This window comes from Methylomonas sp. PHL2-19 (assembly GCF_059331595.1).
Genome location: NZ_CP196839.1, coordinates 1844341 through 1902011, shown reverse-complemented (window position 1 = coordinate 1902011; position 57671 = coordinate 1844341). Strand labels below are relative to the sequence as shown.

The 57671-nt window shown below is 52.6% G+C and carries 53 protein-coding genes (2 of these 53 only partly in view); 27 read left to right on the top strand and 26 right to left on the bottom strand.

All coding sequences use genetic code 11. The features are described 5' to 3' along the window. Positions 1-1291, bottom strand: the start of a protein-coding gene (gene smc, locus ACR02O_RS09045; RefSeq protein ID WP_494523228.1) for a chromosome segregation protein SMC. The gene continues 2210 nt to the left of window position 1, outside the view; only the first 1291 of its 3501 coding nucleotides appear in the window; it begins with the start codon at positions 1289-1291; the stop codon falls past the left edge of the window. Positions 1292-1671: 380 nt separating this feature from the next. Here smc and nhaD point away from each other — a divergent pair, with 380 nt between their 5' ends. Genes nhaD through ACR02O_RS09030 form a run of 3 tightly spaced genes read left to right on the top strand, consistent with a single transcriptional unit; the run spans position 1672 to position 5392 of the window. Beyond that, the gene (gene nhaD, locus ACR02O_RS09040; RefSeq protein ID WP_494523227.1) at positions 1672-3120 is read left to right on the top strand and encodes a sodium:proton antiporter NhaD; all 1449 of its coding nucleotides are present in this window, start codon (positions 1672-1674) and stop codon (positions 3118-3120) included. A 50-nt stretch (positions 3121-3170) separates the two neighbouring features. Further along, a complete protein-coding gene (locus tag ACR02O_RS09035; protein WP_494523226.1) occupies positions 3171-4697 on the top strand; it encodes a DUF4118 domain-containing protein in 1527 nt (508 codons plus the stop codon). Beyond that, on the top strand, positions 4694-5392 hold the full coding sequence (locus ACR02O_RS09030) for a response regulator (RefSeq protein WP_458136943.1): 699 nt from the start codon (positions 4694-4696) through the stop codon (positions 5390-5392). The genes ACR02O_RS09035 and ACR02O_RS09030 overlap by 4 nt, the downstream gene beginning before the upstream one ends. 256 nt (positions 5393-5648) lie before the next feature. Here the strand turns inward: ACR02O_RS09030 and ACR02O_RS09025 are convergent, their stop codons facing one another. Then, on the bottom strand, positions 5649-6008 hold the full coding sequence (locus ACR02O_RS09025; RefSeq protein WP_445368378.1) for a hypothetical protein: 360 nt from the start codon (positions 6006-6008) through the stop codon (positions 5649-5651). A 294-nt stretch (positions 6009-6302) separates the two neighbouring features. On the opposite strand from ACR02O_RS09025, the gene queF reads away from it, so the two are divergent. From queF to tpx, 13 genes are all read left to right on the top strand, one after another. Next, a complete protein-coding gene (queF, locus tag ACR02O_RS09020; RefSeq protein WP_171696088.1) occupies positions 6303-6692 on the top strand; it encodes a preQ(1) synthase in 390 nt (129 codons plus the stop codon). Between the two features lie 6 nt (positions 6693-6698). Continuing rightward, positions 6699-6983, top strand: a complete 285-nt coding sequence (locus ACR02O_RS09015; RefSeq protein WP_026603899.1) for an EscU/YscU/HrcU family type III secretion system export apparatus switch protein — start codon at positions 6699-6701, stop codon at positions 6981-6983. Further along, on the top strand, positions 6980-7840 hold the full coding sequence (gene asd, locus ACR02O_RS09010) for an archaetidylserine decarboxylase (protein WP_458136942.1): 861 nt from the start codon (positions 6980-6982) through the stop codon (positions 7838-7840). The genes ACR02O_RS09015 and asd overlap by 4 nt, the downstream gene beginning before the upstream one ends. Before the next feature lie 108 nt (positions 7841-7948). Continuing rightward, positions 7949-8299 (top strand): preprotein translocase subunit YajC, encoded by a 351-nt coding sequence (yajC, locus tag ACR02O_RS09005; protein WP_084153212.1) that lies wholly within the window; start codon positions 7949-7951, stop codon positions 8297-8299. 75 nt (positions 8300-8374) lie between these two features. Beyond that, positions 8375-10222, top strand: coding sequence for a protein translocase subunit SecD (secD, locus tag ACR02O_RS09000; protein WP_415880263.1), 1848 nt, complete (start codon positions 8375-8377; stop codon positions 10220-10222). Between the two features lie 147 nt (positions 10223-10369). Beyond that, positions 10370-10801, top strand: a complete 432-nt coding sequence (gene ndk / locus ACR02O_RS08995; RefSeq protein ID WP_458136941.1) for a nucleoside-diphosphate kinase — start codon at positions 10370-10372, stop codon at positions 10799-10801. Further along, on the top strand, positions 10776-11888 hold the full coding sequence (gene rlmN / locus ACR02O_RS08990) for a dual-specificity RNA methyltransferase RlmN (protein WP_415880261.1): 1113 nt from the start codon (positions 10776-10778) through the stop codon (positions 11886-11888). Before ndk ends, rlmN begins: the two co-directional genes overlap by 26 nt. Continuing rightward, positions 11878-12639, top strand: a complete 762-nt coding sequence (pilW, locus tag ACR02O_RS08985; protein WP_415880260.1) for a type IV pilus biogenesis/stability protein PilW — start codon at positions 11878-11880, stop codon at positions 12637-12639. Before rlmN ends, pilW begins: the two co-directional genes overlap by 11 nt. 19 nt (positions 12640-12658) lie before the next feature. Beyond that, positions 12659-13945: a histidine--tRNA ligase gene (gene hisS / locus ACR02O_RS08980; RefSeq protein WP_458136940.1), complete on the top strand. Its 1287-nt coding sequence runs from the start codon at positions 12659-12661 to the stop codon at positions 13943-13945. A gap of 33 nt (positions 13946-13978) precedes the next feature. Beyond that, positions 13979-14635: a YfgM family protein gene (locus ACR02O_RS08975; RefSeq protein ID WP_494523225.1), complete on the top strand. Its 657-nt coding sequence runs from the start codon at positions 13979-13981 to the stop codon at positions 14633-14635. Positions 14636-14663: 28 nt separating this feature from the next. Beyond that, entirely contained in the window at positions 14664-15875 is a 1212-nt protein-coding gene (gene bamB / locus ACR02O_RS08970; RefSeq protein WP_205450988.1) for an outer membrane protein assembly factor BamB, read from the top strand. Positions 15876-15879: 4 nt separating this feature from the next. Further along, positions 15880-17271 carry a ribosome biogenesis GTPase Der gene (gene der / locus ACR02O_RS08965; RefSeq protein ID WP_171696095.1) on the top strand — a complete coding sequence of 464 codons (1392 nt, stop codon included), beginning with the start codon at positions 15880-15882 and terminating at the stop codon, positions 17269-17271. A gap of 20 nt (positions 17272-17291) precedes the next feature. Beyond that, positions 17292-17789 (top strand): thiol peroxidase, encoded by a 498-nt coding sequence (tpx, locus tag ACR02O_RS08960; protein WP_494523224.1) that lies wholly within the window; start codon positions 17292-17294, stop codon positions 17787-17789. An 85-nt stretch (positions 17790-17874) separates the two neighbouring features. Here the strand turns inward: tpx and ACR02O_RS08955 are convergent, their stop codons facing one another. The 3 genes from ACR02O_RS08955 to ACR02O_RS08945 all read right to left on the bottom strand — a co-directional run bounded on the left by ACR02O_RS08955 (position 17875) and on the right by ACR02O_RS08945 (position 19259). Beyond that, entirely contained in the window at positions 17875-18432 is a 558-nt protein-coding gene (locus tag ACR02O_RS08955) for a hypothetical protein (RefSeq protein WP_458136939.1), read from the bottom strand. A gap of 151 nt (positions 18433-18583) precedes the next feature. Then, on the bottom strand, positions 18584-18973 hold the full coding sequence (locus ACR02O_RS08950) for a glycine zipper family protein (protein ID WP_033155556.1): 390 nt from the start codon (positions 18971-18973) through the stop codon (positions 18584-18586). A 100-nt stretch (positions 18974-19073) separates the two neighbouring features. Beyond that, positions 19074-19259, bottom strand: a complete 186-nt coding sequence (locus ACR02O_RS08945) for a hypothetical protein (protein ID WP_494523223.1) — start codon at positions 19257-19259, stop codon at positions 19074-19076. A gap of 171 nt (positions 19260-19430) precedes the next feature. On the opposite strand from ACR02O_RS08945, the gene ACR02O_RS08940 reads away from it, so the two are divergent. Further along, positions 19431-19934 (top strand): YkgJ family cysteine cluster protein, encoded by a 504-nt coding sequence (locus ACR02O_RS08940; RefSeq protein ID WP_458136937.1) that lies wholly within the window; start codon positions 19431-19433, stop codon positions 19932-19934. A 189-nt stretch (positions 19935-20123) separates the two neighbouring features. On the opposite strand, the gene ACR02O_RS08935 is transcribed toward ACR02O_RS08940, so the two are convergent. The 3 genes from ACR02O_RS08935 to ACR02O_RS08925 form a co-directional block, all read right to left on the bottom strand. Continuing rightward, complete coding sequence (locus ACR02O_RS08935) at positions 20124-20633, bottom strand: aspartate carbamoyltransferase (protein ID WP_445368366.1); 510 nt, start codon at positions 20631-20633, stop codon at positions 20124-20126. A 214-nt stretch (positions 20634-20847) separates the two neighbouring features. Then, positions 20848-22716, bottom strand: coding sequence for a diguanylate cyclase domain-containing protein (locus ACR02O_RS08930; protein ID WP_458136936.1), 1869 nt, complete (start codon positions 22714-22716; stop codon positions 20848-20850). A gap of 87 nt (positions 22717-22803) precedes the next feature. Then, entirely contained in the window at positions 22804-23613 is an 810-nt protein-coding gene (locus ACR02O_RS08925; protein ID WP_033155560.1) for a Crp/Fnr family transcriptional regulator, read from the bottom strand. A gap of 506 nt (positions 23614-24119) precedes the next feature. Between ACR02O_RS08925 and ACR02O_RS08920 the strand changes: the two genes are divergently transcribed. Both ACR02O_RS08920 and ACR02O_RS08915 read left to right on the top strand, forming a co-directional pair. Beyond that, a complete protein-coding gene (locus tag ACR02O_RS08920; protein WP_415880252.1) occupies positions 24120-27620 on the top strand; it encodes a PAS domain S-box protein in 3501 nt (1166 codons plus the stop codon). Next, positions 27617-28225, top strand: coding sequence for a response regulator transcription factor (locus ACR02O_RS08915; protein ID WP_415880251.1), 609 nt, complete (start codon positions 27617-27619; stop codon positions 28223-28225). Before ACR02O_RS08920 ends, ACR02O_RS08915 begins: the two co-directional genes overlap by 4 nt. Positions 28226-28457: 232 nt before the next feature. On the opposite strand, the gene ACR02O_RS08910 is transcribed toward ACR02O_RS08915, so the two are convergent. Continuing rightward, the gene (locus ACR02O_RS08910; RefSeq protein ID WP_415880250.1) at positions 28458-28721 is read right to left on the bottom strand and encodes a hypothetical protein; all 264 of its coding nucleotides are present in this window, start codon (positions 28719-28721) and stop codon (positions 28458-28460) included. A 249-nt stretch (positions 28722-28970) separates the two neighbouring features. Between ACR02O_RS08910 and ACR02O_RS08905 the strand changes: the two genes are divergently transcribed. Then, the gene (locus ACR02O_RS08905) at positions 28971-29282 is read left to right on the top strand and encodes a hypothetical protein (protein WP_051669669.1); all 312 of its coding nucleotides are present in this window, start codon (positions 28971-28973) and stop codon (positions 29280-29282) included. Positions 29283-29300: 18 nt separating this feature from the next. Here ACR02O_RS08905 and ACR02O_RS08900 read toward each other — a convergent pair whose 3' ends face one another. Beyond that, positions 29301-30122 (bottom strand): thermonuclease family protein, encoded by an 822-nt coding sequence (locus ACR02O_RS08900; protein WP_319962924.1) that lies wholly within the window; start codon positions 30120-30122, stop codon positions 29301-29303. 14 nt (positions 30123-30136) lie between these two features. On the opposite strand from ACR02O_RS08900, the gene ACR02O_RS08895 reads away from it, so the two are divergent. From ACR02O_RS08895 to ACR02O_RS08885, 3 genes are all read left to right on the top strand, one after another. Next, the gene (locus tag ACR02O_RS08895; protein ID WP_494523222.1) at positions 30137-30682 is read left to right on the top strand and encodes a DUF1415 domain-containing protein; all 546 of its coding nucleotides are present in this window, start codon (positions 30137-30139) and stop codon (positions 30680-30682) included. A 241-nt stretch (positions 30683-30923) separates the two neighbouring features. Beyond that, complete coding sequence (locus tag ACR02O_RS08890; RefSeq protein WP_494523221.1) at positions 30924-34997, top strand: response regulator; 4074 nt, start codon at positions 30924-30926, stop codon at positions 34995-34997. After that, complete coding sequence (locus ACR02O_RS08885; protein ID WP_458136929.1) at positions 34990-36153, top strand: HD domain-containing phosphohydrolase; 1164 nt, start codon at positions 34990-34992, stop codon at positions 36151-36153. The genes ACR02O_RS08890 and ACR02O_RS08885 overlap by 8 nt, the downstream gene beginning before the upstream one ends. A 223-nt stretch (positions 36154-36376) precedes the next feature. Here the strand turns inward: ACR02O_RS08885 and ACR02O_RS08880 are convergent, their stop codons facing one another. Continuing rightward, entirely contained in the window at positions 36377-37078 is a 702-nt protein-coding gene (locus ACR02O_RS08880; protein ID WP_494523220.1) for a TPR end-of-group domain-containing protein, read from the bottom strand. 83 nt (positions 37079-37161) lie between these two features. Between ACR02O_RS08880 and ACR02O_RS08875 the strand changes: the two genes are divergently transcribed. Then, entirely contained in the window at positions 37162-37488 is a 327-nt protein-coding gene (locus ACR02O_RS08875; RefSeq protein ID WP_445368359.1) for a DUF2288 domain-containing protein, read from the top strand. On the opposite strand, the gene ACR02O_RS08870 is transcribed toward ACR02O_RS08875, so the two are convergent. Further along, complete coding sequence (locus ACR02O_RS08870; RefSeq protein ID WP_494523219.1) at positions 37430-38089, bottom strand: HvfX family Cu-binding RiPP maturation protein; 660 nt, start codon at positions 38087-38089, stop codon at positions 37430-37432. The two genes, ACR02O_RS08875 and ACR02O_RS08870, sit on opposite strands and share 59 nt — an antisense overlap. 42 nt (positions 38090-38131) lie before the next feature. On the opposite strand from ACR02O_RS08870, the gene ACR02O_RS08865 reads away from it, so the two are divergent. Then, entirely contained in the window at positions 38132-38476 is a 345-nt protein-coding gene (locus tag ACR02O_RS08865; protein ID WP_458136927.1) for a cupin domain-containing protein, read from the top strand. A gap of 51 nt (positions 38477-38527) precedes the next feature. Here ACR02O_RS08865 and ACR02O_RS08860 read toward each other — a convergent pair whose 3' ends face one another. Then, complete coding sequence (locus ACR02O_RS08860) at positions 38528-39823, bottom strand: DEAD/DEAH box helicase (protein ID WP_494523218.1); 1296 nt, start codon at positions 39821-39823, stop codon at positions 38528-38530. A gap of 150 nt (positions 39824-39973) precedes the next feature. Between ACR02O_RS08860 and ACR02O_RS08855 the strand changes: the two genes are divergently transcribed. Next, on the top strand, positions 39974-40336 hold the full coding sequence (locus ACR02O_RS08855) for a PilZ domain-containing protein (RefSeq protein WP_033155569.1): 363 nt from the start codon (positions 39974-39976) through the stop codon (positions 40334-40336). Between the two features lie 53 nt (positions 40337-40389). On the opposite strand, the gene rapA is transcribed toward ACR02O_RS08855, so the two are convergent. Continuing rightward, positions 40390-43152 (bottom strand): RNA polymerase-associated protein RapA, encoded by a 2763-nt coding sequence (gene rapA, locus ACR02O_RS08850; RefSeq protein ID WP_101054865.1) that lies wholly within the window; start codon positions 43150-43152, stop codon positions 40390-40392. Between the two features lie 198 nt (positions 43153-43350). Between rapA and ACR02O_RS08845 the strand changes: the two genes are divergently transcribed. Next, entirely contained in the window at positions 43351-43788 is a 438-nt protein-coding gene (locus ACR02O_RS08845; protein WP_458136924.1) for an NUDIX domain-containing protein, read from the top strand. A gap of 44 nt (positions 43789-43832) precedes the next feature. Here ACR02O_RS08845 and dapB read toward each other — a convergent pair whose 3' ends face one another. The 12 genes from dapB to ACR02O_RS08785 form a co-directional block, all read right to left on the bottom strand. Then, positions 43833-44639: a 4-hydroxy-tetrahydrodipicolinate reductase gene (dapB, locus tag ACR02O_RS08840; RefSeq protein WP_458136923.1), complete on the bottom strand. Its 807-nt coding sequence runs from the start codon at positions 44637-44639 to the stop codon at positions 43833-43835. 3 nt (positions 44640-44642) lie between these two features. Beyond that, positions 44643-45782, bottom strand: a complete 1140-nt coding sequence (gene dnaJ, locus ACR02O_RS08835) for a molecular chaperone DnaJ (RefSeq protein WP_101054857.1) — start codon at positions 45780-45782, stop codon at positions 44643-44645. Between the two features lie 44 nt (positions 45783-45826). Next, a complete protein-coding gene (locus ACR02O_RS08830; RefSeq protein WP_458136922.1) occupies positions 45827-46132 on the bottom strand; it encodes a type II toxin-antitoxin system RelE/ParE family toxin in 306 nt (101 codons plus the stop codon). Further along, positions 46117-46305 (bottom strand): hypothetical protein, encoded by a 189-nt coding sequence (locus tag ACR02O_RS08825; protein WP_458136921.1) that lies wholly within the window; start codon positions 46303-46305, stop codon positions 46117-46119. The genes ACR02O_RS08830 and ACR02O_RS08825 overlap by 16 nt, the downstream gene beginning before the upstream one ends. Before the next feature lie 248 nt (positions 46306-46553). After that, positions 46554-46646 (bottom strand): DUF4160 domain-containing protein, encoded by a 93-nt coding sequence (locus ACR02O_RS08820; protein ID WP_458139229.1) that lies wholly within the window; start codon positions 46644-46646, stop codon positions 46554-46556. A gap of 575 nt (positions 46647-47221) precedes the next feature. Next, positions 47222-49156 carry a molecular chaperone DnaK gene (gene dnaK, locus ACR02O_RS08815; RefSeq protein ID WP_319963103.1) on the bottom strand — a complete coding sequence of 645 codons (1935 nt, stop codon included), beginning with the start codon at positions 49154-49156 and terminating at the stop codon, positions 47222-47224. A gap of 71 nt (positions 49157-49227) precedes the next feature. Next, entirely contained in the window at positions 49228-49866 is a 639-nt protein-coding gene (gene grpE / locus ACR02O_RS08810) for a nucleotide exchange factor GrpE (RefSeq protein ID WP_319963102.1), read from the bottom strand. A 50-nt stretch (positions 49867-49916) separates the two neighbouring features. Beyond that, complete coding sequence (gene hrcA / locus ACR02O_RS08805) at positions 49917-50957, bottom strand: heat-inducible transcriptional repressor HrcA (RefSeq protein WP_033155579.1); 1041 nt, start codon at positions 50955-50957, stop codon at positions 49917-49919. A gap of 353 nt (positions 50958-51310) precedes the next feature. Further along, a complete protein-coding gene (locus ACR02O_RS08800) occupies positions 51311-51445 on the bottom strand; it encodes a hypothetical protein (RefSeq protein WP_275899126.1) in 135 nt (44 codons plus the stop codon). 65 nt (positions 51446-51510) lie between these two features. Next, on the bottom strand, positions 51511-51813 hold the full coding sequence (locus tag ACR02O_RS08795; protein WP_319963101.1) for a glycine zipper 2TM domain-containing protein: 303 nt from the start codon (positions 51811-51813) through the stop codon (positions 51511-51513). A gap of 262 nt (positions 51814-52075) precedes the next feature. Next, positions 52076-54535, bottom strand: a complete 2460-nt coding sequence (locus ACR02O_RS08790) for a TonB-dependent receptor (protein ID WP_494523217.1) — start codon at positions 54533-54535, stop codon at positions 52076-52078. Between the two features lie 265 nt (positions 54536-54800). Further along, positions 54801-57671, bottom strand: partial view of a cobaltochelatase subunit CobN gene (locus ACR02O_RS08785; RefSeq protein WP_494523216.1) — the 3' portion only. Its footprint extends 1083 nt past the window's final position; 2871 of the gene's 3954 nt are visible here — the last part of the coding sequence; its start codon lies off the right edge, out of view; the stop codon is at positions 54801-54803.

Sequence of the window (57671 nt, the reverse complement as noted above, 5' to 3'; positions counted from 1 at the left end):
CGGCCAAACCACCGCGCTCACCCTGTAATTTATCCAGTCGGGTCTGCAACTGCCGATTCTGGTTTTCCAGCTGCACCAGCTTGGTCCGCTGTACTTCGGCTTGTTCGCGGTAGCCGGCGTTTTCCGCCAAAAAAGCTTCCCACTGCTGCTGCCATTGCTGCTTTTGCAGATGCGCGTCTTGCTGAATGCCCAGCAAGTCTTCCTCACGCTCGCGGGCAACGATCATGGTTTCTTCAGCTTCCAGCAAGGTCTGACGGATTTCCTCCAATTGCTGCCGGTCCTGCTCGCATTCGGATTGCGCCTGCTCGGCCTGCAATTTCAAACGATTGATTTCGACCAGGGTTTCTTCGTGGCTTTTTTGATTGTGCTTGATGGTCTGTTCCAACCGGCTGACTTCGGCGACCACGGCATAATATTCGGCTTGCGTGCTATCCAGATGCTGCTGCTGGGCTTTTTGTTCGCCGCGCTTCAGCTCCATGGCTTTTTCAGTATCGCGCAATAACACAAACAAACGATTATGCTCGGCAGCGATACTTTGCAGCTTTTCTTCCAGCTTCTGCGCGGAACGTTGAAAGTTTTGCCAGCGCATCGCCAGCAACTCTTGTTTGTACTGGCGTTCCTGCTTTTTCAGTTCCGTATATTTCTCGGCTTTTTCGGCCTGCTTGGCCAAATTCTTGATTTGCTTTTCAACTTCATCGCGCAGATCGTTCAACCGTTCCAGATTTTCGCGGGTATGCCGCATGCGGGTTTCGGTTTCCGAACGCCTCTCTTTATATTTGGAAACACCCGCCGCCTCCTCGATATGCACCCGCAAATCTTCGGGCTTGGCTTCGACCATTCGGGAAATAGTGCCCTGTTCGATGATCGCATAGCTGCGCGAACCAAGACCGGTGCCCAAGAACAGATCGGTAATATCTTTACGCCGACATTTGGAGCCGTTGAGCATGAACAGCGATTGGCCGTCGCGGCTGACTTGGCGCTTGATGGAAATGGTGGCGTATTGTGAATACTCCCCACCCGCCTTGCCCTCGCTGTTGTCGAATACCAGTTCGACTGACGCCATACTGACCGGCTTGCGGCCCGACGAGCCATTGAAAATCACGTCGGCCATATTGCCGCCGCGCAAATGCTTGGCGGAGCTCTCGCCCATCACCCAACGTACCGCGTCGATGATATTGGATTTGCCGCAACCGTTCGGACCGACGATCGCAGTCAAATTGCCGTTGATCGGTATCGTGGTGGGATCGACAAAGGATTTGAAACCCGAAAGTTTGATTTTTTCCAGCTTCATGCCTGATTTATGACGCTCAAGACCGTTTACAAAGCCCGCTATTATCGTCGAAATGCCGTTTCGATTCGAATGGAATTTAAATCGGCTTAACACAGGGCCTCAAACCAAAAGCAGGATTTCGTCTCGAAAATCAATACTTAATCAGATTGCGGGTATCGCTTGACCAAGCCGACCTAAAAGTCAGACTGCCAAATCCAGCAACCGAAAACCGCCCGATATTGCAGTCGACGCCAGCTTTGCGCATACCTTGGCATTGCCCACAAACACTCGCTCTTTACGCCTTTTTTACACGGCTAAAAATAAAATCCGCAGATAGCCAAAAGTTGCCGAAAACCAAGCAATTTTGCGGCATTTAATTAATCTCGTTAGCCGGAGAACGCATGCTGCGGATCATTTATCTGTTTGGATTGGTATCACTGATTTTTCCGGGCCTCGTATCTGCCGATTCGACGCCAGCAGCGCCACAGACCTTTCACCTTGACCTTACCCAACATTGGGTTGGCTACTTTTCACTGGTCGTGATGATCGTTGCCTATATCTCGGCAATGCTCGAAGACTTAACCAATCTGCGTAAATCCAAACCCATGCTGCTGGCGGCAACTTTAATCTGGTTTGTCATCGTCCTGGCGTATCAACAACACGGCAATAGCTTACCGGCAACCACAGCATTTAAAGGTAACTTGCAGGCTTATATAGAATTGCTGCTGTTCATCATGGTTTCGATGACCTACTTGAATGCGATGGAAGACATGGGTATTTTTAATGCGCTGAAGATTTGGCTGGTCAGTAAAGACCTCAGCTATCGCCGACTATTTTGGATAACAGGATTTTTAGTTTTTCTCATTTCCTGTATCGTCAACGGCTTGACCGCTGGCTTGTTGATGGGCGCTGTCGTGGTAGCCGTTGGCAAAAACAGCCCGCGTTTTGTCTCGCTGGGCTGCTTGAACATCGTGATTGCCACGAATGCCGGCGGCACATTTAGCCCACTGGGCGGCATATCGACACTGTTTGTTTGGCAGCATGGCATCCTGGGGTTTACCGAGTTTTTTAAATTGTTCGTACCTTGCCTGGTCAATTTTCTAGTCCCGGCGGCAGCCATGCATTTTGCCTTGCCCAAAGACAAACCCATCGTCGACGCCGAGCAAATTTCGTTACCGCGCGGCGCCAAGCGCATCCTGTTCTTGTTCGGCGCCACCATCAGCTTGGCAGTTGGTTTTGACATGGCCTTGGGATTACCGGCGGCGGCCGGCATGATGGCAGGCCTATCCTTGTTGCAATTCTTTTATTTCTATCTCCAAAAATCCGATAAACCGAGCAGTCCGCAACAGTCGGAGTTTTCCCTATTTTTCGGCGGCGGCGACGTGAACTTGATGACTAACGAAGCCAAGCGCCTGGATATTTTCGATAAAGTGGGCCGACTGGAATGGGATACCTTACTGTTTTTCTACGGCGCGATGATGGGAATTGGCGGCTTGGGCTTTATCGGCTATCTTGATGCCATTTCTCAGGTGTTATACGGACAATTCAGCCCGACTCTGGCGAATGTGATGATCGGTTTATCGTCGGCATTCGTCGACAACGGTACGCTTATGTTTGCCGTGCTAACCATGCACCCGGATATTCCGCAAGGCCAATGGTTGTTGCTGACCTTGACCCTCGGTGTCGGCGGCAGCCTGCTGGCCATCGGCTCGGCCCCGGGCATCGGTTTGATGGGGCAAGCCAAGGGGCAATACACCTTTGCTAGCCACATGAAATGGTGCCCGGTCATCCTGTTGGCTTACTTCGCCAGTATCGGTACGCATATGCTGTTCAATGCCGGGTCTTTCTGACCGGTCGAATGGCTAACAACCGCACCCCACGCGCTAATATCGACGCCCCAATGACACTATCCGAAGCTTGGCTATCCCCGCAAAAGCGCGAGCGCTTCCTCGGCCATGCCTGGGGCGTCGCCGCCCCCTTCATTTGCACGTTGATCGATTGGCCTTTGCGCGATCTGTTGGGACCGGCCAGCATCCTGATGACTTATTTACTGGGCGTATTTCTGGTCGCCAGCCGCTACGGCCGTAGCGCATCCATCGTCGCATCGCTACTCAGCGCACCAACTTTTGCCTTTTATTTTGCCCGCCCCATATTCTCCTTTGCGATTAGCGACTTGGAAAATATCGTCGGCTTGGCGGTGATGATCATCGTCGCGAATGTCACCGGCAGTCTGCTTGAAAAATCGCGCATGCAAGCCGAGTTAGCCAAACAGCGTGAATCGCATACCAATGCGCTCTATCGATTGAGTCGCGACCTGGCGGCGGCACAGGATCATAACGCCGTAGCACGTATCGCGGCCGAACATATCGACAATGAATTTGGTACCGATTCGGTTCTGCTGATTGCCAATACCGAAAACGGCCTGCAAATTCAAACGAATCAAGCATTGCCCATTTCATTGCAAAGCCTCGACCATACCCTGGCACAGCAAGCCTTCGAGACAGGTGAAGCCAGACTTCAGCCCCTATTAAGCTATTACCCACTGCAAGGATCTAGCGCTGCGCAAGGAGTTCTAGCCGTCCTACAAACCGAAGCATTGGCTAGACAAACGCCGGAAGTAAACACCTTCTGCCATTTAATCGCGCAAACCTTGGAACGATTTCAACTCGCCGCGCAGGCCCGAGAGGCCAATCTGCAAGCCGAAACCGAAGCCTTGCGCAACGCCCTGTTAAGCTCCATATCCCATGACTTGCGCACGCCTTTGACCCGCATCATCGGCGCGGTCGGCACCGCTATCGAGAATGATGCCGGATTATCAGCCCCGGAACGCCAGGACCTGAATCAATCGGTATTGGAAGAAGCGCAACGCATGTCGGAGTTGACCGGCAAAATTCTGGACATGGCTCGCTTAAGTAGCGGTCAAATCATTTTGCACAGAAGCTGGAACACCATTGAGGAAATCGTCGGCAGTGCTCTGAACCGTTTGGATAGACAATTACAGGACAGACCGGTCCGCACCCTGCTGCCTGATAGCTTGCCGCTAGTTTGGATAGATGCGGTGCTGATAGAACAGGTGTTGGTCAATCTAATCGAAAACGCGGTTAAGTACACGTCGCCAGGCAGCCCGATTGACATTGAGGCCGTATCGCTGCGCGATCAATTCCGCTTAACCGTAGCGGATTACGGTCCGGGCATCGCCAAGAACCAACAAATTCGGATTTTCGAAAAGTTTTATCGTGGCACCACCGAAACCGGACAAAACGGGGTCGGACTGGGACTCGCATTGTGCAAGGCGATTATCGAGGCACATGGTGGGATGATTTATGTGAAAAACCGCATCGGTAAGGGCGCGGAGTTTCTTATCGAACTGCCGCTGCACGAACCGCCACCACTGGCCGAATCGGAAGCGCTTGGAGGCCTGGCATGACTACCGCGCCTTTAATTTTATTAATAGAAGACGACGCGCAAACCCGACGTTTTCTAAAAACCAGCCTCAGCCTTCGCGGCTGGTCCATGATCGAAACCGACTGCGGCAAATCCGGCCTGGCGATGCTGAGCAATGCCAATCCCGACTTGGTAATCTTGGATCTGGGCTTACCTGACATGGACGGGATCGCTGTGACCCGACGCTTGCGGCAATTGTCTGACCTGCCCATTCTGATATTGTCGGCGCGCAGCCAGGAACAAAACAAGATCTTGGCGCTGGATGCCGGGGCCGACGATTACTTGACCAAACCCTTTGGCAGCGGCGAATTGCATGCTCGGCTACAAGCTTTAATGCGCAGGGTTGCACGCAGCCTGAGCAATCAAGAGACTTTTGAAACCGGTCAGTTAAAAGTCGATCTGACGCGGCGCAAAGTATTTGTTGCCGATCACGAAGTGCGCATCACCCCTATCGAATTTAGGCTACTCGGCATTCTAATCCGTCATGCCGGGGTGGTCGTGACCCATCGCCAACTGCTTCAAGAGGTTTGGGGTGCGGAACACATACACGATCAACATTATCTGCGCATTTACATGGGGCAATTGCGCCACAAACTGGAAGTCAATCCGGCGCGGCCCCGTTATTTGCTGACCGAAGTGGGGGTGGGGTATCGCATGGCGGTTAACGATGACGATTAGAGTTTGACCCAGCCTGTAACAGCGGTTCTCTCTAAACTGTTGACTGCACCCGGTGCTGGCCTGTCGAGGTGGGAGTCCAAGATTCTAGGAATCTAAAAACTAATCGAGAAGCCTGTTACGGTGAATTCCTTTCGAAATGGCCGTGTCAGGTATTTGGTTCTGGAAAACCGCGTGGTTTTAACGGATTAGGAAGAAGCGAGCCAATCCATCAAGACTGGCTCTAGTCGTCTATGCCCAGGCCTAAAAAGGCCCGCAGCTAATTCAACAATGCGCCTAAGTTGTTAGGCCGCCGATTGGCGACAGCGGATTGCGCTTGACCGGGATTGTTTTGGATATCCGAGATCAACCTTCCAAGCACCTGTTGCGCCTGCTCAGGGCTATTGATTCTGGCCTGACTGTCACTATTTTGTCCGCTGGCAGCCTGCGCCAATTTCAAAGACTCCTGTGACAAACTAACCGTGTCACTTGGGCTGGGCTCGGGTCTCTCAGCCTGATTTTGCGAATTGGCCGCCTTTCTGCGTTCGGCTAACGCTTCAATCCCGCCGGCTTTTTGATCTTTGGATACACCTTGGCTAGCCAAGGAATTTGGGTTTGGGTATGTAGTGTTGATTTCCATCGTCGACTCCCCTGCAAGTTGGACTTACATCTTAACGGTTTTTACGATTCGCCTTAACGACTAGTTTACATCATCGCCGTAAGTTGTTGACAATTCCACCCGTTAATTGTTTCGGCCGATTCAGGAGAACCAAAACCGAAACCACACACAACCGCCAACGCAAAAATAACAAGATAACTCATTGAGTTTAAATGCTTAATACGTTATCGCATCTTAGCTGGTAAAATATTGCCGGACTTAACCGGCGGACATCCCATTCGCCACTCCGGAATCCCTAACAACCCAAATCAAGTAATGACTACAAAACCCAGCGCAGACCTCACCACTTTCGAAAACCCCAGGCCGGCGCGCGACTTTACGATTCGCATCGACATCCCGGAATTTACCTGTTTGTGCCCGATGACCGGCCAGCCCGACTTTGCCAAATTGGTTCTGGAGTATGTACCCAATAAATTATGCGTGGAACTCAAGTCTTTGAAGCTGTATATGTGGACTTTCCGCGAGCGTGGCGCCTTTCATGAGGCTGTTACCAACGAAATTTTGGATCATATCGTCGCGGCAATTTCGCCCAATTTTATGCGCCTGCGCGCCGAATTCAATGTGCGTGGCGGCATTTACACCACGGTAATCGCCGAACATCGCGACCCAAGCTGGCAAGCGCCTGAACTGGTCAATCTGCCGTAAAGCAACGTGAGTGGCAGAACCTTCTACAACAGCGACATTGCCGTCGCCCTGCAATATGATGGCAAAAATGCGCCGAAAGTAACCGCCAAAGGCGAAGGTTTTACCGCTCAGCAAATTCTGGCCATCGCCGAAAAACACGGTGTTCCACTGCAAAACGAGCCAGAGCTGGCGCGAATTTTGGCGCAAGTCCCGCTCGGTGAGGAAATCCCCCAACAACTTTATATTGCCGTCGCCGAAGTCATCGCCTTTGCGTATTTCATCAGCGGCAAAACCCCTGATTCCGAATCATGAATTTAAAAGAAACGTTTACCGTGTTGCCGCAATACGCATTGCCGCATCACGCACTCTCCGGGGTGATGTCCAAACTGACTCACTGCCAAAACAAAGCCTGGAAAAACCTGTTTATCAAATCCATCGTGCAGTTGTACGGGGTAAATATGCAGGAAGCCAAGTTTCAAGAACTGGATCACTACGCCAGCTTTAATGATTTCTTTACCCGAGAATTAATAGACGGCGCCAGACAGATTGACTCCGCCGCCGACGCCATAGCCTGTCCGGCGGACGGTGCGGTCAGCCAAGCCGGATCGATCAGCAACGGCCGAATTTTTCAAGCCAAGGGCCACGACTACAGCGCCTTGGAATTACTGGGCGGTGACGCCGAACGGGCGCAGGCCTTTGAAGATGGCTCTTTCGCCACTATTTACTTATCACCCAAGGATTACCACCGCCTGCATATGCCGCTGACCGGCACTTTGAAAGAAATGGTACATATTCCCGGCCGCCTGTTTAGCGTGAATAACACTACCGTTGGCGCCGTGCCGAATCTGTTCGCGCGCAACGAGCGCGTAGCCTGTATTTTTGACACGGCCGCCGGTCCGATGGCTTTGATTCTGGTCGGCGCAATTTTCGTGTCCAGCGTCGAAACCGTCTGGCACGGCGTCGTCACGCCACCGAGCATCAGTGCTCCCAGGACTTGGCGCTATGAAAAAGACGCGCCGATTATTGAAAAAGGCATGGAAATGGGCAGATTCAATATGGGCTCGACGATTATCGTCCTGTTCGGTAAAGAAAAAATAGCTTGGAACGATGACTTCTCCAGCGGCAGAGCGGTACAACTGGGCGAGGCGATTGGCCGAACGCTAGCATAAACCGGACAAATTGACAGCGTAATGTGATAAGCACTGCTAGTGTGGCATAATGCGCGCCTGTCCGCCCGGCCGGACCATTAAAACGACGATAACAATAAGAGGATTACCATGAGTTTCTTGATTTCCGATGCGCTGGCCCAAACAGCGCCCTCCGCCGTACAACCCGGCTTTGAAGGCATGCTGTTCCCATTGGGTATTCTGATATTTTTCTATTTCCTGTTCATCCGCCCACAATCCAAGCGCAACAAGGAACAAAAACAAATGCTGGCTGCGTTGGGTAAAGGCGCCGAAGTGGTCACCACCGGCGGTATTTTGGGTAAAGTGGCCGAGCTGGACGACAACTTCGTCAAACTGGAAGTCTCTGACAACAGCTTTATTCAGGTCCAACGTCACGCCATCGCCAACATGATGCCTAAAGGTACCTACAAAACCTTGAACAGCAAAAAAACCAAAGAATAAGTTTGCTTTAACCCTGCGATATACCCCGCTTTTATTCGCAACAGCCTGGCTGTCACTGCTTTTAATGGAATAACCATGCAAAATCATTTCCCTGTCTGGAAAAACATCCTAGTAATTTTCGTGCTGTTAGTCGGTACGATTTACGCGCTGCCTAATCTTTATGGCAACGACCCGGCAGTGCAATTGGCTTCGTCTAGCCCGACGCCATTGCAGCAGTCTCAGGCTGACGCAGTCGCCGCCAGCATCAAAAACGCAGGTTTCACGTTGAAAAGCTTTGAATTTGCCGACGGCAAAATCCTGGCGCGGTTCAATAATACCGACGAGCAAATGAAAGCGGCAGACCTGTTGCGCGAACAAATGGCCGGTAAAGCGACAGTTGCCTTGAATTTAGCGCCCGCTACCCCTGCTTGGCTACGCGCTTTCGGTGCAAACCCTATGCATCTGGGCTTAGACTTGCGCGGCGGGGTGCACTTCCTGTTGGAAGTTGACATGGACTCCGCGCTGAAACAAGCCGAAGAACGCTACACCAACGACATTCGCTCGGCCTTCCGCGATGCAAAAGTTCGCTATCAATCCGTTTCGAAGGAAGCGGGCGGCATCAAAGTCGTGCTGCCTAACGAAGAATCCAGAGTTGCCGCCACAGAAGTACTCAATAAAGACTTCCGCGGTCTGGATTTAGTGGAAAGCGGTCCGAATGAATTTACGTTAAACATCCCCGAACGCAACCTGCGCGAAATCAAGAAATCGGCGCTGGGCCAAAACATTACCACGCTGCGCAACCGGGTCAACGAACTGGGTGTCGCCGAGCCTATCATTCAGCAACAAGGCGACAGCCGCATTGTCGTACAACTGCCCGGCGTGCAAGACACCACCCGCGCAAAAGAATTGTTAGGCACCACCGCCACACTGGAATACCGTTTGGTTGACGTGGAGCATGATGTGCAATCGGCCCTGGGCGGTCACGAACCTATCGGCAGCCGCTTATATAAAGACAAAAACGGCGCGCCGGTACTGTTGAAACGCGCGGTTATCGTTACGGGCGACCAAATCACCGATGCGTCATCGGGCTTGGATCAAGACGGCTCACCTGCGGTATTCATTACATTGGATGGCGTCGGTGCTAAGAAAATGGGCAAGATGACCCAGGAAAATATCGGCAAACCGATGGCTGTGGTGTTCATCGAATACAAATCCGAAACCCGGGTCGTTAACGGCGAGAAAGTCCAACATAAGGAAAAAGTCGAAAAAGTCATCAGCGTCGCCACCATTCGTGACAGTTTCAGCAAACGCTTCCAAACCACCGGCCTGGACAGCCCTGAAGAAGCCCGCACCTTGGCCTTATTACTCAGAGCGGGCGCTTTGGCTGCTCCGGTTGAAATCGTCGAAGAACGCACCGTCGGCCCCAGTTTGGGCCAGGAAAATATCGATCAAGGCATGATGTCGATTACCGCCGGCTTCCTGCTGGTCGTGTTTTTCATGGTCGCTTATTACCGCGCGTTCGGCTTGATCGCCAACTTTGCTTTGTTGTTCAACGTCGTACTGCTGATCTCCATCATGTCCGTGTTGCAAGCCACCCTGACCCTGCCAGGCATGGCCGGTATCGTCTTGACTGTGGGCATGGCGGTGGACGCCAACGTATTGATCAACGAACGGATCCGCGAGGAACTGCGTAATGGCTTGAGCCGGCAGGCCAGCATATACGTCGGTTACGAAAAAGCCTTTGCCACCATTCTCGACTCCAACGTTACCCACTTCATCGTCGCCGTATTGTTGTTCGGCTTTGGCACCGGCCCGGTTAAGGGTTTCGCGCTGGTCTTGATGATTGGGATTGCCACTTCGGTATTTACCGCGGTCACCGGCACCCGGATGTTGGTTAACTGGTTTTACGGCAACGATCACCGCAGCGATAAAATTTCCATTTAGCCAAAATTTGGTCTCGGCTCAGCACAAACCGGGCCGCTTCAACGACTTCGGAAACACACTATTCGGCAGGGCGTTTTTCAACGTCCTGCCTGACACGCTATAATGCGCAATTAATTTTTCAATCAACATCCTCACTGGAGTTAAACAATGGCAATCGAACGTACTTTCTCAATCATCAAGCCTGATGCAGTCGCTAAAAATGTGATTGGGGAAATTGTCAGCCGCTTCGAAAAAAACGGCCTGCGCATCGTCGCATCCAAAATGCTGCAACTGACCCAAGATCAAGCCGAAGGTTTTTACGCCGAGCATAAAGAACGTGGCTTTTTCAAAGATTTGGTCAGCTTCATGACTTCAGGCCCTGTCGTTGTCCAAGTGTTGGAAGGCGAAAATGCGGTATTGAAAAACCGCGAACTGATGGGTGCCACCAACCCGAAAGAAGCTGCGCCAGGCACGATCCGCGCCGACTTCGCGGTCAGCATCGACGAAAACGCCGTGCACGGCTCCGATGCGCCGGAATCTGCCGCGAGAGAAATCGCTTACTTCTTCTCTGCTAATGAACTCTGCGACCGTATCCGCTAAACCAGCATTGATTAATCTGCTGGATTTCGACAGAAAAGGCTTGCAAGCCTTTTTTGTCGAGCTCGGCGAAAAACCGTTTCGCGCCACCCAGGTGTTGAAATGGATTTATCAGGAAGGCATCTCGGATTTCGACGAGATGACCAACCTGAGCAAATCGCTACGCAGTCATTTAAAAGAACACTGCCAGATCAAAGTCCCGGAAATCGTCGCCGAACAATTGGCGTCCGACGGCACTTGCAAGTGGGCGGTGCAGATGCACTGCGGCAATCGGGTGGAGACCGTTTACATCCCGGAAGAACGCCGCGCCACCTTGTGCATCTCCTCGCAAGTGGGCTGCGCGTTGGCCTGCACCTTTTGCTCGACCGCCAAACAAGGCTTCAACCGCAACCTGTCCACCGCCGAAATCATCGGCCAGCTGTATCTGGCACAACAAAGACTAGGACCGGAACGCCGCATCACCAACGTGGTGATGATGGGCATGGGCGAACCCTTGCTGAACTTCGATAATGTCGTGGCGGCAATGAATTTAATGATGGACGACTTCGGTTATGGCTTGTCCAAACGCCGCGTCACGATCAGCACCTCCGGCATAGTGCCAGCCATGAAACGCCTGAACGAAGTTTGCGATGTCAGCGTGGCGGTCTCGCTGCACGCCCCCAACGACGCCTTGCGCGACCAAATCGTACCGATCAACGTCAAATATCCGCTGAAGGAATTGATGGAAGCCTGCCGCGAATACGCCAAGACCGGCCCGCGCAAGCATATTACGTTTGAATACGTGATGCTGGACGGCATCAACGACAGCCCTGAAGACGCGCGCACCTTAGTCAAGCTATTGAAAACCGTGCCGTCCAAGCTAAATCTGATTCCGTTCAATCCGTTTCCGCAATCGCCTTACCGTTGCTCCAGTAACGCCGCCATCCTGAAATTTCGGGATATTCTGCATAATGCCGGCATCGTCACCACCGTTCGCAAGACCCGCGGCGAGGACATTGATGCAGCCTGCGGGCAATTGGTCGGTCAAGTACAAGATAAAAGCCGCAGACATTTAAAACTGCAAGCACAAGGACTCTCGCATGGCCAATAGGCAAGCCGCTCGCGGATTAGTGCTGATGAGCCTATTGCTAGGCGCTTGCGGCCTGCTGCCGGACACCCGCGAGACGATGAGCAATGCCGAAAAAGCCAAGCTCAATCTACAAATGGGCGCGCGTTATCTGGACATGGGCATGCTCGACGTCGCCAAGGAAAAACTGGAAAACGCCGTACGGCTGGATTCCAGCAACCCGGAAACCCATAACGCCCTGGCCGTCTTCTATGAGCGCATCAAACAAACCGAAGCAGCCAGCGACAGCTATCAAACCGCCTTGAATAAAGATTCGGATAATTTCAGCATCAAGAATAACTATGGCCGCTTCTTGTGCGAGCAAGGCAAATTCGATAAAGGCATAGCCTTGCTGCAAGATTCGATGGCATCGCCAATGAACAACCGGCCCTGGTTTGCATTAACCAATCTGGGCGTTTGTTACGTTAAGCAGAACGACATGCAGCGCGCCGAAGAGTATTTTCGCCAAGCCTTGCAATCTCAGCCCGATTACTCGCCGGCCTTGCAGGAGATGCAACGCATCAGTTACCAGAATGGTCAGTTCATGTCGGCCAGGGCGTTTCTGGAGCGCTACCTGGGCGTCGCTAAACATACCCCGGAAACGCTGTGGATCGCGTTTCAAACCGAACGGGCGCTGGGTAACAGCAAAATATCCGAAGAATACCGCGAGCAATTGATTAGCTCTTTTCCTGCTTCCAAAGAAGCACAACAAGTCAAAACCGCGATCAGCAAATAATCCGGCAACAAACAAGATCATGGCAAAACAACAACAGGCTATCCAAGCCATCCGCGGCATGCACGACATCCTTCCTGAACAATCGCCTCTATGGCAATGGCTGGAAAGCCAGGCCAAACAGGTATTGAGCGCCTACGGCTATCAGGAAATCAGATTGCCTATCGTCGAAAAGACCGAACTGTTCAAGCGTTCGATCGGTGAAGTCACTGACATCGTCGAAAAAGAAATGTATACCTTCGACGACCGCAACGGCGATTCGTTAACCCTCCGCCCCGAAGGCACCGCCGGCTGTTTGCGCGCCTGCCTGGAACACGGTTTATTGCACAATCAAAGCCACCGTTTGTGGTATTACGGCCCCATGTTCCGCCACGAACGCCCACAGAAAGGCCGTTACCGGCAGTTCTACCAACTGGGTGTGGAAACCTACGGCATGCCCGGCCCGGACATCGACGCGGAAATCATCGCGCTGACCGACCGGCTCTGGAAGCAACTGGGCATCCGCGATAAAGTCGAGCTGCAAATCAATTCCCTGGGTACCAGCGAAGAACGTCTGGCTTATCGCGGCAAACTGGTCGAATATTTCCAACAACATCTGGCAGTTTTAGACGAAGACAGCTTGCGCCGCCTGGAAACCAATCCGCTACGCATCCTGGATAGTAAAAATCCGGATATGCAGGCTATGTTGCAACAGGCCCCGGTACTACTTGAGCATCTTGGAGAAGAAAGTCTGGCACATTTCAATAGCCTGAAAGCCACGCTGGACGATCTGGGTATTACCTACCAACTGAATACTCGCTTGGTGCGCGGCCTGGATTATTACGGCAAAACCGTATTCGAATGGGTCACCGAGCACTTAGGCTCGCAAGGCACCATCTGCGCTGGCGGCCGCTATGACGGATTGATCGAACAACTGGGCGGCAAGGCGAATCACGCCATCGGCTTTGCGATGGGCATGGAGCGCATCCTGGCGCTACTCGAGTTGCTGGATAATGTACCGGTCGCCAATACCACGGATGTCTACATGATTCGCGTCGGCACTAACGCAGAAGCCGTCGGCATGCGCTTAGCCGAACGTATCCGCGATGCGATTCCGGGCCTGAAATTGCAAGTCAATTGCGGCGGCGGCAGCTTCAAGAGCCAGTTTAAAAAAGCCGATAAGTCCGGTGCCGAGTACGCCATCATCATCGGCGACGACGAAGCCCACCGCGGCGAAGTGGCCTTGAAACCCTTGCGCATCGACGCTGAGCAAAGCACACACAATCACGACCAACTCCTGCAAACCCTGCAAGACTGGCACGGCCAATAATCCCTTATAACCTGATAATAGAAGAGAACTAGCGTGGCAATTTACGATACCGAAGAAGAACAGCTGGAACAGTTGAAAAAATGGTGGGAAGCCAATCAGACTTCATTGATCGCCGGTGTTGTCACCGCAATAGTATTGGTGAGCGGCTGGAATCTCTGGCAAAACCACCAACTGGAAAAACGCGCCCAAGCCTCGCAGATGTACCAACAATTGTTGGATAGCGCGGCCAAGGACAACAGCGAATCCACCGAAAAACTGGCGGAACGCTTGCCTATCGAATTTCCGGGCACCGCTTACGCCCACTATGCCGGCCTGCAATTGGCCAAAAGCAAAGTGCAAAAAGGCGATCTGGAAGGCGCTAAAGCGATTCTGGAAAAATCCATCAAAGAAGCCGACAGCGATGAATTAAGACATGTTGCCCGTCTACGCCTGATTCAACTGATGCTGGCTACCGGCCAATACGAACAAGGTTTGCAACTGATCGCCGCGGTCGATCCGGCTAAATCCGAAGGCTTTTCCGCCAGTTACGACGAATTGCAGGGCGACCTGTACGTCGCACTGGACCGCTTGGACGAAGCCCGTAGCGCGTACCAAAGCGCGATCATAACCGGTCAAGCCACCCCGCTGACGCAGTTCAAGCTGGACGACGTCGCAACGCCTGGCAACGCTGCCACGGCGACTGCCAATTAAGCCCACGCCAACGGATACACGCTTTAGCATGTTAATCAGGAACATCAGATACCGCTCACTTCTCCCGCTGCTTGCCTGCCTGCCGATGCTAGCCGGCTGCGCGGGCTTGGATGCCGGACGCGACTTTATCTCGGGCTTAACGGAATATATCACCGGCGACGACGACAATGCCGATCCACCGGCCGCCTTGCAGGAATATACCCCGGAAGTACAGCTTGAGGTGCTGTGGAAGGAATCAATCGGTAATGGCGCGGATGAAAAATATCTGAAACTGATACCGGCAGTCGCCGAAGGCACTGTATACGTCGGCGACAACAAAGGCCATTTGCAGGCGCGTGGCGCCGGCAACGGTAGTCTGAGCTGGGAAAACAACACCGATTACAGCTTCTCAGCCGGTCCCGGATTGGGTGTCCACACTGTGGTGATGGGTACCAGTACCGGCGAAGTCATAGGTTTTGACAAAGCCAACGGCGAACAGCGCTGGAAAATCGATGTACCCAGCGAAGTATTGGCGGCTCCGGTGGTAAGTCACGGTATTGTCATCGTCCGTACCACCGACGGCAAAATCATCGGCCTCAAAGAAGATAATGGCGCGCAACTCTGGACCTTCGAACACAGCGTACCGGCCCTGAGCATCCGCGGCACCGGTGCGCCCATCATTGTCGACGACAACGTGATCGCCGGCTCGGCCAATGGCAAGCTGGAAGCCCTGCAATTGAAAGACGGCAAATCCATCTGGGAAGCCACTATCGCGATACCCAGCGGTCGGTCCGAAGTCGAACGCTTGGTCGATCTCGATGTCGATCCGGTCGCGGCACGCGGCGCCATTTATATTGCCGGCTTCACCGGCGGCGCATCTTCGGTATCCGAAGTGGACGGCGATGTGCTGTGGCGCAACGAAGCGGTGTCTTCCTACACCGGCCTGAGTCTGGATTACCGTTACCTTTATGTCAGCGATACCCAAAGCCATGTCTGGCAACTCGATCAACGTAGCGGCGCCTCGCTGTGGAAACAAAAAGACTTACACAACCGCCAATTGACGGCGGCGGTGGTTTATCAAAATTATGTCGTAGTCGGCGATTTCGAAGGTTATGTACATTGGCTGTCCAATAGCGACGGCCGCCAATTGGGCCGGATTCAGGTCAGTAAAGCGGCAATAGAAGCCAAGCCGGTAGTCGTGGACGATACGGTTTTCATTTACGCCAAAGACGGCACCCTGGCCGCTTTGAGAGCAAAATAAATTCATGTTACCTGTTATCGCCCTGGTGGGCCGCCCCAATGTGGGCAAATCTACGCTATTTAATTACTTGACGCGCAGTCGCGAAGCATTAGTTGCCGATTATCCCGGCCTGACCCGCGACCGCCAGTACGGTCGGGTCAAACGCGGCGAGCGCGACTGTCTGGTAGTCGATACCGGCGGTATCACTGACGAACAGGAAGGCATAGACGTCTTCGCCAAAAAGCAGGTGGAAATTGCGCTGCAGGAAGCCGACGTGGTGTTCTTCCTGGTCGACGCCCGCGACGGTTTGAACGCCACCGACGAAGCGATTGCCGATATGCTGCGCAAGCTGGGCAAACCGGTAGTGCTAGTGGTGAATAAAGTCGACGGCATCGACAGCAATACCGTGACCAACGATTTTTATAGCCTGGCACTCGGCGAACCCATCGGGATTGCCGCTACCCACGGCCGCAATGTCCACGACTTACTGGATCGTATTGACGAGTTATTGCCGGTAGTCGAGGACGAATTCGAAGAGCAGGATCCGGGTATCGCCATTGCCATCGTCGGCCGTCCTAACGTCGGCAAATCGACCTTAGTGAATCGGCTGCTCGGCGAAGAGCGCGTGGTGGTGTTCGACGAAGCCGGCACGACCCGCGACAGTATCTATATTCCGTTCGAACGCAACGGCCAGAAATTTACCTTAATCGATACCGCCGGTATGCGCCGCCGCTCCCGGGTATCGCTGACCGTGGAAAAATTCAGCATCATTAAATCGCTGCAAGCCATCGAAAAAGCCCATGTGGTGATTTATTTGATCGACGCCCGCGAGGGTGTCACCGATCAGGATGCGCACATTTTGGGCTTGGTGTTGGAAGCCGGCCGGGCTTTGATTATTGGTTTGAACAAATGGGACGGCCTGAACGCCGAACACCGCGATTTCGTGAAAAAGCAAATCGAGATCAAATTGTCGTTTTTGGATTTTGCCGAAAAGCATCCGATCTCCGCGCTGCACGGCAGCGGCGTCGGCAAGTTGTTCGACGTGGTGCATACCCTGTACGACTCGGCTATGACCGACATGTCAACGCCCTTGCTGACCCGGATTTTGACCGACGCGCTGGCCGCGCATCAGCCGCCGCTGGTCGGTGGTCGCCGCATCAAATTGAAGTACGCGCACCAGGGCGGCCGCAATCCACCGGTTGTCGTGATCCACGGCACCCAGACCGATGCCCTGCCCGGTGCGTACAAACGCTATTTGATGAATTATTTCCGCGATCAGTTGCGGCTGACAGGCACGCCGATACGCTTGGTATTCAAATCGCCGGAGAACCCGTTTCAAGGCCAGAAAAACCCGCTAAGCGACCGCCAGATGAAAAAACGCAAGCGCCTGATCGATTTCAGCAAACGCAAAAAATAAAAACACCCAGAGAGCAACACATGGCAACCATCACTTTCCAAGGCAAACCGATCAACACTATCGGCGATTTACCGGCGGTAGGTACGCAAGCGCCGGATTTTCAATTAACCAATCGTAAAATGCAGGACGTGGGTTTGGCTGAATTTGCCGGCAAACGTAAAGTGTTGAACATAGTCCCCAGCCTGGATACGCCGACCTGCGCTACCTCGACCCGCAAATTCAACGAAAAAGCCGCGCATTTGCATAATACCGTGGTGTTGGTGGTATCGGCTGACCTACCCTTCGCGCAAGTGCGGTTTTGTGAAGTCGAAGGCATCAAACACGTCGTGCCGCTCTCGACCTTCCGTTCCAGCTTCGCCCACGATTACGGCGTCGAGCTGTTGGACAGCATCCTGGCAGGCTTGACCGCCCGCGCTATCGTCATCATCGACGAAAACGATAAAGTGATCTACACCCAGTTGGTCAGCGAAATTACGGACGAGCCTGACTACGTCAGCGCCTTGGCCGCCCTGCATTAACCGTGACACAGAGCGCCGAGTTCAGATTTTTCAACTCGGCGCGAAGCGACAAGCTAAAGTCTAATATTTTTCTAAATCTCCGGAATCATGAAGCCGTCGCTTGGCGTTCAGCCTGATCGTACATCGCGCCAAATAGCTGAATAACGACATAAATCATGGTTCTGGCAGTACGAACCGCATCAGGCTCCGCCGGGCTGTCGGCAACATAGGCGCTGATGGCATCATCCATGAATTTAACCAAGCCGGCTTGCGAATCGCTCTCGGTCAGGCGCTCGGTAAATCGATTCTGAAATTTGTCGCGAAATTTCGTATCCATCTTGTTGCCAGGCATGAATGCCTGCAATTCCGCATCGAGTAAGGCGGCCGTATTCTGTAACCATTCCATGTTCAATACCCTTTGGTCCGGCAAATCGCCGAAGGCATGCCGGAATACACAAATCACATCGAAACAAAGATCCATGAACAGATTTGCCAAATCTTTATCCTTGTCGGCAATCAAAGCCGAAAACACGCCAAAGATCGTTTGCGCCAACGCGCCCTGCTCGGCTTGGAATTGCTGAAGTATGCTGCGGCCGGCATTTTCATCCTGGCTTTTGGCGTATTGCAGGGCCTGATACAGCTCTCGGTCGGTTAATTCACGCATCGTCGGTTCTAACTAAGTTCGATAAATATCCAGGCGATATATTATCAAGCCCATGCCTGATAAAGGATATTTATAGTATATGGACCATTGAACCGGCCTTTAAATATCCTCGCCTTCCATGGTGAAAATCAGGCATTTTCAGAAATTTTCTTCAGTTAACCAGGGTATGGCCGCGTTGACGCATGCAGGTTTTAAATGCCCGTTTAAAGCTCTCGTTCGCTTTATAGCCTTCCCACAACCCCGCGGGGATAGCCAATATTGCACCACCGGCTGCGCCGGTGGCGGCGCTGCCGGCTATCGCACCGACTGCCGCGCCGCCCGCGGCACCGGTAACCGCACCGACACCGGCACCCATGCCGATTTCCTTGGTAATATCCGACGCTTGTTCCGCAAGAGACTTACACTCGACCATGTCGCGTTGCGTGGTTTGCGGCTGTTGGTCCAAGCGCGGGTCGATGATCGGATGCCAGCCACTCATGGATGCGCAGCCGCTGGTTAATGTGGCAAGTAGCAACATACTGCCGAAATATTTTTGTGTCATTTTTCCTCCAAAAGGCATGTTTAAATTGTTAGCTAAAATCTCATCATTGCTGGTTGAGATATTGAGCGACTGGTGCTGCGGAGGATTGCTCCGGCACGCATTAGAGTGGATAAAGTTGCGAGATATTGCTGCCGACGGGTATGTACCATTCCTTAAAATCTATCGGCAGCTCGAGTAGGGGCGCGGTGATGCAGTGTTTTAAAAGACCGTCAATGGCAACATAGATGCCGCCGCCGATGTGTTTTTCGCCAAGCTGTTGATTTATAGCGGTATTCGAGTCGCACATAATCACTCCGTAAGTTGTTCACTTACGAAAAATTCTAAGTTTGGCGACTTAAAATCTACTTAAGCTTTGATTAGAATCCGGTTAAAACGCCGCCGGCTGCTCAGCACGCACGAATCGGCGTCATGTTCGGAAAGGCTTTGCAAAACCCGCTTAAACAGGCAGTATGTTCCAATGAAAACCCTCACCCAACTCCATGCAGATATCGACACGCGGGTAAAAATCATCCGCGACAACCAACCCGATTGGCTATGCCGCCAGGGTTGCGACGGCTGTTGCCGCAGGCTTGCCGCAGTACCCAAGATCACCGCGGACGAATGGCATTGTCTGCAACAAGGCCTGATGGCCTTACCGCCGGAGCAATTTCAGCAAATCAGTGGGGAGATAGCCGCTCTGGCCGGCCAAATAGCGCGCCCAGTCATCTGCCCGCTGCTGGACAAAGCCAATGGCGCTTGCCTGGTCTATGCACACCGCCCTATCGCTTGCCGAACTTACGGTTTTTATGTTCAGCGCGATCAGGGGCTGTACTGTAAAGACATCGAAGCGCGCGTAAGTGATGGTGCGCTGAGCGAAGTGGTGTGGGGCAACCATGACGGGATTGATCATCGGTTACTTGCTCTAGGCGAGTCGCGCGAATTGCCGGAGTGGTTTGCGGATTGGCAGCGGGATGCTGATTGAAGCGAAGCTATAGCCCCGACACGCAGAGGTTTGTTTTTGATAGTAAAAAGACCTAACACGCCGCTGAAAGAGTAGCAGTCGCCAGTCCGGAGAGCGGAGGCTCCGCGGCTCATACCGCTCAACGAACCGAGCCGACTCATTAAGCCCTATAGCGCGCCTGGGATGCCCGGAACAGACACGCCTCCGCCATCATTCAGCAGCTGGCGAATGATGGCTATCGTGATCAGGTATGCCTGGATTGCCGTGGTCCTCGGCTTGGGCATCGAACCATTCGTGCAGGGCCTGAACGAATTGAGGGTATTCGGTAGAAAAATGAATCTGTCCGCCGTTATCCAAAGCTTGATATTGAACTTTAATATCATCGACTTTTGCCTTTTTTAACTGAGCCAGCCCCGGCATTTCCGCACCATGCAAACGTTCCGTCGCCGCATAATTGCCCGCCTGGTATTGTTCCGCCCTTTTTTGCAAATGCCCCTGAATTAATTTGATTTGCGAGGCATTGTCCGCGGATTTGATCACCACATGCTGGACACCGCCGTGCACCGTTTTGGTAAAGGTTTGTACCGTCCCCTGCACCGCGTAAGGCACTATTGTCTGTAACTGTTCTTGATTGATGGGTTTGGCAGGCGCATGCTCAATAGCTTGCACGACGATCAGGCATTGTAAAATACCCAGTATTATCAATAGGTAGTGTTTCATGGCGATACTCCGAGTAGATTGACATTCATCCTGAACACTGAGTTTTTTATCCGGTCGATTAATACCTTTCGCTCCGGACCTGTTGGCGAAGCACCCTAATTGGCTTCGACAAACATAGCCGGAGCGGGAAGCCGGTAATCAATAGAGCCGGATTTGCCACTCAGTGATGCGCTGGCTCCGTTCTTCATACACAAAATACGTTTTAGCAAAATCCTCAAGCTTTCCATTGCAGGAATTGATCGAGGCGCTCGACGTTATCAGGTAAAAACACATGCACCTGGTTCCGGCCTTTTTCCTTGGCTCTGTAGCACGCGCTATCGGCGTTACTTAAAAACTCCCCGACATCCCGAACCGTACACGTCACCGCAGCCACTCCAATGCTGGCGCTCACGGTAAATTCAGCATCACCCCAGTTAAATTTGAAATTGCGCAGGCTATTGCATAGTTCATGGGCGATATTTCGCGCTTGATCAAGTGTGGTGTGTTCCAGCAACAACGCGAACTCGTCACCGCCCAATCGGGCCAGCGTGTCGCGTTGCCGCAGTTTGGAGGACAAAACGCTACTGATTCTACGCAGTAATTCATCCCCTGCCGCTTGTCCACAGGTATCGTTGACCTGCTTAAAATGATCCAGATCGAGATAACAAAGCGCATGGTGAAAATAGCCGGGGCGGGCGCTAGCCAATACCCTTGCCACCCGTTGTTCAAAAGCTGTCCGATTAACCAGCCCGGTCAAGGGGTCGTGACTGGCCTGATAGGCCAAACTCTGCCGTTTGGTTTGAGATGCCGACATATCCCAAAACACCAGTACCAAGCTATCGACAAATCCATCCAACGCGACCGGATAAAACGAATATTCGACCGGAAATGACCGGCCATCCTTGCGTTTAAAATTAGCGGTACTACGCTGAGCGATGATGTCGCGGGCCATATCAGGCAACTTGAGCGCTTCCAGCGCTAAGATCAAATCCCCGGCTATCATGGCAACGATGTCCTGTCCCAGCACGTCTATCTCGGCGTAACCCAAAACCTGCAACGCGGCCCGGTTAACGAAGCTGCAACGGCCATCCACATCAAGACCGACAATACCTTCGCCGGCAGAATCCAGCAGTAAGCGAAAGCGCCTCTCGCTGTTGCGAGCCTCGGTATTGGCGTGTTTGAGCTTTACCAAAGTGGTGTCAAGACTGGCATTGGCGGACTTGAGGATGGCGCATTGTTTTTCCAGTTGTTCCGTACGCTTAAATACCAACTCCTCCAAACGTTGCCGGTAATAGCTCAGCTCCTGTTCGGTTTCTTTGTCTTTGGTAATATCAATCAGGACACCTTGCAAAAACAAACTTTCGCCGGCTTCATTCCGCACTACGTTGGCTTCGTCGAGAAACCAGCGATGGCTTCCATCCTGTTTACGTAATCGGTATTCGCACCTCAGAGGCGCATGATGTTTATAGGTATAGGCATAGGCTTCTACCGCCACTGCCAGATCGTCCGGGTGCACCCGCTTCAGTATACCTTGCGGGTCATCAAGCCAATCTTGTTCGGGCAAGCCCAATTGAGCAATTTGCGGACTGACATATAACAGCTTTACCGGCGTTTCCAACGATGCGACATAAGTGATCACCGGCATTTGTTCCACCAAGGCCCGGTACTTAGCTTCCGCCTCACGCAATTGCGCCAGGGTTTCGGTTTTCTCCGCCAGCAGGTGCTGTCCCTGCAACTCTCGGCTGACTTCAGTGGACGATGCGGCGTCCGCGTTGCTGGCGCAGTTGTTAGAGTGGACCGTGACAAAGGCCGCATCATCGCATTCTATCGGCATCAGGATGGAGACATTCGCCTGCTCGACCGTTTCCACTTGATTGGCGATGTAGCCGGCATCCAGGATATCCGGTGATTGCCAATTCCCGCGCACTTGTTCGGGCTGGCGGTCTTCGGCGAGTTTAAGACCGTGATGACTGGGTTCTCCCTCGCAAAACGCCGCATCATGATCCCGAAACGCCGCCAGGGAGTGTTTGTTCGCCATCCGGCTGGCTGGATCGTGGTCTATAACAAGTGAGCAGCTATGGGCTTTGGCTGATGCAGTGTTCATAAAATCGCCCCCTACGGTGACTGGGTTTCAATAGCCGAACTGACCAGATAAAACCACGGGGCGATATTTCAGCGCCGGTAGACTTGATCAGCCAAATGCGTAGCGTCTCCTGAGATCTTTGGCATGTCCATAAGTGGTAATGGCGGTAATGGGTTTGGACAGCGGCGACGGATTGGCACTGACAGCAAGCAGCCGAGCAAACTCGTTTTTGATGATCGGGTAACACTCGCAACTTTGCGCTTCCAGGCCGGCGCGCTCCAGCACGCTGATTTGACCACGGCAATACCGAATTACCCCGGCTTGCTGTAATTTCCCGGCAACCTCGGTGATGCCTTCGCGGCGCACGCCCAACAGACTGGCGATGGATTGCTGCGTTATTGCGATCTCGCTCCCGCTCTGCCGGTCCAGGATCATCAACAGCCAACGCGAGAATTGTTGTTCAATGGAATGATGCCGCTTGCAAGCCGCTATTTGCGTCATATGCGTCAGTAGTGCCTGGGTATAGCGGAGTAACACACCTTGCAGCCCACTGTGCTGTCCGCCTATCCGCCCAATTTCCTCATCAACCAGACTCCTGCGCAAACGATAGGCGTAGCCCGGCATCACTACTAAGGCTTGATACGGTATGGATTCACCGCCCATGAACAGCGATATACCCAGCATGCCTTCGTTACCAATCAAAGCCAGTTCGCGGGAGGCTCCATTCTCAGTAAAGTAAAGCTCCGCTATCACGCCGGTCACAGGGAAGTAGACATAACGCAAAGACTCATCCGGTTCACAAAGCGCGTCGCCACACTCCATTTCAACCCGTTCCAGTAAACTTGAAACACGGGCATACTCGGGTTCAGGCAGCATAGCGAGAAGCTGGTTTTGTCTTGGATGGTCCAATTCACTCATCAGTTATTTCCGGATTGTTTGGCGAGGGGTAAATCAAGTATTCATATTGCTGAAACGGTAAAGCCATACCAACATAGCGCGTTTTAACACAGCCGCTATCCGCTAAAAATACGTACTGCTACTTAGATTGAAGATAAGATTGACAGGGCTAATTTTTCGCCAGCATACTTCCGCGCGAACTGGGGTAAGAAGCCAACTCTAGGCATAGCTTTTCACAAACTAAGGCCGGCTATTTGGGCTTATGCCCGGGTTAAGACCCGGTTGCCAACTCCCGCTGTTGCCGAAACAGGGCTTCTCGGCTAGCCACATCCGTATAATAGGGCTTGTGTTACAACCATCGAAAGAATGCCTGAAGCGGTCTAAATTCTGTCCAAAATAGAAGATGTCTCATGACTGACGAGCGCTGTAAGTCTGCACACCCTGACAATACTGTTCGACAAGAAGCTCAGAACAGCCCCCCAAACTCAAGCAAAACCAGCAGTTCCCTCGATGCTCCGGAGAAAATTTTGCATGAGCAGCAAGTACGTCTGCTTGAATTAGAAACCCAAAATCAATCGCTGATTCAGGCGCGAGACCGCTTCCAGCATCTTTACGATTTCGCCCCGCACGCCTGCCTCACACTCAGCCCGGACCAGCGAATATCTACCATCAACTTTGCGGCCGCCGCCTTATTGGGTGGTGAGCGTCAACACTTAATTGGCCGTCATTTTTCAAGCTTGATTGCCGATCAAAGCCGCGACTTTTGGCAACGGCATTTATCGCAGATTCAGCAACGTAGCGAAATTCAGCCTTGCGAATTGCCAATGCTGCGTGACGATAACGCTGCATTTCCTGCCAGACTCGACTGCCTGATGCTCACCGGTCTCGCCGACCAGCCGGAACTGCACATTACCCTCACCGACCTCACTCGACAAACACAAACAGAATCATCTGTGCAGGAGCAAAGCCCGGCGCTGTGCGCGGCACTTATACAAGCCGCGCGGGATGCCATTGTCTGCATCGACGCAAAACACCGTGTCGTATTATGCAATCCCGCAGCCGGCAAGCTGTTCGGCTGCCGCGCGGATCAAGCCATTGGCAACGTGATCGAACACTTTATTCCGGCTGGTTTTCCGGCCATTTATTCAGCGCCAAAGCCAGAAGGCGATAGCGATCATCAGTCTAAAGAACTTCGCACAGTGACCGGTTTGCGCGCTAACGGCGAAGAATTTCTAATGGAAGCCATCATTTCCGAGATAGACACTGGCGAGCAAACCTTGTATTCCCTTGTCCTGCGCGATGCAGACGGACGCAGCCCACTACCAGCCGAACATCATTTACAGGATCAGCTGTCCAAAGTGGCGGCTTCCGTACCCGGCGTTATTTGTTCTTTTCGTTTGGCTGCGGATGGCTCAGCCAGCATGCCTTATGCCAGTCAGGCGCTTGAATCTTTGTACGGACTGCCTCCCGAAGCAGTGGCCGAGGACTTTAGTCCGGTATTTGCCAGGGTGCATCCCGACGACATCAAACTGATCAACGAAACCATCAGCGAATCGGCGCGCAGCCTGACGCCTTGGCGCGACACCTTTCGCTACCAACACCCTAGTAAAGGCGAAATCTGGATAGAAGGTCATTCCATGCCGATGCGGGAACAGGGCGGCAGCATTTTGTGGCATGGCTATCTCCAAGATATTACCGCGCGAAAACAGGCTGAATCGGTCTATCGCGACCAGGATAGGGAACTGCAACTGATCATGGATGCCACGCCGGCGCTGATCGCCTATTTGGATGTCGATTTTCGCTATGTACGGGTAAATGCGACATATGAACACTGGTTCGGCATCTCTCCGGAACAGGTTATCGGCCGCACCGTGCCGGAAATTCTGGGTGGCGCGGCCTGGGACATAGTCCGTCCTTATCTGGAGCGGGCTTTGGCGGGCGAGCCGGTTAGTTTTGACCAGCAAATTCCTTATGGCAACGGCAAACCCCGCTGGGTGCATGCGACCTATATTCCCAATGCCGATGAAGCCGGCAGGTTGAAAGGTATTGTGGTGCATGTGATCGACATCGAAGAGCGCAAACTGTCCGAGCAGAAAATTGCCTTATTGAACCAACGCTTGGAACGCCGTCTGGAGGAAATGCAGGTTATTTACAACACGGTACCCATTGGACTCGCCATCGCCAATGACAATAGCGGACAACATATCCGCGGAAATCGGGCGAATGAGCAGATGCTGGGCGTGCCCCCCACCTCGGAACTTTCACTATCGAGCCCAACCCCGCCGGCCATCACAGTATTGCAAAACGGCTATCCGCTGGCCGCTGAAGATCTGCCGATTCAGCGTGCTTGCCGGGGAGAAGTGGTGAGCGACGAGACGCTGGATATAGTCCGCCCGGACGGGAAAGTGATTACCGTGGTGTCCAATGCATCGCCCTTGCTGGACAATAAAGGGCAGCCGCGCGGGGCCGTTGGCGCATTTTTGGACATTACACCACTGAAAGTCGCTGATGACGCCCTGCGCCGTAACGAGGCTTTTGTACGCTGCGTTCTGAATTCGCTGCCCGCACATGTGGCAGTACTGGATAATAGCGGCTTGGTGACGACGGTCAACGCGCCCTGGGATTGCTTTGCTATCGAGAACGGCGGTTCGTCCAGTCAATTGTCGGAAGGCGCCAATTACCTTGAAGTTTGCCGCCGCTCGTCTGCGGCAGGCGACCGGGACGCACAGAAGGCTTTGACCGGCCTTGAGAGCCTGATAGCGGGCCATCAACAGGAATTTATGATGGAATATCCCTGTCGAACCGCGCTTGGTGAGCTTTGGTTTATGATGCACGCCAAACGCATTACCCAAGGTTTCCAGGGCATGATTATTACCCATGTAGACATTACCGAACTGAAACGCACCCACGCGGAATTGCGGCATACCGAGACCCGCCTGGCACTGATCATCGACGAAGTGAATGCCGGTTATTGGGACTGGGATTTGGTCTCGCAAACCTTATTTCTCTCGCCGGAATGGAAACGGCAAATCGGTTTTGACGACCATGAAATGCAGAACCGTTGGGAGGAATGGGAATCTCGCTTGCATCCGGATGATCGGGCATGGGTCCTGGCAAGCACCAAAGACTACCTGTCCGGGCATGTATCCGCTTACGAACTGGAATTCCGCTTACGGCACAAGAATGGCTCCTACCGCTGGATCCATTCGCGCGGCAGCTTATTGCATGATAAAAATAATCGGCCTTATCGATTGCTGGGCATCAATTTCGACATCACCGACTATAAACTGACCCGGGAATTGAGCGAACGCCGAAATCGGATGGAACAGTCATTTCGAGTATCGTTGGCGACGCAGACGATAGCGGCGATTGCCCACGAATTAAACCAACCCCTGGCCGCTATTTCCTCTTATGCCGACGTGGCGTTGCGCCTATACCAATCGGAAAAACCGGATTCCCAAAAACTCAACCACGTACTGGAAGCCTGTGTGCAACAAGCTCAGCGTGCCGGCGAAGTCATCAGACAATTATTTAGCCATTTGAATAAAACCGAGGCCGTCGGTGAACGGGTCGATATTAACTTTCTCGTGACAGAAGCCTGCGCGTTTATAAAAAACGACAAAACCCTAGACACTTTAAACATAGAACTGGACCTTGCCGCCGACTTACCGCAGACCACGGTCAATGTGCTGCAAATTCAAAAGGTGCTGGTGAATCTGATCATTAATGGTCTGGAAGCGATGCAGGAACACGGTAAGCTATCCGAGGTATTGCGCATTACCACCGGCCGATACGCCGACGATCCTGATATGGCAGTAGTCTGTGTTTGTGACAGCGGTAAAGGCCTAGCGGACGCCACTGCCCTGAAAATGCTGTTTCAACCCTTTTACTCGACTAAACCCGCCGGACTGGGAATGGGCTTGGCCATCAGCCGCGCCTTGATCCAAGCCCATGGCGGCCAACTGTGGGCGGAGCGGAATGTCGGCGACGGCCTTAGCCTGTTCTTTACCTTACCGTTTGCGAAATGAATACTCAGCCCTGCGTATTCGTGGTGGACGACGACGATGCGGTCCGCGACAGCTTGGGTTTGGTATTTGAAACCGCGGGCCTTGCGTATCAAACATTTGCCAGTGCCGAGTGCTTTCTGGAAAGCTATTCTCCGGAGCAGCCAGGCTGTCTGGTGCTGGATGTCAACATGCCGGGTCTGGATGGTCACGAGTTGCAAGCCGAACTTATCCGCCGCCACATCCACCTTCCCATTATTTTCCTGACCGCCTATGGCGACATACCGATGACAGTGCGCGCGATGAAGGCGGGAGCTGTTGATTTTCTGACCAAACCGGTCAGCACCGAACTATTGCTCGACAGAGTACAGGCCGCGCTAAAGCTTGAAGTCAACACCCAGGCACAGGCCATAAAAGGGCAAGCGCAGTGTAATCGGCTAAGCGGGCTGACGTCACGCGAACTTGAGATTATGGGGATGGTGGTGGCTGGTCTAACCAACAAAGAAATAGCCAGGCGTTTGGGGATTAGTCACCGCACTGTTGAAATCCACCGCGCGAAGGTGATGGAGAAAACCGGCGCGCCGAATCTGCTGGAACTCGCCCGCATCTATGCGGCCTGCCAGCTTTGAGTGTCTCTATCCCGTTACCCCGCCCTTCGCTACCCTTGTTTCTATGCCGGCGGAACGCCGATAGCCCCAAATGCACGTTATTAATAGAGCTGATGAATATTACTAATTTAACAAATCCTGTTTTTTGACTTACCGTATGCCGGCGTCAAGTAAAACCCCATATACAAGACCCGTTAGCAATACCAAATCCGAAAATAGGTGTAACGATGGCTAGAGAAAAACTGACTACTGCTCAAATAAATCTGCTGAATAAATGCCCTAAGGAATGGGCTGTCGTACCGGTTGGATCCACTAATAAAACATTGATTGCGCTGATGAAAAAAGGCTTGGTCGATTCGCGGCTATTAATCAATACATTGTTCCCTGAGCTGTCCAGGTGCGAATGGCGCATAGCGCCATAGCCGCCAAAACAATAAAAAGCGCTTGCAGGCCTGCGTTGTTCGGCGGAATAAGACATAGCCAAAAATGTCTCCCGGATTTTTGGATCGCCATCCAAATTACAGGTAATGATTGATCAACTGCTGCGGTTACCGGGAACTTTGTCCAGTAAAATGACATCCGAAAACTAAGTTTGATTGAGCATTTGGGCCGGTACATTTAAAATCCCTACCTAGATACTCAGATTTTCTTGAGAAGCTTATTATTTTGGTCGAATGTTATTTAGGTCGTATTTTTTTTACATCAATTCGCCGGTTGTCCTCTACAGCATGCGTGTATGCGGCGGCATAGGTCAGTGGTAGCCACTATGATGACTAGCGATGATTCGGCACGCCGCCGAGGCGCGCGCCGTCAGCAAGAACGCCGGACTAATCCGTTCGCCTTCAACTCAGCGGAGTGGATCGCTTTCGTTCAGCAACAATATGTGCTGTGGCCAAAACAAGACCGGCGGGTTTTAGATCGCCGGCGGGCCGAGCGCCGCGAGATTGATCGTCGCGCCGGACTGCGCGACGCGGAGCGGGAAATCCCGTTTCAACGCACTCGCTGGTTTTCCGCAGAGCACATCCTCGACGACGAGGAAAAGCAAATGATCCAAGCGTTATTCGCCGAAGAAGAGTAAGCGGCCCGGCTGCCAACATCAACGCAACACGATGTCCGCCGGATGCCGCAGCTGCACGGCAAAACGCTGTTTCGAGCGCCGCACCCACCCCCGCACTTCCACATCCTTACCCACATAGGTTTCCAGCGGCGGAAACAAGCCGGCCGATATTGGCTCGACACTGATAGATACCGCATCGGAGAGTTGCAAGTAGCTGTGTTTCGCTGTGTTTTTGAGCGCGCGGATGCGTCCGGTTAAGCGCTTCCAACCCTGGTAATTGTTCTCGTCTAGCCGTTCCGCAGCCAGTGGCGCATAGGCCTGTTCACCCCAAATCCCTAGCCTGGCTTGCTCGGCACTGCGCTGAGCCGCCAACAAGCTGTCGAGATATTTGAAATTCGGCGGAAAAATGTTAACCGTGGCCAATCCGCGTTTCACCAATTCCAGATTGATATGCTCCTTGTCCTCGGTAAACACGTAAGCCAAAGTGCGCTGATATTTGTCCTGTTTTTCCACATCGCCTTGCAGGAATACCTTCTGATGCTCCAACTTTTGCTTCAACCAGGCCTTGGCCTGCTCGCCGCCGGCTTCTGCTGACTTGTTACGGCCGGCAACCTCCGGGGTATTGATCCCCAAAAAACGGACTTTCTGGCCGTCGCTTAGTAAGATAGTATCGCCATCGAACACCTTTTCTACCCGATAGGAGGCGACGCCGGGATCGATGCTTAAGACTTTGGCGTTTTCATTGCCATGATCGGCATAATGGCGGCGACCTTGCGGATCGGTCCATTGATAGACTTCGGCAGATAGCAAAGCCGGCAATATCGCCAACAGCCAGAGACAGTGTTTAGTGCTTTTCTTCATTTTTTTCGATCACCATGACTAACCAACAGATTATCGCCGCTACGCAGGCCTGGCTAAAAACTTTTGTTATTGAATACAATATTTGCCCGTTTGCCCGCCGCGAACAGGAGAAAGGCAGTATTCGCTATCAGGTCGTGTCGAGCAACAGCATTCAGGATAGCCTGGAAGCGGTCATTGCCGAGTGCGAGCATCTCGATTCCGAGCCCGACACCGAAACCACCTTGCTGATATTTAATGAGGCGTTTGCCGACTTCGAAGATTTCCTGGATTTGCTGGCTATCGCGGAGCAATTGCTGATTGATCAAGGCTACGAAGGCATCTACCAATTGGCTAGTTTTCACCCGGACTATTGCTTTGCGCAAACGCCGACAAACGACCCCAGCAATTACACCAACCGTTCCCCCTACCCCATGCTGCATCTGATTCGCGAAAACAGCATCGAAAAAGCCGTCGCCAGCCATCCCGACCCGGAGGGTATTCCAGACCGAAATATTGCGCTGACCCGCGAATTGGGTCTGGAAAAATTGCGGGCGATTGTCAATGCCTGCTACCAACAGTAGCGAAAACCTTTACCCGTATGCGTTCGGTTTTCTCGTTTCAAGATTAGCCGAGTTCTGATATGGCAAGGCGGCGCAAAATAAGTCTTTCGAATTGTTGTTACGTCAGGATTGCATAGAGCCGTTCACGAGGGAACTCGACTCGCGCCGGTTTATGCGCGGCCATCTCAACGGCTCACTTTGAGTCCTCGGCTTTTTAGCAATTGCCGAATTTAGGTGATAATTTATAGCCGGGAGTGGGCACATGAAACAACGTTTTCCAAGAATATCGGCATTTGGGTTGGCAATCGCCGCTGGCTTGGTCGGTATCTTGGGATTTGTGGCGCTGATGGGCTTGAGCCTGCAGCAAGAGCGCGATAACCACATAGAACACGCGCGTATCGAAACAGCAAATATCGCTCTGGTTCTGGAGGGGCATGCGCTGGCCACCCTACAAAAAATCGATCTGATTCTGAAAGATATTCAGGGGCATATTCGACCCGAGGATATGCGCAGCAGCCAATTCGATAACGCCGTTGAAAACCATGCTATGCAAGCCTTACTGCAGGAAAAGGCCGACGATATTCAGCAAGCGGCGGTGATCGAGATCGGCGGAATCCAGATATTCAATACCAACGGCGATTGTATCTACAGTTCTATCGATGCTCAGCCAGCCATCAATGTCGCCGACAAAGAAAGCTTTCAATTTCATAGGGATCATCGCCAGACTGGCTTACACATTTCCCCGCCGGAAATATCGCGTACTCTGGGCATCTGGCATATCTCCCTGACCCGGCGTATCGATTTTCCCGACGGCGGCTTTGCCGGATACGTTAACGTCATCGTGCAATTGAGTTCGTTCGAAAGTTTTTACGCGACGTTGAACCTTGGCGAGCAAGGTGCGGTGTTACTCCGCGACGAACAGATGAGGCTTTGGGCACGCCATCCGCATCTGGAAGCCAATCTAGGCAAAACCATGCCTAACCACCCCCTGCACCAATACATCGCCCAGGGTATGACCCACGGCTCCTATCTACAGCCCGGCCCTGGCGATGGCGTCAAACGCCTCTATAGTTTTCGGCGGGTCGGCGATTATCCTTTGTACGTGCTGGCCGCCATCGCCGAACAGGACTATCTGGCCGAATGGCGGAAACATTTGGCCTGGTACGGCACGGCCGGACTCGTCATTTTGATCGCTTCGTTAGTGTTAGCCTTGGTTGCGCGGCACAGCCGTTTGAAATGGCAGAACGACGAAAGAAATTACCGCTACATTATCGAGAATGCACCGGTCGGCATTTTTCAGAGAAACTTTGCAGGTCAGTTTAGCTTTCTGAATCTCACTTTGGCACGCCAATTGGATTGCGACTCCGTCGATACTTTTCTGCAACATTATGTGCCGGCCGAGAAGCTGTGGGCCGATCTCGATCAATTGAAGTTGTTTTATCAGTTGCTGCAGACAAATAAAGAGGTACGCGGCTTTGAAGCGCAAGCGGTGCTCGTAACCGGGCAAACCAAATGGTTCTCGATGTCCGCTTATCTGGATGAAGAAAACGGACAGATCAACGGTTTTACGCTTGACATTACCGAACGTAAGCAAGTCGAAGAGCAGCTCAAAACATCGGAAGAGCGTCTGCGCTTGACGATGGATGTGGCACAAATCGGCATTTTCGATTGGGACGTCAAAAAGGACAGTTTCGAGATGTCACCGATTTATTTCACCATGCTGGGCTATCAAGCAAAACCCGGCCCCGGTGATCGTAACGAATGGCTGGAGCGCCTTCATCCGGACGACAGAGCCGGCATCGCCGAAAAAATTGCGGCCGTATTGTCGAAACGCGCCAATGCCTACAGTTACGAAGCCAGGATGCGCCATGCCAACGGCAGCTATCGCTGGATCAGTGTTAAAGCGTTCTGCGTGCAGCGCGGCGAAGACGGCATGGTTAGCCGCATCCTGGGCATACGTATGGACATCACCGACAGCAAACGCTACGAAGTCGAATTGGAGCACTACAAAAATCATCTCGAACACCTGGTAAACGAGCGCACGACGGAGTTGTTGGACGCCAGGAAACAAGCCGAAAGTGCCAATCTGGCCAAATCCGATTTCTTAGCGAACATGAGCCACGAGATACGTACCCCGATGAACGCCATCATCGGCCTGACGCAACTGGCACTGGATACCGAGCTGAACCGGAAGCAACACGATTATCTCAGCAAGGTATTGAATTCATCGCGAGCCTTGCTGGGTATTCTGAATGACATTCTCGATTACTCAAAAATCGAAGCCGGGCGCATAGACATTGAGGCCATCGAATTCAGCTTGGAAGACATACTGCGGGCGACGGCAGACTTGTTCTCCATCCGTGCCGATGAAAAAGGCCTAGAGCTGTTCATCGATATAGCACAGGATGTGCCCGATCAATTGCAGGGTGATCCGCTCCGCCTCAGCCAAATCATTAACAACCTGGTCGGCAACGCCATTAAATTCACCCATCAAGGCGAAGTCCACCTTCGCGTCGAGACTCAGGAAAGAACGGACAATGCCATACGCCTGCGTTTTGCGGTAAGAGATACCGGCATCGGCATCACGGCCGAACAAGCCGGCCAACTGTTTCAGCCTTTCGCGCAGGCCGACGCCGGCATCACCCGCAAATTCGGCGGCACCGGCTTGGGGCTAACGATCTCGAAACGCCTGGTGGAATTGATGGCGGGAGAAATCACCCTGGAGAGCGAACCCGAATCCGGCAGTACCTTTGCCTTTACGGTTAGACTAGGCCTGCCGGCCGGCGTTTCGTCCAGCGAGCAGACACAGGGCTGGCGTTTGCAGGGTTTATGCCCCATGCACACCCTGGTGGTCGACGATCAGGAAACTTCACTGACGATACTGCGCTCGATTTTGGAAAGTTGGCAATTCGAAGTGGCGACGGCTGATTCGGGCGAAACAGGTTTACGCTTGTTCGCCGAAGCGGCGCGATGCGGAAAACCCTTTGAGCTGTTGTTATTGGATTGGAAAATGCCCGGCATGAACGGTCTGGAACTAGCCGAGACCATAGCCCATGACGAGCATAACAGCCGGCCGCCAATATCCATCATGATCACAGCTTATGAGCGCGAGGCGCTGGCCAAGTCGGCCGGCAACATTCCAGTGGACGCGATCATCGCCAAGCCGGTCACACCCTCCAGCCTGCTCAACACCCTGATCCAACTGCAACGAAACGAAACCAGCCAGCCTGTTCCCGCCGCCGAAGTATTCAACGCCACCCGAACCACGCTGGCAGCTATCCGCGGCGCGCGGATTTTGCTGGTCGAGGATAATCAACTCAATCAACAGGTGGCACAGGAATTTCTGATTAAAGGCGGCTTGGCGGTCACGACTGCCAACAATGGCCTGGAGGCCTTGGCATGCCTGGAGAAATCCCATTTCGATGCGGTGTTGATGGACCTGCATATGCCGGTGCTGGATGGTCTGGAGGCCACCCGCAAGATTCGCCAATTGCCGGCGTTAAAGGAATTGCCCATCATTGCCATGACTGCGGCGGCGATGAATCAGGATAAAGAGGCCTGCGTAGCGGCCGGCATGAATGACCACATCGCCAAGCCGGTCGAACCGGAAGATCTCGCTAATGCGCTGGCGAGGTGGATCAAGCCCAAACCCGCTACGGCGCAGCAGGAAAAAGCTGCCGACATTCGCCCGGATACCAAGGCGATTGCCCAACTCGAGAGCAATCTGCCAGGCGTGGCGGTGCAAGCGGCTTTGGCCCGGCTGGGAGGCAACACCGCCCTTTACCGGCGCCTATTGCTGGCGTTTGCCGAGCAGCATCGGAACGCTGCAACGCTATTGCACCAACGGCTTGCCGATGGCGATTCGGAGCAACTGTTTTTACTCGCTCACAGCCTGAAAGGCGAGGCCGGCAATTTAGGCCTCGGCGCGCTTCAAGCCTCGGCCGACCGACTGTGCCGCATGCTCAAAGGCGGAGAGGAGAGGAATTTGACGGCGCAAACGGAACTACTTGCACAGGAATGCGAGGCGGCACTCCTGTTATTGAGTCAATCCTTAGAAGATGCTGACGATAGGCGGCTTGCCTTATCGGTTAATTCAGAAAAACAGTTTAAACATGCCAATCTGCTGCCCGACCTACAGAAATTGCTTCGCCAATTGAAAACTAAGAATCTGGATGCCCGGTATTCGGTCACCGATCTCGCCCACAAGATAGGCGATCATGAACTCGCCTTGGAATTTGCGGAAATTGCGCAAGCGACACAAGAATTGCGCTACGATGCAGCATTGATTGCATTAGAGAAACTCTTAGAGGGCAATAGCTGGACAGACCATGAATAGCCAAGATAAACGACCGAAAATACTGATCGTAGACGACTCCTTAAATAACATCGAGGTGTTGAGCAACATCTTGGGCAAGGGATACAGCACCCGCTTTGCCAGCGATGGCTCCGAGGCTTTGGCGCTGATCGGCCGCGACGCGCCGGACCTGATATTACTGGATGTCGTCATGCCGGGTATCGACGGCTTCGAGGTTTGTAAGCAACTTAAAGCCAACCTCGCGACTCGTGATATTCCGGTGATTTTTCTGACCAGCTTGGATAGCGCCGTGGACGAGGAGTGCGGTCTGTCACTGGGCGCCGAGGATTTTATTCACAAACCGGCATCCGCGCCGGTGGTGTTGGCCCGGGTCCGTAATCATCTGGCCCTGGCCACCACCAGGCGCGAGCTGAAACAGCATAACGACAATCTTGAGCAATTGGTGGCCGAGCGCACGGCAGAGTTGTTCCGCAAAGATCGGCAGCTGATCGCCGCGCAAAGCTCCATCATCGCGGCTTTTTGTGCCTTGGCGGAGGTCAGGGACAACGAGACCGGCAACCATATACGCCGTACCCAACGATACGTGCAGTTGTTGGCCGAACGGTTGCGCACCAATGCTCGCTATAGTCTCACCGATGGCGACATCGAACTGTTGTTTAAATCCGCGCCTCTGCACGACATCGGCAAGGTTGCCATTCCCGATGCGATACTGCTTAAGCCGGGAAAACTATCACCGGATGAATGGACGATTATGAAAACGCACTGCGCGGAGGGAAGGTCTGCCATCTTGTCGGCGGCGCGGGATTTTGGCGACAGCGACTGGTCATTTTTAAATTACGCGGTGGAGATCGCTTATTGCCACCATGAAAGGTGGGATGGCGCCGGTTATCCGCAAGGGCTTTCCGGAGAGCAAATCCCGCTGAGCGCCCGTTTGATGGCAGTCGCCGACGTTTACGACGCTCTGATCAGCAAACGGGTTTATAAAGAAGCGTATCCCCACGAAGAAGCGGTGCGGCTGATCGCTAAAGGCCGGGGAACGCACTTCGATCCGGATGTCACCGATGCCTTTTTGGCTATCGCCGAGGCATTCGATGAAACCGCTCAGCGCTACAAGGATGTCGGCGACGCCAAGCCTGCCATGGAAACCAAAGCGCATTCGCTATCAGCTAAATCCTGAAAGACATAGCAAGGTTCATCTTGCCGGTACAACAAACAACCTGGACGGAAAAACCCGATTAATGCCAACGTGCATCAAATAGCTTGCTTTCATCCCCTATCCGCGGACAAAAACGGATTGGCTATATGGAAAACCGCGCAGATGGTCAATCTGGCTCATTCAGACCTAAAACCCCGCTAGGCCTTGGCCCGCAAGGGTATTCAAGTTTGAATGGCCTAATAACTTATGAGTAGTAATCAAAATCCTCTTTTTTCTCTATCTTGAAGCCCGGCTCGACATTGATTTCAATATCCTTGAGTTTGGTTTTTTCCGGGGCCGGCATAGCGCGTACCTCCTCCATAAACGCCTTGAACCAAGGGGCATTAATCACGCCGGCCATATCGTCGTCTTGCAATATATTTTGTTCGTCGGGCAAACTGCCAAAGTCCCTGGCGGTTTGCAACGCAGCCAAGCAGGCATCGTTATCGCCGCGCAACGCATAAACGCAGGCCAAATTATAAGCCGCACTGCCTTTTTGAATAGCACAGGCCTTTTCGAAAAAATCTTCCGCCAACTCGTATAGATCGGGTTTGGCTGCTTCCGAGCTAATGCGAGCCAATTCCATAAACGCTACGCCGCCGTCTATCGCCGCCCCTAAATAGTTAGGCGAAATCAGCAAGCAAAAAGAAAACTTGGAAATGGCGTCTTCGTAAATTTCAATAGCGGCTTTCGGCTCCTGAGTCCGGGCCTCGTGCAATAAACCAAAACCCCAGTGATACAGCGCTTCGGAAACAATCAAATGGTCGGCGATGACATTAGCAAAGCCTTGATACGCACCCTTGTATAGTTGCTCGGCTTTGCTGCCTTCGCTTTTACGGGCCTGGGCAACTTGCTTGATCGCCGCGTCCAGGGTGGAACGCTTTTTAAATGAACTCAATAGCGACATCGATGAATCCTCACTTCTGTTTTATAAACCGGGTTACGATAAAATAGCTGGGCATACTACAACATCCCAACCGGAAAATGTTAATGAACGACTCTCTCCCCGATCTGGAAAAAGCCAAGGTGAATTTGGAAACCTCGTCCATTCCCTGGGCCGAGTTGCAACGATTTTTCGCGGCCGGCCTGGCAATCTCGGTTGCAAAGGATCTGGATCTGGTAGAAGTGGCTTATCAGTTCTCGCGCGACAACAAGGCGCAAGTTGAGCAATGGCTGGAAGCCGGCCTAATCGGTCATGTTTCGGATCGACAGGCCGGCGAATGGATCAGTGCCAACAGTTCGGTGTGGGCTGTGGTGGTCAGGCCCTGGGTGTTAGTTCAGGCAAATACTTGCGCGCCAGCCAGTAATCCACACTGACAAACCGGCCGCCGCCCAGGAAAAACAAAGCCAACAACATGACGAAATAGGTGGCGGCAAACTCTATCCCGTTATTCAGTATCACCAAGGCGCCGTTCTCGGTCAGCCATTGATAGTCGCCCTGCACCTGTAAAATTTCCTTGGCCCGCTCCAGTCGCTCAATCGCGCCTATCGTGCGCTCGGTGGCAAAAATGCCGCTACCGGCCGCAATGGCCAACCAGCCGTTTTGGAGATGCGCGCTGACCGCTGCGACCACCATGATGATCATCAATGGCAAAGTGATAGGCCGGGTGGCAAAACCTAACAGTAAAAACAAGGCGCCGACGATTTCAAATAGCGCGACCAGAAACACCAACACATACGGCGCCGGCAAACCCAAGCCCCATTCAGCATTACCAAACCACTCGGCCGTGTCGGAAAAATTGGCAAATTTTTTGGTACCCGCCATCCAAAATACCGGCGCCAAATACAGCCGCAGCAACATCGGCGCCAAAAAGTCCACGCATTTAGCAGTATCGCAACTGCGTTGCGACAGTTGCATAATCCCCGGTAGCTTATCGATAACCACCGCCATTAACGCAGTAAAAGACGTATTATTCATTTTCATTCCCCTCCCCCAATTTTTTATTATGTACCCGCTTTTATGAACATTAGCAGTTCGTGCATTTTTACAGACATTCCAGCTCAGTTGCCAATAGAATTATGCCAAACCTTGTTTAGCAAGCCTACTATTCGCATTGAACGCATCGTTTCCAAGGGTCATTGCAGCCCCGAAAACGAGTGGTACGATCAAAATCAGGACGAGTGGGTAATATTGTTACAAGGCGAAGCCAGACTGACATTTGCCCAATCCGCACCAGTCGATCTTAAGCCCGGCGACTATCTGCTGATTCCAGCGCATTGCCGGCATAGGGTGGATTGGACCCATCCGGACATTGAGTCGATATGGCTGGCAATCCATATGTTCGCAGAGCCGGTCGCGGAATAAACCGGCATTCGGGGAGAGACGAATGCCGTGCCCATGACCGGTCACGACAAATCAAATTGATTTGCGGGGCTTGGCCGTTTGCGCACGCGGTTTGCGCGAATTCGGCGCTCGTTTAGCCGACTCCCCTGCCCGGCCATTATGCGGCCGTCTGGCCGCCGGCTTGTGCGGCTGAGCCGGTTTCGGCTGCGGCTTGCTATTGGTCACAGCCAAAGATACCCTCGGATAGCCGGTATCGTCGACTCGCGGAATCTGCCTTTTCAACAGTTTTTCGATGGCAGCCAACAAGTACGCCTCTTCCGGATCAACCAGCGAAATTGCCTGCCCTTCAGCGCCAGCTCGGCCGGTACGGCCGATACGATGCACATAATCTTCCGCAACTTGCGGCAAATCGAAGTTCACCACATGCGGTAATTGATCGATGTCCAGGCCGCGCGCGGCAATGTCGGTGGCAATCAACGCGGTAATGGAACCGCTTTTAAAATCTTCAAGCGCCCTCACCCTGGCCCCCTGGCTTTTATCTCCGTGCAAGGCCGCGCAACGGATGCCATCCTTGATCAACTGCTTGGCCAAACGATCCGCGCCATGCTTGGTGCGGACGAACACCAACACCTGCTGCCAATGGCCGTTGCCTATCAGGTAGGACAGCAATTCGCGTTTATATTCGCGCTGAATGCCGTAGACCAACTGCGAGACGGTATCGGCGGCGGCATTACGTTTTGCGACAGCGATTTCAACTGGATCGGTGAGTATTTGTTCGGCCAGTGCGCTAATTTCCGGGGCATAGGTCGCGGAAAACAGCAGGTTCTGGCGCTTACTCGGCAACAACGCGATGATTCGACGAATATCGCGGATAAAGCCCATATCCAGCATTCGGTCGGCTTCGTCGAGCACAAAATGCTCAACCTTCGACAAATTCAGATGTTGTTGCTGAATCAAATCCAGCAAACGCCCGGGCGTGGCGACGACAATATCGGTGCCGCGCTGGATCTTCTGAATCTGCGGGTTGATACTGACGCCGCCAAAAATCGCCTCGGCAAAAAAAGGTAAATGCTTGCCATAGGTTCTGACGCTTTCATAAACCTGCATCGCCAATTCGCGGGTCGGCGTTAAGATCAATACCCGAACCGGCCGCGGCTTTTGCGGAACCGGTTGTCCTTGCAACAACTGCAGCAAAGGCAAGGTAAATCCGGCAGTTTTACCTGTGCCGGTTTGCGCGCCGGCCAGCACATCGCGGCCTTGCAAAATGACCGGAATAGCCTGCGCCTGAATCGGTGTGGGAGTTTCATAGCCTTGCTCGGCAACCGCTTTAAGAAGCTGCTCGGACAAACCCAATTCTGAAAATAACATGCAAAAACCTTATTTTATGCCCGCAATTAACGGGTGTATGAATAGAAAAGATATGGCATGATGGGCACGCCACAGTAGCAAAAACTGACTTTGCACCTACACTAAATCCTCAATAGCATTACCGCAATTCTTCAGCAGAGGCCACAACACATGAGTTTCGAAAAACGAATTCACCGTAGAGTAAAACCTAGAGGCCTGCAGGCCGGCATTATTTTCAATAGCAGAACACCCCGGGAAATTTCGCTGAATGCGGAAATTCTGGACATCAGCTATAGCGGCATCCGGGTTAAGCTTCAAGACCCCATCAGTCCCGATGTTGCCGGCAAAGTTAAAATCACCATGGTATTGCCTGAATCGGGAACGCCGTTCAGTGTACACGGCATTCTGAAACATCAACATGTCGATTCGGAATGCGGCTTACACTACGTAGACCACGTGGAAGGTTCTATCGACGATCTGATGTTTGAATGCGTGGAACTGGACGACACCACCGTGCTGATCAAAACCGCTTAATCGTCATCCCGGCACAAAACGGCACCTGCTCGCCGTAAATCGCTGTCGGCAAGTTAGCTGGTAATCACAAACCGCACCGCATCCAGCCGCAACTGAGTTTCCTGTATACTTTCGTGCGAGAGCATGGTCATCTCCTTGAGTTGCTCTATTTCCTGCTCCTTGATGCCGGGATTGATCTTTTTCAGCCGCACCAGTCGTTTGATTTCCCCGGTTAGCGTGGCTATCATCAGATTACTGCTTTCCGCTATCAACTTCTGCATTTGCGCACCCGCCAACTGCTCCGCGACTTTGATCATATCCTGAATATGCTGACGTTGGCTGTTCAAAAACTGGCTGATTTGCGCCTTATCGAAGCTATCGCCGGTCTCCACTAAGCTGTCGTGGCTAATAACAGCCGTTAGATCCTTTTTATTTTGATCGACCAAAACGCGCAGCGGCGTGTGCGGTAAAAATCGGCCGATTTGCAATTCGGCGGGCGCACTGCATTCGGCAACAAACAACAACTCCAACAGGAATTGGCCGGCTTTGAGTTGCGGATGTTTGACCACGCTGACCGCGGCATTGCCGGTCTCGCTGGATAACACCAAATCCATGGCCGACAATACCATGGGATGCTCGGCGGTCAAAAACTGCATGTCTTCCCTGGCCAGCGCGATGTCTCGGTTGATCGTTACCGTCAGGCCGTCGTCTTGCAGCATCGGAAAATGGGCGATGCGCAGATTTTCGCTGGGCCAGAGGATATGACAATCGCGCGAATGGTCTTCAACATCGACGCCATAACAGTCGAACATCGCTTCCATAAACGGCCACAAACTACCGTCGCGTTCGCCGGCACTGATCTCTTCCACGAGGCGCGCGGCTTCTTGCGGCCGGCAAGAATTTAGCTCCAACAGCAAATCGCGGCCTTTATGCAATTCCTCTTCAACCTGACTGTTCAGAGCCTTGGTCTTGGCGATCAAAGCCTCGACTGCCGCCGCATCGCGGCTGAGCAATGCACTGTCACGAGCATCGCCTAGCAACTTCAAGACTTGTGCGGCACCCGAACAATTATGCCGGAATGCGTCCAGGCCCTCGTCGTACCAACGGAATAATACGTGCTGAGTACTATCTAGCAGATAAGGGATATGAATTTGAATCACATGCTTTTGGCCGATTCGATCCAGACGACCGATACGCTGCTGCAACAAATCCGGATTTTCCGGCAGGTCAAACAAAAACAGATGGCGCACGAATTGAAAATTGCGCCCTTCACTGCCGATCTCGGAACAAATCAACACTTGCGCCCGGCTCTCTTCGTCGGCGAAAAATGCCGCCGCCCTATCCCGCTCGACGATACTCATGCCTTCATGAAACACCGCGGCGGTATGCCCGACGTGCTGCCGTAACAATTGCTCCAGCTGGATCGCGGTTTCCGCACGTTTGCAGATTAATAAGGCCTTTTCGTCGCCCAAGGCCTTCAACTGCGCAACCAGCCAATGCAGATAAGGGCTGTTGGCTAAGTCCGTCGTGTCTTCACCTTGCAGCGGATAAGCATGGCGCTGACGATCCGGAAAACCCTGCACGGTTTGTCGAGAGTTTCTGAACAAAATCCGGCCGGTGCCATGATGATCGAGCAACAACTTGATCAACTCTTCCCGTGCATTCGCTTCGCTGTCGTTAACCTGTTGCAGCAGTTTGTCGACATTGTCCTGTTTTAATAAAACTTTCAATTGCTCCTGCTGTTCGGCATCCAGCGCTTCGCCGGAAATCAGCAAATTGGCAAGTCTGGCTACCGGCTCAAACTGGCTTTCTTCGCGCAGGAATTCTTCAAAACGGTAAAAACGATCCGGATCGAGCAAGCGCAAACGCGCAAAATGACTTTCCTTACCTAATTGCTCGGGCGTAGCGGTCAACAGAATCAGGCCGGGAGATGCCAATGCCAATTGCTCGACAAATAAATAGTCGGCACTGGGTGCGTCTTCGCTCCACTCCAGATGATGCGCTTCGTCAACCACCACCAGATCCCAACCTGCATCCAAAGCTTGTTGCTGGCGATGCGGAGAATCGGCAAAGAAGCGCTGGCTACACAGCACTAATTGCTCGCTGAGAAACGGGTTCTCGTCGGGGCTGGCAAAGCAACGGCTTTCGTCGAAAATGCTGAAGCGCAGATTGAAGCGGCGCAGCATCTCCACCAACCATTGATGCAACAGACTTTCCGGTACCAAAATCAACACCCGCTTGCTTAAGCCGTTAATCAAGCGATGTTGGATGATTAAACCGGCTTCGATGGTTTTACCCAAACCCACTTCGTCGGCCAGCATAATGCGCGGCAAGGCGCGGCTGGCGGCTTGATGGGCGATATACAGCTGATGCGGAATCAGCGAAGCCCGCGCACCCTGCAAACCTTTGGTCGCGGCTTGCTGATGCTGTTGCTGGCGCCGCCAGGTTTCGTAACGCAATAAAAACCAGGCCGTCGGGTCGAATTGCCCAGTAAACAAACGATCTTGCGGTTTGTTGAACTGAATATGATGGTTAAGCTCCATCTCATCAATTTGTTGCAGCTGACCGTCTTCATCGATACCGATGTAAGTCAACAAACCATTGTGTTGTTGCACCTGTTGCACGCTAATCTTGGCGTAATCCGCCGATTCGATCACGTCGCCTTCGTTGAACTGCACCCGGGTCAACGGCGCGTTATCTCTGGCGTAAACCCGGCGGTCGCCGGTCGCTAAAAATAGCACGGTGACACGGTTAAACTCGGTGTCTATGACCATACCCAAACCGAGTTCCGATTCGGTATTACTAATCCAGCGTTGGCCGGGAATAAACTCATTCATGTTTTGATTCTTGGAAATTTGATTCGACTTTAATAGCGCCGTGTAAAGCGGCTGGGATGATATGAAAAGCCGATTAATTCATGATTAATTGGTCGAGGAAAAAACATCGAGAATTTCAGCAACGCTTGAAAACATGGTTAAATTTAGCAGAACACGCCTATTTTCAATGCACTAAAACTCATCATTTTCAGGAATGCCATGGCAAAGCCCGTCACCCCCTTGTTAGCCGCCGATATTTTGATCGAACTGATCGACCATCCCCAGCGTCCCTTCGTGTTGATAGAGCGAAAATATCCACCCTATGGCTGGGCAGTACCCGGCGGGTTTGTCGATGTCGGCGAAACGATTGAGCACGCGGCCATCCGCGAAGCTAAGGAAGAAACCTGTCTGGATGCACAACTAACCGTACTGCTGGGCCTTTACTCCAATCCACAACGCGACCCACGCAACCACACCGTCACCGCTGTCTACCTGGCGCAAGCGCATGGCACACCGATGGCGGCCGACGATGCTAAAAACTTTGGTTTATTCAACTTCGACAATCTGCCCAGCCTGCTGGCTTTCGATCACGCTCAGGTTATCGCGGATTACCGGCATTATAAACTGACTGGCGAGGTAACGCCTCTACGAATATAAGTCTTAGCTGATTCAGCGGCGTGCAGACAATGTTTAAGACCTGATCAGCCTTTCAGACCCAACACATCCTGCATATCGAACAGGCCGCTTTGTTTGTCCGCCAACCAAGCCGCGGCTCTTACCGCGCCATTGGCGAAGGTCATACGGCTGGTGGCTTTATGGGTAATTTCCACTCGTTCACCTTCATCGGCAAACATCACGGTATGCTCACCGACTATATCGCCGGCCCGGATAGTGGAAAAGCCGATGGTTTTGCGGTCGCGAGCGCCGGTATCGCCTTCGCGGCCATAGATGGCACAGTCTTTCAAATCGCGCCCCAAGGCTGCGGCAACTACCTCGCCCATCCGCAACGCGGTACCGGACGGCGCATCGACCTTGTGGCGGTGATGTGCCTCAATTACTTCGATGTCGGTGTAATCACCCATCACCTTGGCGGTCATTTCCAGCAACTTTAAGGACAGATTGACGCCGACGCTGAAATTGGGTGCGATGACTATTGCCACATCCTGGGCAGCCTCAGCAATCGCGGCTTTTTGCGCCTCGCTATAGCCGGTCGTCCCTATCACTATTTTTTTGCCGGCCTGCCGACAGATTTCGACGTAATCCATCGACGCATCGGGCCGGGTGAAGTCGATCAATACGTCAAATTTATTAGTCAGAGCAGCCAAGTCGTCGCAGACTTTAATACCTGCCGCTGACACACCGGCCAGTTCGCCGGCATCCTTGCCCAGTGCCAAGCTATCGGGGCGGGATACCGCTACCGTCAACTCAGCATTTTCCGCCGCCAGCGCGGCTTTGAGCAAGCACAGACCCATGCGCCCGGAAGCGCCCACTATCGCGATCCGCACCATGGCTTACCCTGTTAATTTGTCGAAGAAGTTTTTCACGCCATCCATCCAGCCATGCTCTTGCGGACTGTGGTGTTTGCCGCCGCCGGATAAGGATTCGCCCAACTTCTCGATCATGGCTTTTTGATCTTTGGTCAGATGTACCGGGGTTTCCAGTTGCACCTTGCACAACAAATCACCGACCGCGCCGCCCCTAACCGGCTTCACACCTTTGCCGCGCAAACGGAACATGCGTCCGGTTTGGGTTTCCGGCGGAATTTTCAACATGACCTTGCCGTCCAGCGTAGGTACTTCAAGTTCGCCACCCAAACAGGCCATCGGGAAACTGATCGGCACTTCGCAATACAAATTGGCACCGTCGCGGGTGAAGATAGGATGATCCTTGACCTGCACTTGTACATATAAGTCCCCGGCTGGTCCACCGTTCGCACCCGCCTCGCCCTCGCCGGCCAAACGAATCCGGTCGCCGGTATCCACGCCGGCCGGCACTTTGACGTTGAGGGTTTTGGTTTCCTGCACGCGGCCTTGACCATAGCATTTTGGACAAGGATCCTTGATCTGCTTGCCAGTACCGCGGCAGGTCGGACAGGTTTGTTGCACCGAGAAAAAGCCTTGTTGCATCCTGACTTGGCCGTGACCATGACAGGTGTTACAGGTGACCGGGCTGCTACCTTTTTTAGCGCCGCTGCCGTTACACTCGGTGCAAGCCACCAATACCGGTACCTTGACTGTGGCTTCGGTCCCGCCAACCGCTTCTTCCAGAGTCAGTTCCAGGTTGTAACGCAAATCGGCGCCGCGTTGCACACTGCTGCGCTGCTGCCGACCGCCACCGAAAATATCGCCGAACACATCCCCGAAGATATCGCTAAAGTTTTCCGCGCCACTGAAGCCGCCTCGACCACCACCCATCGAAGAATCGACGCCAGCATGGCCAAATTGATCATAAGCCGCGCGTTTTTTTGGGTCGGATAAAATCTCGTATGCTTCCTTAACCAGCTTGAATTTCTTCTCTGCTTCTTCCGGATTATCCTTGTTTCTGTCGGGATGAAATTTCATCGCCATCTTGCGATAGCTCTTCTTGATTTCGGCTTCGCTCGCGTTGCGATCCAGTTCCAGCAGTTTGTAAAAATCTTCTTTTGCGGCCATTTTAATTAGTGAGTTTTTATTACTTTTTATTGAACATTATTCAATCAGTTAAAACGTTCAGAGATATTTTCCAACAATCGTTTACCATGAATCACAGCGACGACGGTAATTTGCATTTCATCAATCTTATAAACCAGCCGATAGCTGTATACAAACCGTTCTCTGATATTTTTATCGCCAACTTCAGGCACAATTCTGCCTGTTTCCACTGCCGCTGGAATTCGCTTTGCAGTACCCAATACCTTACGGACAACCGAACGGGCATAAAACAAGGAATCCCTGGCTATATAGTCTCTAATAGAATTTAAATCTTCGATAGCTTCCGGAGACCAGCTTAATCTTCGAGCCATTTTTCAAACTGCTTTTCGACTTCGTCATGAGGGATAACGCCTTCGGTTTCTGCCCTAGTTATTCCCTGTTGGATTTTAGCGATGACATACAAATGGTATTGAATATCTTCATAACTGCTTTCTTCGGGCAGCCTATTCAATAATTCTTTGACTTCCGTAACAGCAGTTTGCATATCTACCTCGCAAAAACAAAAAAGTACGCGGTGCGTATCCTACGTCACTAAAAATATTAATACTTCGATTCATCCAACCTCGTGTAAATGCGTTCTCACCGAATCGATTTATACCAACCAATTTGGAATCAAGGTAGCTCCGATTAGCGATAGCGTAACGGACCTACGCAGGCTTCACTTTCGATTGTCGAGACGTCACAAAACCCTTCGTTCGCAACCGACAGTCAAAAAGGTACGCGGTGCGTACCCTACAAAACTACCAGAATAATTTCGGCCTTCGCTTCCCGCCCCTGACATTTGCCGTGAACATGAACGGGTTCGTGTTCATTGGCATAAAACATCACAATTAAACCGAAATATTCGTATAGTTTTGGCATTGCCGGTCTTGCCTGTATTTCTGCCGAATTCGGTTTATTCAATGTAGGATGGGCTGACGCCAGGAAGCCCATCGTTTGCAAAAGGTCCGCGGTGTGAGTACCCTACATGACTAATCTGACCTAAGAGGGCTTAATACGGCGCAATGCCCGTTGGTTATTGCGCCCTACCGGACTAGTCTGTCGACTCCAAAACATAACCTAACATTCCATCGGGTATATAAGGTCGTACGGCCTCGAAAACCAAGCGCTTTCCGTTGTGATAAATAGTGTATTTCCCAGGGGCTCTTACATTTGGCGAAATGACTCTCGCATCGTAATTATTCTGTTGCCAAGACTCCGGTCCACCCGGGCCAGTTATTGCAATCGGCGATTTCCTGGAAAAAATAAACTCACATTTTTCCAATCTTCCATTGATTTCAACTTCTGAATTCATTTCGTTAATATTCAGTTATATTGGTACACACATAAAGCGGAAGCTACTAAGCATTCCGCTTATGTTTACAACTTATGGCTTGACTGACAGCCATCCGCCCTACACCTTATTTCTTATCGTCCTTAACTTCTTCAAATTCCGCATCGACCACGTTGTGGTCATGCTCCGCGGCAGCTTCCGCCGCGCCTGCGGCATGACCGCCCTCAGCACCGCCTTCCGCACCTTTCTGTGCGTAAACGCGCTCCGCCAATTTGCCGGACAACTCGGTCAAGGCATGGGTTTTGGCTTCAATTGCATCTTTGTCGTCGGATTTGAGCACTGCTTGCAGGTCTTTGATCGCCGATTCGATGGCCGATTTTTCGTCGCCGGCTACTTGATCGCCCAGTTCTTTCAGCGACTTTTCGGTGGCGTGAATCATGCCTTCAGCGGAGTTACGCGCGGACACCAGTTCTTTCAGTTTGCGGTCTTCGTCCGCGTGCGCTTCGGCGTCCTTGATCATGCGTTCGACTTCGTCGTCCGACAAACCGCTGGAGGCTTTAATCACAATGGATTGTTTTTTGCCGGTGGCTTTGTCTTTCGCCGATACGTTCAAGATACCGTTGGCGTCGATGTCGAACGACACTTCGATTTGCGGAATACCGCGTGGTGCCGGCGGAATGTCCTGCAAGTCAAAACGACCCAAGGATTTATTACCGGCAGCCACTTCCCGTTCGCCTTGCAATACATGCACGGTCACCGCGGTTTGATTGTCGTCCGCAGTCGAGAAGGTTTGCGAAGCATTGGTCGGGATCGTGGTGTTTTTCTCGATCAATTTGGTCATCACGCCGCCAAGGGTTTCGATACCCAAAGACAGTGGTGTTACGTCCAACAACAATACGTCTTTAACATCGCCGCCCAATACGCCGGCTTGAATCGCCGCACCCAAGGCTACCGCTTCATCAGGGTTAACGTCTTTACGCGGCTCTTTACCGAACAGTTCTTTGACGAAGGCTTGCACTTTCGGCATGCGGGTTTGACCGCCCACCAGAATTACGTCGTTGATTTTAGAAGTCGAAATACCGGCGTCCTTAATCGCTTGCAAGCAAGGGCCTTTGGTTCTTTCGATCAACTCGTCAACCAGCGACTCCAGTTTGGCGCGGGTCAGTTTCACGTTCAAATGTTTCGGACCGGATGCGTCGGCGGTGATGTACGGCAGATTGATGTCGGTTTGCTCAGCTGAGGACAATTCAATTTTGGCTTTTTCTGCCGCTTCTTTCAGACGTTGCAACGCCAATGGATCGTTGTGCAGATCGATGCCACTGTCGCGTTTAAATTCGCCGGCCAGGAAGTCGATGATGCGCAAATCAAAGTCTTCACCGCCCAAGAAGGTATCACCGTTGGTGGCCAATACTTCGAACTGGTGCTCGCCTTCGATTTCAGCAATTTCGATGATGGAAATATCGAAGGTACCGCCGCCCAAGTCATAGACCGCGATGGTGGTGTCACCTTTGGGTTTGTCCATACCAAACGCCAGCGCAGCCGCAGTCGGCTCGTTGATGATGCGTTTGACATCCAGACCGGCGATGCGGCCGGCGTCTTTGGTCGCTTGACGTTGTGAATCGTTAAAGTAAGCCGGTACGGTGATAACCGCTTCGGTGACTTCTTCGCCCAAGAAGGCTTCTGCGTCTTTTTTCAGCTTCATCAACACCCGCGATGACACTTCGGGCGGCGCCATTTTTTTACCGTGGCATTCCACCCAAGCGTCGCCGTTGTTGGCTTCCATAATTTTGTAAGGCACCATTTTGATGTCTTTTTGTACCGCGTCTTCTTTAAAGCGGCGGCCGATCAAGCGTTTGATCGCGAACAAAGTATTCTCAGGGTTGGTAACCGCCTGACGTTTGGCGGACTGGCCGACCAATACTTCGTTGTCGCCGGTGAAGGCGATGATGGAAGGCGTGGTGCGCGCGCCTTCGCTGTTTTCGATAACCCGCGCGGTGCCGTTTTCCAGGACTGCGACGCAGGAGTTGGTGGTTCCTAAATCGATGCCGATCATTTTGCCCATTGATATTCTCCAGACTTGAATTGGTAATAAATTAAAAAGTTGTTAGCGATATGCGGTTGATCGTCTTAATTTCAAGCCTGCTCATCGATTTTTGCGCTATCGGCAGGTTTGTCCTCGGCTTTCGCCACCACCACCATGGCAGGGCGCAATAAACGGCCGTTCAACACATAGCCTTTTTGGAAGACGTTTAATACGGTATTGGGTTGGGCGGTGGCACTTGGCTGCATGACCATCGCCTGGTGCAATTCCGGATTGAATGCTTGACCGATGGGGTCGACGGTTTCGATATTAAATTTGGCAAATACCGACTCGAATTGCTTGATGGTCAATTCACTGCCTTCGCGTAGTTTCACTATCTCCGGGCTATCGCCGGTTGCCGCTTGCAGGCCTAATTCCAAACTATCCAGAACACTCAGCAGTTCTTTCGCAAATTTGGCCAGACCGTATTTGCGTTCGTCGTCCAAGTCTTTTTGCACGCGCTTTTTTAAATTTTCCATCTCGGCCATCGTGCGGATGGCTTTATCCAGATTCGCAGCAGCTTGTTGCTGGGCCTGCTCCAATTGTTCCTGCAAGGCTTCCACAGTGACTGGGGCGGCACCAGAGGCTTCGGTTGACTGTTCGTCGGCGTCGATTGGCTTGGTCTGTTCCAAAACTTCGGCGATCAAATCGCTATCCGATTGGGGTTCGTGGCTCGATTGCTGATGACTCATTACTTACTCCATGGTTCTAAATTTTTTAGTTGGCCTAACGATAGGGCCATTTATTTGGGATTCAAGGCCGCGCCCAATAATTTTGCCGTCACATCCACGAACGGAATCACTTTTTCATACGCCATTCGGGTGGGGCCGATCACGCCCAACACCCCCACCACTTCGTCATTCACCGAATAAGGCGCCGTCACCAGGCTGCAATGATCGAATGCGCTATAGCCGGACTCTTCACCGATAAAAATCTGCACGCCTTCGGCCTGTAGACACTGATCCAATAAATGAATGACGCCGCGCTTTTGGCTAAAAGCTTCGAACAACTGTTTGAGTCGTTCCATATCCGACAACTCGGAAAAGCCCATTAGATTGGTTTCGCCGCTCAACACATAGTCGTCGTTGGGTTGTTCGCTGAAGGTGAGCTGCGCCATGTTCACCGCGTCCATCATGCCTTGATTGACCTGCCGCTGATCGAGCTCCATCTCCCGCACCACCAAATCGCGAATTTTCGCCAAGCTGCGGCCGGAATAAACCGAATTCAAATAGTTGGCTGCCTGTTGTAATTCCGCAGGACTGAATTGCTTGTGGGTATGAATGATTTTATTGTGCACTTCCTGGTCGTCGGTGACGAAAATCACCAACACCCGGGTATTGGACATAGGCAGAAATTCGATGTGCCGCAAGGTGACGCTTTCTCTGCGCGGCAAAGTCACCACGCCGGCCATCCGCGTTACGTCGGACAATAATTTGGAAGCCTTATTCAACACGTCACTGGCTTTATCCGCCTCCCCTTTCAGGCCATGTTGCAGTTGATCCAATTCGCTGGATGCCAGCGGCTTGACGGTTAACAAACTGTCGACAAATAAACGATAGCCGCTCACGGTCGGGACTCTGCCGGCGGATGTGTGCGGGGAATGGATCAAACCCATCTCTTCCAGATCCGCCATCACATTGCGAATGCTGGCGGGGCTCAGCTTTAACTGCGGATCTTTAGATAACAAACGCGAACCAACAGGCTGGCCGTCCTGGATATAACGCTCAACCAAGGTTTTTAATAAATACAGCGATCTTTCGTTTAAATCTTGTCCGCCAGCCACGTCATCCCCCAAATTCCGTTAGCACTCGATATTGGTGAGTGCCAGACAGCAAAGCTATCAGTTGGGTCCGGCCTTGTCAACGGCTTGAACAGGTTATGAATAAACTAAGCGCAGCCAGCACAATCAAGGGCTGGGATTGAATATCCGAAGCCCCCGTGTCGTGGAGAACGGATCGATGGGCAGTTTGTTCCGGAATTACGATTTTTAGATGTATCTTCGATATTGCCCAACAACCGGCAATAAAAAACCCTGCAAGTCTGGGACTTGCAGGGTTCTAATTCGATCTAGCGTTTGCTTATCCGGACTGTATGGCAGGAACGCAAACGGCCAATAAACCGCAACCGCCAGTGGTCTCAAGCCCCCATTTGGGAGAAAGACAACACATAGTAGCTATAGTAGGCAACGACAAAAAACAACAATACATTCAAAAACTTTTCTACTCTACTGTACTGTTCTTGTTGATATTTTTTACCATTTTTTATTCTCATTTTGTCCTCCTGTCGCATGAGTCATCCAAAAATTCAAAACCGGTTAATTGATTGGCGGTAGCTGATTAACGGCTCATACTGTTGCCGATCCAGGCGCCGGCGGCGGCACCGATGCCGGCTCCCAACGGATCGCCTCTACTCATCTCGTAACCCGCCGCACTGCCTAACGCGCCACCTACCAAGCCCTGAGTGGAGCGTTGGTCGTATCGGTCGTAGCGCGGCGCGGGCGGCGGTGCCGGGACGTACTGCGTAACCCTCCCCGGTACATACACCCGCTCGACCTCGACGTACCGGTCATGGTGGTGATGTTTGTGATGACCTCGCCCATGCCCGTCAGCGATGGCTATTGGCGAAACCAACAAACTCATTACAACGACACTTGCCACTCTAAACATAAATCCCCTTGATCGAGAATAATTCATCTATGAGTTGATTCTAGAGAGCAATGTTTAAGTCTTGATTAGGAAAAGATTAAGAACAGATGAAGACAGCAAAGCCGGCGCTTACATTGCCAATTTTTGTGAACTGTGCACGCTAAGCGAGGACTATAAACTACCAATAGCCATTACTCCGGATACTCGCAAACCGAATATCCGGAGCAGATTGCGCCGGAGGCGACAGTCACGCACATTAAAAGCTGTAAGACACTTCCCCGTAAACGGTGCGGCCGGCTTGTTGGTAAAAAGAGGAATATTCCCGATCCAACAGATTATTCACCGAAAACGACAGATCGATATTTTTCGTCGCTTGATAAGCAATACGGGTATCGACCAGAAAATAAGGGTCGTAACTCCCTGGGACGCCGGCCCTTTGATCCAGATTTTGGTCGTTCGTATACTGCTGGCTGACATAGCGCCCAATAATGCCACCGCTCCAATGCTCATATTTGACATCCAAGCCGCCACTGAACATGGTCTCCGGCAACAACACCATCTGTTTGCCAACCGACAGCGGATTCGCCTCGTTCTTGGTAATTATCGAGTCGTTTAAGGTGTAGGTTCCCGTAAAATGCAGCCAGTCCCAATACAATTTCTGCCTTAATTTGGCCTCCACGCCTTCAACCTCCGCTTCACCCGCATTTTGCCGCTCCTGAAGCCGATTGGTTGCGCTTAATGTCGTATCTTTACGGTAAATCAAATCAGAAATGTAATGGTGAAAATACGAGGCGGCAATCGTTGTACCCTCAATCGGTGTTGCCTCTCCGCCTACTTCCCATGAATACATGGTTTCCGGTTTCAGATTCGGCCCGGCTTGCGTCAAGGTAAAAACACTGCCGCTAGCCGTTTGCGATGTCGAATACAAATCCGAGTTGGTGGGTGGACGGAATGCCCAACCGGTTGAAGCAAACAACTTGTAGCCATCCGCCGGCAACCAGGTCAAACTGAATTTGGGATTAAATTGCGACACGGAACGTTCGCTGTATGTTTGCGTCAGGTTAGTGGTGGTACCCGTGGAAGTGACAGTAGCCTTTTGTACGATGGAACCGGAAGTTGACCAGTCGTCATAACGAACGCCAAGATGAGCAATCAAGTTTTTACGCAACCAAATTTCGTCCTGAATAAAGGCGGAGTAAATACTCGACTCGCCCTTGCCATCGTAAACAGTATTCGTCACTGAGGACCAATCTTGCCAATTACTCAAGGCCAAACGTTTTTGGCCTTCCAAATTGTTGTGGTTTGCGCCAAAACCGACCGTGACAAAGTTACGTTGATCCCACAAAAACGGGAAGCGCAATGCCACATTACCGTCGATCCGTTGGCTAGGCGTGACGGTTAACTGGCCTCTGCCACCGCTTAAGGTATCGTCGAACGCCGCACTGTTTGGGCTAGGCGAATAAGTCTCGTGATCCATGTATTGAAAATCGACATTCAATTTCACGTCATGCCCAAAATCATGTTTCAGGTGCGCAAAATATCGCCGCGTATCTTCCACGGAAGGCAGGAAATGTAATAACTGCTGTTCGTAGACGGAAAGACGTTGGCCATTCAAATTCAAGTTGTTGCTTTGCGCCAGGCCGGCCACGCTGGCGACTGAATTGACAGTGGGGTTTCCGTTAGCGATTGCAATTGGCGAGCCTCCGGCAGTGGTCAAATAACTGTTAAACGTCCCTGCGCTGGTTTCGCTGCGGCTCCAGCTCATCCCGCCATCAATCTCGGTGCTATCAGTCAAATCGTAATAGAGATGCAAGGAAGCGGTGTTCTGCTCCCAAGGGCGTTCCCCTTTGTCGCCTATGATGTAGGTCGAGCCACCTAGGGTGGTTGCGGTCGGAATGGCACCGAATACCGGTGTCGAGGCGTTTCTTAACGCGGTAGCCGTATTCGCTCTGACTACCGGATTCGGTATCACGCTAGCCGGTGGCGTAAAGCTAACCGGCGAAGCCGTCACGTAATCCGACACCGCCCAGTTATCGCTATCCATGTGGTTGAAGGTCACGGAAATCCCCACTCCGTTTTCGAAACGATCCCGGTAACGGCCTTTGATGCCCCATTGATCAACAGCCGCGCCACCGGCACCAAATGACAGACGTCCTTCGCGCTTAGTGGGGACTTTGGAGATCACATTCAGTACACCGCCCATCGCGCCACTACCGTACAGCGCTGAAAAGGGTCCAGGGACATATTCCACTTGCTGAGCGTCGTCCATATTCAGAATGTTCCAATCGACGCTGCCATTATTGGGCAGATTCACCGGCAAGCCGTCAACCAGGAACAGTGATCGATTGGTACCACTGACACCATGAAATGCTGAGGAACTTAAGCTGGAGCCTGGCATACTCGTACCATAAGCACTACCCCGCAAATATATCCCCGGCACGTCCTTCAACGCATCACCAATCCGTTGGGTCAGGCGGTTTTCGGTATTTTCGGTGGTGATGACACTGACATTGGCCGGCGCCATCGATGCACTGATTTCCGAGCGCGTGGCGGTCACCACCATCGTGCCCAGCGACTCATCGTTGCTGGCCGGATTGTCGGTGTTAGCGGTTTCGGCTGGCCCCACGACGCTTTGATCGCTATCTTCTGCCAGGATTTGATTGCTGTAAGCCAAATTGGTCAGGGCCAGCAGCGTTATTACGTGTAAACGAGACAAAGTCGATTCCTCCGGTAATGCACCTTATAAAAAAACGGCGCTTCATGGTCATGTTAGATTTATTTTTAATTCTTCTTACATCAAGAACAGGCCCCTACTTGAATTTCCCCCCTGAGGCGCCACGCTACTATTCATATCGAGCCTACGTGAGCCCCCTAAAATCCCTGTGGCCATCATCCCAACGAAAACGGGGATGATGGCTGCCGAATTTCCTGAGTTACCGCCCTCGCTGTAACAAGGAGGCCAGGGTTTTTCCAGCCAAGCGCTAGGCTTTGTACTTCCGCTGTTCCCAACTGCCGTGCCAATAACCGGCAACAAACAACAGCAAGATCGCAAAACTCAACCACCAGCTCTGCGCCGAACTCAAGGTTTGTTGCTGTTCAGTGCTTTCGCTGGCGGCTTTTTTCTCTTCCATCTCATAACCTTCCAGAGGCTTGGCGGCATCCGGCGCGGCTTGTGCTTGAGCCTGCGGTTGCTGAGCGGCTGGCGGCTGTTGAGATTGAGTAGGCTGCGGTGGCGTTTGAGCCGCTACGGGTGCCGGTGGCTGCGCTTGCGCACCGGGCGCGGCGGCTTTGGCGGCTTTGGCCGCATCCTGTTGCTCGGCCAGCTTGGTGATCTCCGGGCTGCTGCAGGTGTCCTTGTTGCAGGCCACGCCGGCCTTGGCGATGACTTCCCGGTTAACCTGCTCCAGCTTGGCTTTCACCGCCGGATCGGCCTGCCAATAACCTTTGTTGATCGCTACCAGCATCCGATCCACCATGGCCTGATAAGCCAGCAAGTTGTCGGCTTGCTCGAACTTTTTCTGGATGTCGAGCTGGTATTTGTCCTCGACATAGGTCTCGTACATGGCTTGCCATTTTTCGGCGCCAACCGCTTCCGGCACCGTCACCTGCCAGCCCCACAGGTTTTCCGCGACCATATTGATGAAGCGGGCGCCGGCGTAACCTTCCTTCAACATCGACTCTATCCACTTCGGGTTCAGGTAGCGACTCTGCATCTCCCGCCCCTGATAACGCTCCAAACTCATGGTCTTGGCCGCAGTTGGGTCAGCCAGATCGGCGACCAACACTTCCGGGGTTTTGCCGTTCACTTGCCTTGCCGCCATCGCGGTACCGCCCAGATATTGGAAGAAGTCGTCACCGTCCAGTGTGGCGTAGACGTTGCTGGAGCGGCTGTGGATCACCGCATCGGTATCCTTCAACGACAATTTGAACAAGTCCACAGCCAGCGTCGCGTCCTTGCTGGCTGCTTCGCCCCAATGACCGCGGCCGTAGACGTGGTGCATGCGGTTAAAGAACACGTCGGCCAGTTGCTTTTCGTCGGTCCAGGTATTGGACAACGGAATCGCTCGGTCCAGATTGGTGCCGTAAGCGCCGGACGGCACGCTGAACAAGCGGGCCGAGGCCATGTCTAGCGCTTCCTCCGGCTTCAAGCCGCGCTTGACCAATTCGGCCTGGGTTTCCTGGATATGCCGGCGTAACGGATTATCCGGCTCGTCCTGTTCCTGCGCCTTGGTTTCGGCTTGATCCAGTAGTTTGATCACCGAGGCAAACAAATCCCGGTACAAGCCGGACGGGATGATGGTGACATCGACGCGAGGCCGGCCCAGTTTGTCGCGAGCAATCACGTCCACGCCCTGGGTACGGCCGCGTTCGTCCCAGTGCGGTTTGACGCCGAGAAGATGCATGATTTCGGCTTCCATCACGCCTTCATGGCGCGAGCTTTCCACGCCCCACAAATTGAACACCAAGCGCTCGGGATAGTGGCCGTGCTGCTTTTTAAAGTCGGCGACCACTTGCTCGGCTAGCCGCGCGCCTTCGTTGTAAACCGCTTCGCTGGGAATCCGCGACGGATCGAAACCGTACAAATCCTTACCGGTCGGCAAGGCGTCCGGGTTGCGCAACGGGTCGCCGCCACTGCCAGCGGGGATGTAGCGGCCGGCCAGCGCATCCATCAGCGCGTTCATTTCGGCGTTGGCGCTATCGGCAATCAGTTTGGCGGTAGCCTGGATTTTTTGCTTTAAAGCCTCGCCTTTCAATTTCGGATCGCGGGCGACGATGGCTTCGGCGAAACGCTGCCTGGCCGCTTCGTCCGGCGCTTTGCCAAAAGTATGCAAACCCATCGGCACTTTCTTTTCGCGGATTTCCTTTAAATAATGCTCCAGTTCTTCCAGTTGCTCCTCGTCTTCGGCTCGCTCCATTTTCAGGTCCTTCAACAAGCCGGCCTTGGCGGCGATTTGATTGATCTCGTCCAAACGAATCTTCGCCAGTTGCTCGCTTTTTTGCGCAGCGACATTGTAGTCGTCCAATAAGCCGGCCAGTTTGGCCAGCTCCGGATTCAAGTCGGCCTTGTCCAGCGGCGGCGTCATATGCGAAATGATGGTGGCCATCGCTCGGCGCTTGGCCTGCAAAGCTTCGCCGACGTCGTCCATGATGTAGGGGTAAATTTGCGGCACGTCGGCCATCAAAATTTCGCCGGGATCGGCGGCGGTGAAACCGACTTCCTTGCCGGACAGCCATTCGTGGGTGGCGTGAGTGCCCAGGTGGATCATCGCGTCGGCGCGGTAGCCTTTTTGCAACCACAGATAAAACGCTACGTATTGATGGTGCGGCGGCATGGTCACGTCGTGATACAGCTTTTTGACGTCCTGCTCCCAGCCGCGCGACGGTTGCGGTGCCAGCAGCAAGTTGCCGTATTGCAGCGCAGGCAGGATCAAAAAGTGTTTACCTTTAGTATCGGTCCAGGCGCCGATTTTGCTGTCTTCCGGTTTGCCCCAAGACTTGAGCATGGCGGCTTTAAAGGTTTCCGGCAACGTGGCGAACCATTTTTGGTAATCTTCGATCGGCAACAACACCGCGCGGCCGCTGGCGGCGGCTTCGGCAATCGCGCCCGGCTCCCAGTTACCCAGATTGATACCGTGGTTCTTCACGGCGGCTTTCAAGGCTGCGCCGTCTGTCGGCGCATCACCCAATTGGTGACCTTCCTGACGCATGCGCTGCATGATGTTCAACAGCGATTCAGGCAGCACGTTCAAATACGAGGCGCCGATGTTTTCCTTGCCGGGCGGGTAGTTGTAATACAGCAGCGCGACTTTTTTGTCGGCGTTGGCGGTATGCCGCAACTTCGCCCATTTATC

Excerpts from the sequence above, each read along its gene's own strand:
- nhaD (WP_494523227.1), top strand. The coding sequence starts at position 1,672 with ATGCTGCGGATCATTTATCTGTTTGGATTGGTATCACTGATTTTTCCG.
- ACR02O_RS09035 (WP_494523226.1), top strand. The coding sequence starts at position 3,171 with ATGACACTATCCGAAGCTTGGCTATCCCCGCAAAAGCGCGAGCGCTTC.
- ACR02O_RS09030 (WP_458136943.1), top strand. The coding sequence starts at position 4,694 with ATGACTACCGCGCCTTTAATTTTATTAATAGAAGACGACGCGCAAACC.
- ACR02O_RS09025 (WP_445368378.1), bottom strand. The coding sequence starts at position 6,008 with ATGGAAATCAACACTACATACCCAAACCCAAATTCCTTGGCTAGCCAA.
- queF (WP_171696088.1), top strand. The coding sequence starts at position 6,303 with ATGACTACAAAACCCAGCGCAGACCTCACCACTTTCGAAAACCCCAGG.
- asd (WP_458136942.1), top strand. The coding sequence starts at position 6,980 with ATGAATTTAAAAGAAACGTTTACCGTGTTGCCGCAATACGCATTGCCG.
- yajC (WP_084153212.1), top strand. The coding sequence starts at position 7,949 with ATGAGTTTCTTGATTTCCGATGCGCTGGCCCAAACAGCGCCCTCCGCC.
- secD (WP_415880263.1), top strand. The coding sequence starts at position 8,375 with ATGCAAAATCATTTCCCTGTCTGGAAAAACATCCTAGTAATTTTCGTG.
- ndk (WP_458136941.1), top strand. The coding sequence starts at position 10,370 with ATGGCAATCGAACGTACTTTCTCAATCATCAAGCCTGATGCAGTCGCT.
- rlmN (WP_415880261.1), top strand. The coding sequence starts at position 10,776 with ATGAACTCTGCGACCGTATCCGCTAAACCAGCATTGATTAATCTGCTG.
- pilW (WP_415880260.1), top strand. The coding sequence starts at position 11,878 with ATGGCCAATAGGCAAGCCGCTCGCGGATTAGTGCTGATGAGCCTATTG.
- hisS (WP_458136940.1), top strand. The coding sequence starts at position 12,659 with ATGGCAAAACAACAACAGGCTATCCAAGCCATCCGCGGCATGCACGAC.
- bamB (WP_205450988.1), top strand. The coding sequence starts at position 14,664 with ATGTTAATCAGGAACATCAGATACCGCTCACTTCTCCCGCTGCTTGCC.
- der (WP_171696095.1), top strand. The coding sequence starts at position 15,880 with ATGTTACCTGTTATCGCCCTGGTGGGCCGCCCCAATGTGGGCAAATCT.
- tpx (WP_494523224.1), top strand. The coding sequence starts at position 17,292 with ATGGCAACCATCACTTTCCAAGGCAAACCGATCAACACTATCGGCGAT.
- ACR02O_RS08955 (WP_458136939.1), bottom strand. The coding sequence starts at position 18,432 with ATGCGTGAATTAACCGACCGAGAGCTGTATCAGGCCCTGCAATACGCC.
- ACR02O_RS08950 (WP_033155556.1), bottom strand. The coding sequence starts at position 18,973 with ATGACACAAAAATATTTCGGCAGTATGTTGCTACTTGCCACATTAACC.
- ACR02O_RS08945 (WP_494523223.1), bottom strand. The coding sequence starts at position 19,259 with ATGTGCGACTCGAATACCGCTATAAATCAACAGCTTGGCGAAAAACAC.
- ACR02O_RS08940 (WP_458136937.1), top strand. The coding sequence starts at position 19,431 with ATGAAAACCCTCACCCAACTCCATGCAGATATCGACACGCGGGTAAAA.
- ACR02O_RS08935 (WP_445368366.1), bottom strand. The coding sequence starts at position 20,633 with ATGAAACACTACCTATTGATAATACTGGGTATTTTACAATGCCTGATC.
- ACR02O_RS08930 (WP_458136936.1), bottom strand. The coding sequence starts at position 22,716 with ATGAACACTGCATCAGCCAAAGCCCATAGCTGCTCACTTGTTATAGAC.
- ACR02O_RS08925 (WP_033155560.1), bottom strand. The coding sequence starts at position 23,613 with ATGAGTGAATTGGACCATCCAAGACAAAACCAGCTTCTCGCTATGCTG.
- ACR02O_RS08915 (WP_415880251.1), top strand. The coding sequence starts at position 27,617 with ATGAATACTCAGCCCTGCGTATTCGTGGTGGACGACGACGATGCGGTC.
- ACR02O_RS08905 (WP_051669669.1), top strand. The coding sequence starts at position 28,971 with ATGATGACTAGCGATGATTCGGCACGCCGCCGAGGCGCGCGCCGTCAG.
- ACR02O_RS08900 (WP_319962924.1), bottom strand. The coding sequence starts at position 30,122 with ATGAAGAAAAGCACTAAACACTGTCTCTGGCTGTTGGCGATATTGCCG.
- ACR02O_RS08895 (WP_494523222.1), top strand. The coding sequence starts at position 30,137 with ATGACTAACCAACAGATTATCGCCGCTACGCAGGCCTGGCTAAAAACT.
- ACR02O_RS08890 (WP_494523221.1), top strand. The coding sequence starts at position 30,924 with ATGAAACAACGTTTTCCAAGAATATCGGCATTTGGGTTGGCAATCGCC.
- ACR02O_RS08885 (WP_458136929.1), top strand. The coding sequence starts at position 34,990 with ATGAATAGCCAAGATAAACGACCGAAAATACTGATCGTAGACGACTCC.
- ACR02O_RS08880 (WP_494523220.1), bottom strand. The coding sequence starts at position 37,078 with ATGTCGCTATTGAGTTCATTTAAAAAGCGTTCCACCCTGGACGCGGCG.
- ACR02O_RS08875 (WP_445368359.1), top strand. The coding sequence starts at position 37,162 with ATGAACGACTCTCTCCCCGATCTGGAAAAAGCCAAGGTGAATTTGGAA.
- ACR02O_RS08870 (WP_494523219.1), bottom strand. The coding sequence starts at position 38,089 with ATGAATAATACGTCTTTTACTGCGTTAATGGCGGTGGTTATCGATAAG.
- ACR02O_RS08865 (WP_458136927.1), top strand. The coding sequence starts at position 38,132 with ATGAACATTAGCAGTTCGTGCATTTTTACAGACATTCCAGCTCAGTTG.
- ACR02O_RS08860 (WP_494523218.1), bottom strand. The coding sequence starts at position 39,823 with ATGTTATTTTCAGAATTGGGTTTGTCCGAGCAGCTTCTTAAAGCGGTT.
- ACR02O_RS08855 (WP_033155569.1), top strand. The coding sequence starts at position 39,974 with ATGAGTTTCGAAAAACGAATTCACCGTAGAGTAAAACCTAGAGGCCTG.
- rapA (WP_101054865.1), bottom strand. The coding sequence starts at position 43,152 with ATGAATGAGTTTATTCCCGGCCAACGCTGGATTAGTAATACCGAATCG.
- ACR02O_RS08845 (WP_458136924.1), top strand. The coding sequence starts at position 43,351 with ATGGCAAAGCCCGTCACCCCCTTGTTAGCCGCCGATATTTTGATCGAA.
- dapB (WP_458136923.1), bottom strand. The coding sequence starts at position 44,639 with ATGGTGCGGATCGCGATAGTGGGCGCTTCCGGGCGCATGGGTCTGTGC.
- dnaJ (WP_101054857.1), bottom strand. The coding sequence starts at position 45,782 with ATGGCCGCAAAAGAAGATTTTTACAAACTGCTGGAACTGGATCGCAAC.
- ACR02O_RS08830 (WP_458136922.1), bottom strand. The coding sequence starts at position 46,132 with ATGGCTCGAAGATTAAGCTGGTCTCCGGAAGCTATCGAAGATTTAAAT.
- ACR02O_RS08825 (WP_458136921.1), bottom strand. The coding sequence starts at position 46,305 with ATGCAAACTGCTGTTACGGAAGTCAAAGAATTATTGAATAGGCTGCCC.
- ACR02O_RS08820 (WP_458139229.1), bottom strand. The coding sequence starts at position 46,646 with ATGTTTTATGCCAATGAACACGAACCCGTTCATGTTCACGGCAAATGT.
- dnaK (WP_319963103.1), bottom strand. The coding sequence starts at position 49,156 with ATGGGCAAAATGATCGGCATCGATTTAGGAACCACCAACTCCTGCGTC.
- grpE (WP_319963102.1), bottom strand. The coding sequence starts at position 49,866 with ATGAGTCATCAGCAATCGAGCCACGAACCCCAATCGGATAGCGATTTG.
- ACR02O_RS08800 (WP_275899126.1), bottom strand. The coding sequence starts at position 51,445 with ATGAGAATAAAAAATGGTAAAAAATATCAACAAGAACAGTACAGTAGA.
- ACR02O_RS08795 (WP_319963101.1), bottom strand. The coding sequence starts at position 51,813 with ATGAGTTTGTTGGTTTCGCCAATAGCCATCGCTGACGGGCATGGGCGA.